We start from the raw sequence: 40687 nt of genomic DNA, 5'->3' as shown, positions 1-40687 counted from the left end.
TTGGCCTGCCAGAGAAGCTGGCGGGATTGCTGATGGGCACCGCCGCCGGGCTGGAAATTCCAATCATGCTATTGGCCGGGCATTACGCGCGTCGCACCGGCAAACGCAAACTGATGCTGCTGGCGCTGGTGGCGGCGATTGTCTTTTATCTCGGATTAGTGATGTTCCAGTCGCGCACTGCATTGATGGTGCTGCAGCTGTTTAACGCTGCCTTTATCGGCATCATCGCCGGAATTGGCATGTTGTGGTTCCAGGATTTAATGCCGGGGCGCGCGGGTGCGGCGACGACGCTGTTCACCACCTCGATTTCCACCGGCATGATTATCGCCGGCATCATTCAGGGCACCATGAGCGAGCGCTTTGGTCATGAGTCGGTTTACTGGCTGGCATTGGGGCTGGCGGTGCTGGCGTTGGGATTGGCGTCGCGCGTGCGGGATGTATAAGGAGAAGGGCGACATCACGTCGCCCTTTGTTGCCTTAGCGTAAGAACGCGGGCTGATTGGTTTCGTAGCTGGAAATTGACGCTTCGTGTTGCAGCGTCAGGCCAATGCTGTCGAGGCCGTTGATCATGCAGTGACGGCGGAAGCTGTCGATTTCAAAGCTATACGTTTTATCGCCTGCAGTGACAGTTTGCGCTTCCAGATCCACGGTGAAGCTAACGCCCGGCTGCGCGGCAACCAGTTTGAACATCTCATCCACTTCTTCATCGCTCAACTTCACTGGCAGCAGCTGGTTGTTGAAGCTGTTGCCATAGAAGATGTCGGCGAAGCTTGGCGCGATCACCACATGGAAACCGAAATCGGTCAGCGCCCACGGCGCGTGCTCACGCGATGAGCCGCAGCCAAAGTTCTCACGCGCCAGCAAAATGCTGGTGCCTTTGAACTCGGGTTTGTTCAGCACAAAGCTGGCAGTTGGCACGGTGCCCGCATCATCTTCAAAACGCCAGTCGTGGAACAGGTGCGCGCCAAAACCGGTGCGCGTCACTTTCTGCAGGAATTGCTTTGGAATGATGGCATCAGTATCGACGTTGGCCGCATCCAATGGCGCCACAATTCCGCTGTGTTGAGTAAATTTGTTCGCCATGGTTTACGCTCCCTGAGTCAATTCACGAATGTCGGCAAAACGACCGGTTACGGCAGCCGCAGCGGCCATCGCCGGGCTCACCAGATGCGTACGTCCACCGCGGCCCTGACGGCCTTCAAAGTTACGGTTGCTGGTTGATGCGCAACGTTCGCCCGGATTGAGGCGGTCATTGTTCATTGCCAGACACATCGAGCAACCCGGTAAGCGCCATTCAAACCCGGCTTCGAGGAAGATTTTGTCCAGACCTTCAGCTTCGGCTTGTGCTTTCACCGGACCGGAACCTGGTACCACCATCGCTACTACGCCCGGCGCTACTTTGCGACCTTTGGCAATTGCGGCAGCGGCACGCAGATCTTCAATACGTGAGTTGGTGCAGGAACCGATAAACACTTTATCGATCGCCACGTCAGTCAGTTTGATGCCTGGCTGCAGATCCATGTACGCCAGCGCTTTCTCTGCAGAAGCGCGCTCAACCGGATCGGCAAAGGATTGTGGATTCGGGATCGCTTGATCTACCGCCATTACCTGGCCTGGATTGGTGCCCCAGGTCACTTGCGGAGCGATATCTTCCGCGTGCAGCGTGACGATGCTGTCGAATTTGGCATCGCTGTCGGACTTCAGCGTGCGCCAGTAAGCGACCGCTTGTTCCCACTGCTCGCCCTTCGGCGCGAACTGCTTGTCTTTGAGGTAAGCGAAAGTGGTGTCATCCGGCGCAACCAACCCCGCTTTAGCACCCATTTCAATCGCCATGTTACACAGCGTCATGCGGCCTTCCATGCTCAGCGCTTCGATCGCTGGGCCACAGAATTCGACAACATGCCCGGTACCGCCAGCGCTGCCGGTTTTACCGATAATGGCCAACACGATGTCTTTGGCAGTGATGCCCGGCGCAGCTTCGCCCAGCACTTCAATCTTCATGGTTTTCGCGCGGCCCTGCTTAAGGGTTTGCGTGGCAAACACATGCTCAACTTCGGAAGTACCGATACCGAATGCCAGTGAACCGAACGCGCCGTGGGTGGCGGTGTGGGAATCGCCGCACACAATCGTCATGCCCGGCAACGTCATGCCTTGCTCTGGCCCAATCACGTGCACGATGCCCTGGAACGGGTGATTCAGGTCATACAGCTGAATGCCGAACTCAGCACAGTTCTTGATCAGCTCTTGCATCTGAATACGCGCCATCTCGCCAGACGCATTGATATCTTTGGTCTGCGTCGAAACGTTGTGATCCATGGTGGCGAAGGTTTTCGACGGCTGGCGCACTTTGCGGCCGTGGGCGCGCAGGCCATCAAAGGCCTGCGGTGACGTCACTTCATGGATCAGATGGCGATCAATATAGAGTAACGGGGTTTCGTTAGGCGTTTCGTGGACGACATGTGCATCAAATAACTTCTGGTATAAGCTTTTCATTTTATTATTTTTCCTCGGCGATGAAACCGGCAATGATGTTGCCCATCTCATCTGTGCTCACGGCCTTGCCGTCACCGGCCAAATCACGGGTACGATAACCCGCTTCCAACGCGCGGCTGACAGCGCGTTCAATGCTTGCGGCTGCTTCATCCGCATTCAGGCTGTAACGCAGCAGCAGTGACAGCGACAGAATCTGCGCAATCGGGTTGGCAATGTTCTGACCGGCGATATCCGGTGCGGAACCGCCCGCTGGCTCAAACAGGCCAAAACCTTCTTCGTTCAGGCTGGCAGATGGCAGCAAGCCCATCGAACCGGTAATCATCGCGCATTCGTCTGACAGGATGTCGCCAAACAGGTTAGAACACAGCAGCACGTCAAACTGTGATGGATCTTTAATCAGCTGCATGGTGGCGTTATCGATGTACATGTGGCTCAACTGCACATCCGGATAATCTTTTGCCACTTCGTTGACAATCTCGCGCCACATCACGGAAGTCTGCAACACGTTGGCTTTATCGATTGAGGTGACGATGTTGCGGCGCTTACGCGCTGATTCAAAGGCGATACGCGCGATGCGCTCGATTTCGAAACGGTGATAAACCTCAGTATCGAACGCGCGCTCATGTGGGCCGCTGCCTTCACGGCCTTTCGGCTGACCGAAGTAGATGCCGCCGGTCAGTTCACGCACGCACAGGATGTCGAAACCGCGCTCAGCGATATCGCTGCGCAGCGGGCAGAACGCTTCCAGACCTTTATACAGCGCAGCAGGGCGCAGATTGCTAAACAGCTTGAAATGCTTACGCAGCGGCAACAGCGCGCCACGTTCAGGTTGCTGCGCAGGCGGCAGATGTTCCCATTTCGGGCCACCTACCGAGCCAAATAGAATCGCATCTGCCTGCTCTGCGCCGGCAACGGTAGCCGGTGGCAGCGGTTCACCATGACGATCGATGGCGATACCGCCAACATCATATTCGCTAGTGGTAATACGCATGTCGAAACGCGTACGAATTGCATCAAGAACCTTCATGGCCTGCGCCATCACTTCCGGACCAATTCCGTCGCCTGGCAATACCGCGATATGAGAAGACTTAGACATAGTTACACCGTTTCCTTCTGATCTTTAAATTTACGCTGCAGTTCTTTTTCCACCTGCTTAGCACGCCAAATATTGTTCAACGCGTTCACCATCGCTTTCGCCGATGATTCGACGATATCGGTCGCCAGGCCAACGCCGTGGAATTTACGACCGTTGTAGTTGACCACGATATCGACCTGACCCAGCGCGTTCTCGCCGTGGCCTTTTGCCGTCAACTTGTAGTTAATCAGTTCGGCTTCAAAGCCGGTGATGCGGTTGATGGCCTGATAAACCGCATCAACCGGACCGTTACCGGTTGCGGCGTCCGCTTTGGTCTCTTCACCGCAGCCCAACTGCACGGAGGCCGTCGCGGTCACGCTGGAACCGGTCTGCACGTTGAATTCGTTCAACTGGAAATATTCTGGCTCTTCGTTCTGCTTATTGATGAAGGCTAATGCTTCCAGGTCGTAATCGAAGACCTGACCTTTCTTGTCGGCCAGCTTCAGGAAGGCGTCGTACAAGGTGTCGAGGTTGTAATCCGACTCTTTGTAGCCCATCTCTTCCATGCGATGTTTCACCGCAGCGCGGCCAGAACGGGAAGTCAGGTTCAGCTGGATTTTGTGCAGGCCGATAGATTCCGGCGTCAGGATTTCGTAGTTTTCGCGGTTCTTCAGCACGCCATCCTGGTGAATACCGGAAGAGTGGGCGAAGGCGTTGGAACCGACCACCGCTTTGTTGGCTGGAATCGGCATGTTGCAGATTTGGCTAACGGTTTGGCTGGTGCGGTAGATTTCCTGATGATTAATGTTGGTGTGGACGTTCATGATCTGCTGGCGGGTTTTGATCGCCATGATCACTTCTTCCAGCGCACAGTTACCGGCGCGCTCGCCTAAACCGTTCAACGTACCTTCAACCTGACGCGCACCGGCCAATACTGCGGCGATGGCGTTGCCGGTCGCCATACCCAAATCGTCATGGGTATGAACAGACAAGATGGCTTTATCGATGTTGGGAACGCGTGCTACCAACTGACCAATGATGTTGGCGTATTCGCCTGGCAAGGTGTAGCCGACGGTGTCCGGGATGTTGATGGTGGTTGCACCGGCATTAATCGCGGCTTCAACCATGCGGCACAAATCGTCGATTGGCGTACGACCGCCATCTTCACAGGAGAACTCAACGTCGTCGGTGTAGTTGCGGGCGCGTTTAATCATGTGCACCGCGCGTTCAATCACTTCCGGCAGCGTGCTGCGCAATTTGGTCGCGATGTGCATCGGCGAGGTAGCGATGAAGGTGTGAATACGGAACGCTTCAGCTACACGCAATGATTCGTATGCGGCGTCAATGTCCTTTTCAACGCAGCGTGCCAGTCCGCAGACGCGGCTGTTTTTAATGGTACGAGCGATGGTTTGTACGGATTCAAAATCGCCTGGAGAGGAAACGGGGAAGCCCACTTCCATCACATCCACGCCCATACGTTCCAACGCCAGAGCGATTTGCAGTTTTTCTTTAACACTCAGGCTAGCCTGTAAAGCCTGTTCGCCATCACGCAGAGTGGTATCGAAAATAATAACTTGCTGGCTCATCGTAATCTTCCTTATGCATTAACGTTGCCGGTGCTACGAGCATAAAAAAACCCGCGCATTGGCGCGGGTTTCTTAAACTTCAGCAGGTTCGAATCAGTTATTGATTCCGCCCACGAGTCTACCGCGCAAACTGGATGCGTTTAGTAGTAGACCGAGTAGGCGGAAAGAATGAAACATGATTCAAACCTCGTAAATTTTTTGTATGCACATATTGGTACTGGAATTGAGGTGTGAAGTCAACCTTAAGTGCAAGGGTATTTCTGTGACGTAAGAAGGGCGATGTGCTGTGATTTTTCAGCTGCGCAGAGCAATGGCATTAATTAGTAACAGGACAAGTGATTCCATCCACTTAAAAAATCGTTTAGAAAATAGAATTTATTTTAAATGATTGATAATTAATGTCTTATGCCAACAACGCGCATTTCTGGTAAAACAAGATTAGGCTTGTTGTTAAGAAGAATATGATGTGATCAGGCCGTTTTATAGATAATCACGCCAGAAAGTAATTATCACAAAAGATTGTGGACTGAGTGGTCAGGCAATATGAAAATCATATTTCTTAGAACACGCTGCAAATAATCTCTAAACCAGCATTTTCCTCTGTGGTTATGACGAAGCATTAGTTTAATCCTCGCAGGCAATAATCACGCTTCAGTGCCTTTATTGCCGGATTGGGCGCGACGTGGCGTCCTGGCGTTTGCAGGCCGGGTTGTCTGCGGTTATGGTAATCGACCTACTCTCAAATAATTAACTCAAGTAGATTCCCTGTACCTGGAAGGCGGAAAGAACGCCGCCTTCTGAGCATAAACATAAGGTTTTGATCTTAATTGGCGATCGGGGGCCGGATATCAGTGGCGTGCGGGAAACGCGAACGTCAGTGGATTCAGTCCCTCAAGCCTGGAGGCAGAAAATGGAGATGTTGTCAGGAGCCGAAATGGTCGTCCGTTCGTTAATCGATCAGGGCGTAAAGCAGGTATTCGGTTATCCGGGCGGAGCGGTGCTCGATATTTACGATGCGCTGCAAACGGTCGGTGGTATTGACCACGTATTGGTCCGTCATGAACAAGGCGCGGTGCATATGGCCGATGGCCTTGCGCGTGCGACCGGTGAAGTGGGCGTGGTGCTGGTGACTTCCGGTCCGGGTGCTACCAACGCGATTACCGGTATTGCAACCGCCTACATGGATTCAATCCCGATGGTGATTCTGTCGGGTCAGGTGCCTTCGTCACTGATTGGTTACGATGCGTTCCAGGAGTGCGACATGGTCGGCATCTCCCGCCCGGTGGTGAAACACAGCTTCCTGGTGAAAAACGCCGAAGAGATTCCTACCGTGCTTAAAAAGGCCTTCTGGCTGGCTGCCAGCGGTCGTCCGGGACCGGTGGTTATCGATCTGCCAAAAGATATCCTGAACCCAGCCAACAAGCTGCCGTACGTCTGGCCGGAAACCGTGAGCATGCGCTCATATAATCCGACCATTCAGGGCCATAAAGGACAGATCAAGCGCGCGCTGCAAACGTTACTGGCAGCACACAAGCCGGTGATTTACGCCGGCGGCGGGGCGATTATGTCGGGCTGCGAAGCCGAACTGCTGCAGCTGGCAGAGCAACTGAATATTCCGGTGACGACGTCGCTGATGGGCTTGGGCGTGTTCCCTGGCACCCATCGTCAGTGCATCGGAATGCTGGGTATGCACGGCACTTACGAAGCCAACATGACCATGCACAATGCCGATCTGATTTTCGGTATTGGCGTGCGCTTCGACGACCGCACCACCAACAATCTGGCGAAGTACTGCCCGAACGCCACCATTATGCATATCGATGTCGATCCGACGTCGATCTCCAAAACCGTCAGCGCGGACATTCCGATTGTTGGCGATGCGAAGCAGACGCTGGCGCAGATGTTAGAGCTGCTGGCGCAAAGCGATGCGAAGCAGGAACTCGATAGCTTGCGCGACTGGTGGCAAACCATTGAAGGCTGGCGTGGCCGTAAGTGTCTGGAATTCGATCGCACCAGCGACAAAATCAAGCCGCAGGCTGTCATCGAAACAATCTGTCGTTTGACCAAAGGCGAAGCTTACGTCACCTCTGACGTCGGTCAGCATCAGATGTTTGCCGCGCTTTACTACCAGTTCGATAAGCCGCGTCGCTGGATCAACTCTGGCGGTTTAGGCACCATGGGCTTCGGCTTGCCTGCGGCGCTGGGCGTGAAGATGGCGCTGCCGGATGAAACGGTTATCTGCGTGACCGGCGATGGCAGCATCCAGATGAACATTCAGGAGCTTTCGACCGCGCTGCAGTACGATTTACCGGTGCTGGTATTGAACCTCAACAACGGCTTCCTCGGCATGGTTAAGCAGTGGCAGGATATGATTTATTCCGGCCGCCACTCGCAGTCTTACATGCAATCGCTGCCTGACTTCGTGCGTCTTGCCGAAGCTTATGGTCATGTGGGTATCTCCATTGCGCATCCAGCAGAGCTGGAAGAGAAGTTGCAGCTGGCACTGGATACGCTGGCGAAAGGCCGTCTGGTGTTTGTGGATGTGAATATTGACGGCAGCGAGCACGTTTACCCGATGCAAATTCGTGGTGGTTCGATGGACGAGATGTGGTTGAGCAAAACGGAGAGGACTTAATTATGCGTCGTATTTTATCGGTTCTGCTGGAAAACGAATCCGGCGCATTGTCCCGCGTAGTGGGACTGTTCTCTCAACGTGGTTACAACATCGAAAGCCTTACTGTCGCGCCAACCGATGATCCGACCTTGTCACGGATGACGATTCAAACGGTCGGCGATGAGAAAGTGCTGGAGCAGATCGAGAAGCAGTTGCACAAGCTGGTGGACGTGTTACGTGTCAGCGAGCTGGGGCAGGGCGCTTACGTTGAGCGTGAGATCATGCTGGTGAAAATCCAGGCCAGCGGTTACGGCCGTGAAGAAGTGAAGCGCAGCGCGGAAATTTTCCGTGGTCAGATTATCGATGTCACGCCAACGCTTTACACGGTTCAGCTGGCAGGTACCAGTGATAAACTCGACGCGTTTCTTAACACCGTGCGTGACGTAGCAGAAATTGTTGAAGTGGCACGTTCAGGAATCGTGGGTGTGTCGCGTGGCGATCGCGTAATGCGTTAATCACCTTAAGTAACGATTTCATCTGATTCTAACCCGGCGAAATGCCGGGTTTTTTTATTTTATGCGCTTATCCAGGATGCGAGAGAAAAGCGGTTGCTCGGCGTAGTGTTCTGCGGTTAGATGTTACAAATGTTTTACCCATAGCTACTCTGCGGATATTTTCGCCAGCGCTGGCTTATCAGAATTAAGGTGTCACCGTGAAACTGGATGAAATTGCGCGCCTGGCAGGCGTGTCGCGCACCACGGCCAGCTATGTAATCAATGGCAAAGCGCGGCAGTATCGTGTCAGCGAAAAAACCGTCGAGAAAGTGATGGTGGTGGTGCGTGAACACAACTATCACCCGAATGCCGTCGCGGCTGGGCTGCGTGCTGGACGCACGCGTTCAATTGGTTTGGTGATTCCTGATTTGGAAAACACCAGTTACACACGCATTGCCAACTATCTGGAACGTCAGGCGCGTCAGCGCGGCTATCAGCTGCTGATTGCCTGCTCGGAAGATCAGCCGGACAACGAAATGCGCTGCATCGAGCATCTGTTACAGCGTCAGGTTGATGCCATCATCGTTTCAACTTCTCTGCCGCCAGAGCATCCGTTCTATCAGCGTTGGATCAACGATCCTTTACCGATTATCGCGCTGGACCGCGCGCTGGATCGTGAACACTTTACCAGCGTGGTGGGTGCCGATCAGGATGATGCGCAGGCGCTGGCGGCTGAATTGCGTCAGCTTCCGGTGAAAAACGTGCTGTTCCTTGGGGCGCTGCCGGAATTGTCGGTGAGTTTCCTGCGTGAACTCGGCTTCCGCGATGCGTGGAAAGACGACGATCGGCCCATTGATTACATCTATTGCAACAGCTTCGATCGTGCCGCCGCTGCCACGCTGTTTGAGAAGTACCTCGAAGATCATCCGATGCCAGAAGCGCTGTTCACCACGTCGTTTGGGCTGCTGCAGGGCGTAATGGACGTTACCTTGAAGCGTGATGGCCGCTTGCCAACCGATCTGGCGATTGCCACCTTTGGCGACCACGAATTGCTGGATTTCCTTGAGTGCCCGGTGCTGGCGGTGGGGCAGCGTCATCGCGACGTGGCTGAGCGCGTGCTGGAACTGGTTTTGGCCTCGCTGGATGAACCGCGTAAACCGAAACCGGGTTTAACCCGCATTCGTCGTAATTTATTCCGCCGCGGACAATTAAGCCGCCGCGCTAAATGAAATGCTGGGCAGTTCGCTGCCCAGCGTTAATTTAACCTGCAGATATTTCTTGCGAACTCTCCGGCGTAAATAAGCGTAAATAATCGCCACTCCAGCTAACAATTTAACCTTGCTGACTTTTCTTAATTGTTTACATCTCCTGCAGCGAGGCGTAGCAGAGCTGGCGCGATGATGCTGGGCTTCCTTTCAGAAATCCCCTAAAATGCCGCCGTCGTCGCAGATTGCAGGGCAAATATAATTCCGTGTAAAAGCGCTTTATTTTTCGCCAGTTTTCAATGTGCGAAAATTTTTATTCAATTATTCATCAGGTTAATATTTTATTTTGCGAATCCATGCCGATTAATTCCCTCTCTGATTAATTTCACCCGATGTAAATAGTGATATTCACTTGCCGTTGCGGCTTGACAAGGATTTCATCGGCTCCGTAAACTCGTTTCGTGGTAAAAAGTGGGATAAAGTGGTGAAAACGGGTGATTGAGGGGTAAGGCTGGCATGTTCCGTGGAGCAACGTTAGTCAATCTCGACAGCAAAGGACGATTAGCAGTACCAACGCGCTATCGTGAATTGCTTGTCGCAGAGTCTCAGGGGCAAATGGTATGCACCATTGACCTCCACCAGCCATGCCTGCTGCTTTATACCCTGCCCGAATGGGAAATCATTGAGAAAAAGCTGTCTCGCTTATCCAGCATGAATCCAGCCGAGCGTCGCGTGCAGCGACTGCTGTTAGGACATGCCAGTGAATGCCAGATGGATAATGCGGGTCGTTTGTTATTGGCGAACACGTTACGCCAACACGCCGGCCTGACCAAAGAAGTGATGCTGGTTGGACAGTTCAACAAGTTTGAGCTGTGGGATGAACAGACCTGGTATCAACAAGTTAAGGATGATATTGACACAGAACAGTCGGCTCAGGAGCCTTTATCTGAGCGGTTGCAGGACTTGTCGCTATAGCTATGCAGGAAAATTTCAAACACACCACAGTGCTGCTGGATGAGGCGGTAAACGGCCTCAATATCAGGGAAGACGGCATTTATATCGATGGCACTTTTGGTCGCGGCGGTCACTCGCGCTTAATTCTTTCTCAGCTTGGCGAGAAAGGGCAACTGATAGCGATTGATCGCGATCCGCAAGCGATAGCCGCAGCCGCTGAGATAAACGATCCGCGTTTTTCGATCGTCCACGGGCCGTTTTCGGCATTAGCGGAATACGTCGAAGAGCGCGGACTGACCGGCAAGATCGATGGCGTTTTGCTCGATCTGGGCGTCTCTTCACCGCAGCTGGATGATGCCGAACGCGGCTTCTCCTTTATGCGTGATGGGCCGCTGGATATGCGTATGGACCCAACGCGCGGGCAATCAGCCGCTGAATGGCTGATGAGCGCGGAAGAGGCAGATATCGCTTTCGTGATCAAAACCTACGGTGAAGAGCGTTTCGGTAAACGTATTGCACGCGCCATCGTTGAGCGCAACCGTGAACAGCCGATGACGCGCACCAAAGAGCTGGCAACGGTGATTGCCGCCGCGATGCCCGTCAAAGACAAATTTAAGCATCCGGCAACGCGTACTTTCCAGGCGATTCGTATCTGGATCAACAGCGAGCTGGAAGAGATTGATACTGCGCTGAAAGGTGCATTGTCGGTTCTCGCACCCGGCGGCAGGTTGTCGATCATCAGCTTCCACTCTCTGGAAGATCGCTTAGTGAAGCGTTTTATGCGCGATCAGAGCCGCGGTCCGCAGGTGCCAGCAGGCATTCCGATGACCGAGTCGCAGCTCAAAGCTTTAGGCGGACGTGAACTGAAAACACTGGGCAAGCTGATTCCTGGTGAAGCTGAAGTGAACGAAAACCCACGTGCGCGCAGTTCGGTGTTGCGTATCGCGGAGCGAACGGCGTCATGATTGGCAACGAGCGCCACAGCTTACCCGGTGTTATTGGTGGGGACTTGCTGCGATTTGGCAAGATCCCGCTGTTGCTGCTCATCGCAGTGCTGGTGTCCTCGGTGATCGTCGTGACCACTACGCACAAGACGCGCCTGTTAACGGCGCAGCGTGAACAGCTGGTGCTGGAGCGTGATGCGCTCGATATCGAATGGCGCAACCTGATTCTTGAAGAGAACGCACTTGGCGATCACAGCCGCGTAGAGCGTATAGCAACCGATAAACTGCAAATGCAGCATGTTGATCCTTCGCAGGAAAATATTGTGGTGCAGAAATAAGGAATCGCAGAACTCAATGAGTGGCGCAGGCAAAACGCTGAAGTTAAAAAAACAAGAAGATAAGGCCAGCTTTGTAAGCTGGCGCTTTGCGTTACTGTGCGGGTGCATTTTACTGGCGCTGGGCGGACTGCTGTCGCGCGTAGCATGGCTGCAGGTGATCAACCCTGACAAGCTGGTGAAAGAGGGCGATTTGCGTTCGCTGCGCGTGCAATCGGTGCCAACCGCGCGCGGCATGATCAGCGATCGTGCCGGTCGTCCATTGGCGGTGAGCGTGCCGGTGAATGCGATTTGGGCGGATCCGAAAGAGCTGACTGAACACGGCGGCGTCTCACTGGATAGCCGCTGGAAAGCGCTATCAGATGCGTTATCGATTCCGCTTGATCAACTCGCTGCACGCATCAACGCCAACCCGAAAGGGCGCTTTGTCTATCTGGCGCGCCAGGTGAATCCGGCGATTGGCGAGTATGTGAAAAAGCTTAAGCTGCCGGGCATCTATCTGCGTGAAGAGTCGCGCCGCTACTATCCGGCGGGCCAGGTTACCGCACACCTGATTGGTTTCACCAACATTGATGGTCAGGGCATCGAAGGCATCGAAAAGAGCTTCGACAAATGGCTGACTGGCGCACCGGGCGAACGTACCGTGCGTAAAGACCGCAACGGCCGCGTCATTGAAGATATCTCCTCGGTAGACAGCCGCGCCGCTCACAATCTCACGCTGAGCATTGATGAACGTCTGCAGGCGCTGGTGTACCGCGAACTGAATAACGCTGTGGCGTTCAACAAAGCCGAATCAGGCACCGCCGTGCTGGTGGATGTGAACACCGGCGAAGTGCTGGCGATGGCGAACAGCCCCGCTTACAACCCGAATAATCTCAGCAACACGCCGAAAGACGTGATGCGTAACCGCGCCATTACCGACATCTTCGAACCAGGTTCCACCGTGAAACCGATGGTGGTGATGACGGCTTTACAGCGCGGTGTGGTGAAAGAGAACAGCGTATTGAATACCGTGCCGTACCGCGTAAATGGTCATGAGATCAAAGACGTGGCGCGCTACAACGAATTGACCCTTACCGGGGTTTTACAGAAGTCGAGTAACGTCGGGGTTTCACGTTTGGCGTTAGCGATGCCCTCCTCAGCACTCGTAGACACTTACGCGCGCTTTGGGCTGGGTAAACCGACCAATTTGGGGCTGGTCGGGGAAAGTAGTGGCTTATACCCTCAAAAACAACGGTGGTCTGACATAGAGAGGGCCACCTTCTCTTTCGGCTACGGGCTAATGGTAACGCCGTTACAGTTAGCGCGAGTCTACGCAACCATTGGCAGCTACGGCATCAATCGCCCGCTGTCGATCACCAAAGTTGACCCGCCGGTAGCGGGTGAACGCGTTTTCCAGGAAGACCTGGTGAAAACGGTGATGCACATGATGGAAAGCGTTGCGTTGCCTGGCGGCGGTGGGGTTAAAGCCGCCATCAAGGGCTATCGCATTGCCATCAAAACCGGTACTGCCAAGAAGGTTGGACCGGATGGACGTTACGTTAACAAATACATTGCTTATACCGCAGGCGTTGCGCCTGCCAGCCGTCCTCGTTTTGCGCTGGTGGTGGTGATCAACGATCCCCAGGCCGGTAAATATTATGGTGGTGCGGTTTCAGCACCGGTGTTTGGCGCCATCATGGGCGGCGTGTTGCGTACCATGAATATCGAACCTGATGCGCTGCCGACAGTTGATAAGAACGAGTTGGTGAAGAATAGAAGTGAGGAATCAAGTGACAGATCGTAACCTGCGCGACTTACTGGCCCCGTGGGTGCCGGGTGCGCCGGCGCGTCCACTCCGTGACATGACACTAGATAGCCGCGCTGCGGCTTCTGGCGATCTGTTTATCGCCGTGGCGGGCCATCATGCTGATGGACGTCGTTTTATTCCGCAGGCTATTGCACAAGGCGTAGCGGCAGTGATTGCCGAAGCTGAAGGCGAAGCCAGCGATGGAGATATCCGCGAGATGCATGGCGTCCCGGTTATCTACCTGGCGCAGTTGCAGCAGCGTCTCTCTGCACTGGCCGGACGCTTTTATCAGCAGCCCGCAAGCAAACTGAAATTGATTGGTGTCACCGGCACCAACGGTAAAACCACCACCACGCAACTGATGGCGCAGTGGGCCAACTTGCTGGGTGAAACCGGCGCCGTGATGGGCACGGTCGGCAATGGCCTTTACGGTCAACTGGTGGCCACCGAAAACACCACCGGATCTGCGGTGGACGTGCAGCATGTGCTGAATGATTTAGTCGGGCAGGGCGCAACCCTGACGGCGATGGAAGTCTCCTCACACGGCTTGGTGCAGCATCGCGTTGCAGCCCTGCCGTTTGCGGCTGCGGTATTTACTAACCTGAGCCGCGATCACCTTGATTATCATGGTGATATGCAGAGCTATGAATCGGCTAAATGGTTACTGTTCTCTGAGCATCAGGTCGCTGAAGCCATCATCAACGCTGATGATGATGTGGGCCGTCGCTGGCTGGCGAAATTGCCAGATGCGGTAGCGGTCACCATGGAAGACAATCTGCAATCGGGCTGTCATGGCCGCTGGCTCAAAGCCACCGCGGTGGATTATCACGATGGCGGTGCGCATATCCAGTTCAGCTCCAGCTGGGGCAACGGCGAGTTTGATAGCCGCCTGATGGGCGCTTTTAACGTGAGCAACTTGTTGCTGGCGTTGGCTACGCTGCTGGCGCTGGAGTATCCGCTTGATGCGCTGGTCGCCACGGCGCCGCAGCTGCAGCCGGTGTGTGGTCGCATGGAAGTGTTTACTGCGCCAGAAAAACCTACTGTGGTTGTCGATTACGCTCACACGCCAGATGCGCTGGAAAAAGCGCTGGAAGCGGCGCGTCTGCACTGTGAAGGCCAGCTGTGGTGCGTGTTTGGCTGCGGTGGCGATCGTGACAAAGGCAAACGTCCGCTGATGGGCGCGATTGCTGAGCAATTCTCCGACATCGTGGTGATCACCGACGATAATCCGCGTAGCGAAGAGCCGATGGCGATTGTGAATGACATTCTCACCGGCTTACTCGATCCGGGCCGTGCGCGCGTGGTTTCCGGTCGTGCGCAGGCGGTCACCAACGCCGTGATGCAAGCCGGCGCCGATGACATCGTATTGGTGGCTGGAAAAGGCCACGAAGATTATCAAATCATTGGCAACCGCCGTCTGGATTACTCCGATCGCGACACCGTCGCCCGTTTGTTGGGGGTGATGGCATGATTCCCGTTTCGCTCAACACACTGGCCGAAATCAGCGGCGGTCAACTGCGCGGCGCGGACTTAACCATTGCCGATGTCACCACCGATACACGTAAAGTCACCGCCGGTAGCCTGTTTGTGGCGCTGGTGGGGGAACGTTTTGATGCGCACGATTTCGCTAACGATGCGATTGCTAACGGCGCGCAGGCGCTGCTGGTAAGTAAGCTGCTGAAGGTTTCTGTACCGCAGGTGGTTGTTGCTGATACGCGGATTGCTTTCGGGCAACTCGCTGCGTGGGTACGCCAACATGCGAAAGCGCGCGTGGTTGCCTTGACCGGTTCATCCGGCAAAACCTCGGTCAAAGAGATGACCGCCGCGATTCTGCGTCAGTGCGGCGAAACGCTTTACACCGCAGGCAACCTGAACAACGACTTCGGCGTGCCGATGACGCTGCTGCGTCTCACCAAAGAACATGCTTACGCAGTGATTGAGTTAGGCGCTAATCATCAAGGCGAAATTGCTTACACCAGCGATCTGGTGCGTCCGGAAACCGCGTTGGTAAATAACCTTGCCGCCGCTCATCTGGAAGGCTTTGGTTCACTGGCCGGTGTGGCGAAAGCTAAAGGCGAAATTTTTGGCGGCTTGCCGGTACACGGCACCGCGATCGTCAACGCTGACAGCAACGATCTGGCCAACTGGCAATCACAGTTTGTGGATAAAACCCTGTGGCGTTTCTCGCCGCAGCCGATGGCGGATGCAGAGTTCCGCGCCAGTGAAATCGTGCTGCGTGCCGATGCCACGCTGTTCACGCTGCATACGCCACGCGGTGATATCGCCGTGGAGTTGCCGCTGCCAGGCCGTCATAACATCGCAAATGCGTTAGCTGCTGCAGCGCTGGCATTGTCAGTAGATGCGCCGCTGACGGCGATTCAGGCTGGCCTTAAAACCTTGCAGCCTGTTCCTGGTCGACTATTTCCCATTCGTCTGGCGGCCAATCAACTGCTGCTGGATGACAGCTACAACGCCAACGTCGGTTCTATGACGGCTGCCGCGCAGGTGCTGGGCGATATGCCGGGTTACCGCGTGATGGTGGTGGGCGATATGGCTGAGCTGGGCGATGAAGCCGAACTGTGTCATCGCCAGGTGGGCGATGCGGCCAAAGCAGCAGGCATTGATTGCGTGCTGAGCACCGGAACTCTGAGCCAGTTGATTGGCGAAAGCAGCGGCAAAGGCGAGCATTTCGCCACTAAAACCGCGCTGACTGAACGTTTACGCACATTGCTGTCCGAACATCAGGACATCACTATTTTGGTTAAAGGTTCACGTAGTGCCGCCATGGAGCAGGTAGTACAGAGCTTACAGGAGAAAGGAACATGCTAGTCTGGCTGGCCGAACATCTGGTCGCATTTTATTCCGGCTTTAACGTCTTCTCGTATCTGACGTTTCGCGCCATTGTCAGCCTGCTGACCGCCTTGTTCATTTCTCTGTGGATGGGCCCGCGCCTGATTGCCTGGCTGCAGAAACTGCAGATCGGCCAGGTGGTGCGTAACGACGGTCCGGAATCACACTTCAGCAAGCGCGGCACGCCAACCATGGGCGGCGTGATGATCCTCACCTCTATCACCATTTCGGTGCTGATGTGGGCTTATCCGTCTAATCCATATGTCTGGTGCGTACTGGTGGTGTTGGTTGGTTTTGGCATCATCGGCTTTGTGGATGACTATCGCAAAGTGGTGCGCAAAGATACCAAAGGCCTGATCGCGCGCTGGAAATACTTCTGGATGTCAGTGATTTCGCTGGCCGTTGCATTCGCACTGTTTATCGCCGGTAAAGATACGCCTGCGACGCAGCTGGTGGTGCCGTTCTTTAAAGACATCATGCCGCAGCTTGGGCTGTTCTACGTGGTGCTGGCCTACTTCGTGATTGTCGGTACCGGCAACGCGGTTAACTTAACGGATGGACTTGATGGCTTAGCCATCATGCCAACGGTGTTCGTGGCAGCAGGCTTTGCGCTGGTGGCGTGGGCGACCGGTAACGTCAAGTTTGCCGAATATCTGCACATTCCTTATTTACGGCACGCGGGTGAATTGGTGATTGTCTGCACCGCGATTGTCGGAGCCGGACTCGGATTTTTGTGGTTCAACACCTATCCAGCGCAAGTGTTCATGGGCGATGTCGGCTCACTGGCGCTGGGTGGCGCGCTCGGCACTATCGCCGTGCTGCTGCGTCAGGAATTCTTGTTGTTAATCATGGGCGGCGTGTTTGTGGTGGAAACGCTGTCGGTGATTCTGCAGGTGGGATCGTTCAAGCTGCGCGGTCAACGCATTTTCCGCATGGCGCCGATTCACCATCACTATGAATTGAAAGGCTGGCCGGAGCCGCGCGTCATCGTGCGCTTCTGGATTATTTCGCTGATGCTGGTGCTGATTGGCCTGGCAACGCTGAAGGTACGTTAATCATGGCTGACTATCGGGGCAGAAAAGTCGTCATCATTGGATTAGGCATTACTGGCCTCTCCTGTGTTGATTTCTTCCTCGCGCAAGGCGTAACGCCACGCGTGATGGATACCCGTGTCTCGCCGCCGGGGCTGGACAAGCTGCCAGCCTCGGTGGAGCGCTATGTTGGCGGTATTAATAGTGATTGGCTGCTGGCGTCCGATCTGATTATCGCTAGCCCAGGCATCGCGCTGGCGCATCCTGCATTGAGCGAAGCCGCTGATGCCGGGATTGAAATCATCGGCGATATCGAGCTGTTCTGCCGTGAAGCGCAGGCACCGATTGTGGCGATTACCGGTTCGAACGGCAAAAGCACCGTGACAACGCTGGTGGGCGAAATGGCGCGTGCCGCTGGTTGGCAGGTGGGCGTGGGCGGTAACATCGGTTTGCCGGCGCTAACGCTGCTGAAATCGCCAGCACAGCTTTATGTACTCGAACTCTCCAGCTTCCAGCTGGAAACCACGCACAGTTTGAAAGCGGCCGCCGCGACGATCCTCAATCTCACCGAGGATCATATGGATCGCTATCCGCTGGGCATGCAGCAATATCGTGCCGCCAAGCTGCGCATTTACGAAAACGCCAGCGTCTGCGTTGTGAATGCTGACGATGGCATGACCATGCCGGTGCGCGGTGTTGATCAGCGCTGCGTGAGCTTCGGCATCAACCTTGGCGATTATCATCTTAATCAGCAGCAGGGCAGCACCTGGCTGCGGGCGAAGGGCGAGAAAGTCCTGAACACTGATGAGATGACGCTGGTGGGTCAACACAATTACACCAACGCGCTGGCAGCGCTGGCATTAGCCGACGCGGTGAACATCCCGCGCGCTTCAAGCCTGAAAGCCTTAACTACCTTTACCGGCCTGGCGCACCGCTTCCAGCTGGTGCATGAAGCCAATGGCGTGCGCTGGATCAACGATTCCAAAGCCACCAACGTTGGCAGCACCGAAGCGGCGCTGAACGGCCTGCAGGTAAAAGGCACGTTGTGGCTGCTGCTGGGCGGCGACGGCAAATCGGCTGACTTCAGCCCTCTGGCGCGCTATCTGCAGGGCGACAACGTGAAGCTGTTCTGTTTTGGTCGCGATGGCGATGCCTTAGCGGCATTGCGTCCGGAGATCGCCACGCGCACTGAAACCATGCAGCAGGCGATGACGCAGATTGCCGCCCAGGTCAAAGCCGGCGATATGGTGCTGTTATCACCGGCCTGCGCCAGCCTTGACCAGTTCCGTAATTTCGAACAGCGCGGCGATCACTTCGCGCAACTGGCGAAGGAGTTGAGCTGATGCGCATTCCTGGAGCCGGTATCGCCAATTATCTGTCAGTGCGCCTGCGCGATTGGGTGATGGGCGCGCGCGACAATGATGATGCGCCGATGGTGCTGTATGACCGCACGCTGCTGTGGCTGACCTTTGGTCTGGCGCTGATCGGTTTTGTGATGGTGACGTCGGCGTCGATGCCGGTGGGTCAACGTCTGAACGAAGATCCGTTCTACTTTGCCAAGCGTGATGCGTTCTACATCGCTTTAGCATTTGGCATGGCGCTGGTGACCTTACGCATCCCGATGGATTTCTGGCAGCGCTACAGCAATGTGATGCTGATGGTTTCAGTGGTGATGCTGCTGATCGTATTGGTGGTTGGTAGCTCGGTAAACGGTGCATCGCGCTGGATTGCCCTTGGCCCGCTGCGTATTCAGCCGGCTGAGCTCTCGAAGTTGACGCTGTTCTGCTATCTCGCCAGTTATCTGGTGCGCAAAGTAGAAGAGGTGCGTAACAACTTCTGGGGCTTCTGTAAGCCGATGGGCGTGATGGTGGTGCTGGCCGTGCTGCTGCTGGCGCAGCCGGACCTCGGTACCGTGGTTGTGCTGTTTGTTACCACGCTGGCGATGCTGTTCCTCGCCGGGGCGAAAATGTGGCAGTTCCTGGCGATCATCGGCTCCGGCATTTTCGCCGTGGTGCTGCTGATCATCGCGGAACCTTACCGTATGCGCCGCGTGACCTCCTTCTGGAACCCGTGGGAAGATCCCTTCGGCAGCGGCTACCAGCTAACGCAATCCTTGATGGCGTTTGGGCGCGGTGAGTTTTGGGGACAGGGCTTAGGCAACTCGGTGCAGAAACTGGAATATCTGCCGGAAGCGCATACCGACTTTATCTTCTCCATCATCGGTGAAGAGTTGGGTTATGTCGGTGTGGTTTTAGCGCTGTTGATGGTATTCTTCGTCGCTTTTCGCGCGATGTCGATTGGTCGCCGTGCTCTGGAGATCGATCAGCGCTTCTCAGGCTTCCTCGCTTGCTCAATTGGCGTGTGGTTTAGCTTCCAGGCGCTGGTTAACGTCGGTGCGGCTGCGGGCATGCTGCCGACCAAAGGTTTGACATTGCCGCTGATCAGTTACGGTGGTTCGAGTCTGATCATCATGTCGACCGCCATCGTGTTTTTATTGCGCATAGATTATGAAACGCGTCTGGCGAAAGCGCAGGCGTTTACCCGAGGTGCTCGATGAGTGGCAAACGGCTGATGGTCATGGCAGGCGGTACTGGCGGACACGTGTTCCCCGGTCTGGCCGTTGCCCATCACCTGATGGAACAAGGCTGGCAGGTGCGCTGGCTGGGAACCGCTGACCGAATGGAAGCGGATTTGGTGCCGAAACACGGCATTGAAATTGATTTTATCCGCATCAGCGGTTTACGCGGTAAAGGCGTGAAAGCGCAGTTGCTGGCGCCGGTGCGCATCTTCAATGCCTGGCGCCAGGCGCGTCGCATCATGAAGAGCTGGCAGCCGGATGTGGTGCTGGGCATGGGCGGCTATGTTTCAGGTCCCGGTGGTTTAGCCGCGTGGAGCTGCGGTATCCCGGTTGTGCTGCATGAGCAGAACGGCATTGCCGGACTGACCAACAAGTGGCTGGCGAAGATCGCCACCAAAGTGATGCAGGCGTTTCCCGGTGCGTTTCCAAATGCTGAAGTGGTTGGCAATCCGGTGCGTACCGATGTGTTAGCGCTGCCGTTACCGGCAGAGCGACTGAGCGCACGTTCCGGCCCGATTCGCGTGCTGGTGGTTGGCGGTAGCCAGGGCGCGCGCATCCTCAACCAGACCGTGCCACAAGTGGCCGCAGAGTTGGGTGAAGCGATTACGGTTTGGCATCAAACCGGCAAAGGTGGACTGGAAACCGTGCAGCAGGCCTACCGCGCAGCGGGTCAGCCGCAGCACAAAGTCACCGAGTTTATCGATGACATGGCCGAAGCTTACGCCTGGGCCGATGTCGTGGTGTGCCGTTCGGGCGCATTGACGGTGAGCGAAGTGGCCGCCGCAGGTTTACCGGCGATTTTCGTGCCGTTTCAGCATAAAGATCGTCAGCAGTACTGGAATGCGTTGCCGCTGGAAAAAGCGGGCGCAGCCAAAATTTTCGAGCAGCCGCAATTTACCGCAGCTGTGGTAGCGAACACGCTGCGTCACTGGGATCGCACCACATTGTTGGCGATGGCAGAAAAAGCCCGTCAGGTCGCGATTCCCGATGCAACCGAGCGGGTTGCAAATGAAGTGGCGCGCGTCGCGAAGTAATTAATCGGCCAGTTGATTTGGCCCGTACCTTTAGCAGGTACAAACGGGAAAAACAGGTAATTGAAACAGATGAATACACAACAATTGGCAAAACTGCGTTCTATTGTGCCCGAGATGCGTCGCGTCCGGCACATTCACTTTGTCGGCATCGGTGGTGCTGGCATGGGCGGTATTGCCGAGGTGTTGGCGAACGAAGGCTATCACATTAGCGGTTCTGATCTGGCACCGAACGCGGTGACACAGCATCTGGCTGCGCTGGGCGCGACGATTTATTTCAACCATCGTCCGGAAAACGTCACCGATGCCAGCGTTGTCGTGGTTTCAACAGCCGTGGCGCAGGATAACCCTGAACTGGTTGCCGCTCGTGAGCAGCGTATTCCCGTGATTCGTCGCGCTGAGATGTTGGCAGAACTGATGCGTTTCCGTCACGGCATTGCCGTTGCCGGTACGCACGGTAAAACCACCACCACTGCGATGGTGACCAGCATTTACGCGGAAGGCGGACTGGATCCGACCTTCGTTAACGGTGGTTTGGTTAAAGCCGCAGGTACGCATGCGCGCCTGGGCAGCAGCCGTTACCTGATTGCAGAAGCAGATGAAAGTGATGCGTCCTTCCTGCATCTGCAACCGATGGTGGCGATTGTCACCAACATCGAAGCGGATCACATGGACACCTATCAGGGCGATTTTGAGAACCTGAAACAGACGTTCATTAATTTCCTGCACAACCTGCCGTTCTACGGACGCGCGGTAATGTGCGTGGATGATGCAGTGATTCGTGACCTGATCCCGCGCGTAGGCCGCCAGGTAACCACCTACGGCTTTAGCGATGACGCGGATGTGCGTATTGAGAATTACGAGCAGCGTGGCGCGCAAGGGCATTTCACCATTATTCGTCAGGATAAGCCGGTGCTGAAAGTGACGCTGAACGCGCCGGGCCGTCATAACGCCCTGAACGCAGCGGCTGCGGTAGCTGTAGCCAGCGAAGAAGGTATTGAAGATAACGCGATTCTGGCCGCGCTGGAGAGCTTCCAGGGCACCGGACGCCGCTTTGACGTGCTGGGCGAGTTCGATACCGCCGCCGTTAACGGTAATCCAGGTAGCGCGATGCTGGTGGACGATTACGGTCATCATCCCACCGAAGTGGATGTCACCATCAAAGCTGCTCGTGCAGGCTGGCCAGACAAGAAGCTGGTGATGGTGTTCCAGCCGCATCGTTATACCCGTACCCGTGACCTGTTTGATGATTTCGCGAATGTGCTGTCTCAGGTGGATGTGTTGCTGATGCTGGATGTCTATCCGGCGGGTGAAGCCGCGATTCCGGGCGCAGACAGCCGTTCGCTGTGCCGCGCGATTCGTAACCGTGGCAAGGTTGATCCGATTCTGGTCTCTGAGCATGACGCGCTGCCAGACGCGCTGGCACCGTTGCTGTCGGGCGACGATCTGGTGATCGTGCAGGGCGCAGGCAACATAGGCAAGATTGCTCGCAAGCTGGCCGAAAACGCATTGCAGCCAGCCGTTAAGACGGAGGCGCGCCATGACTGAGAAAGTTGCAGTATTGATGGGCGGCACTTCGGCAGAGCGTGACGTGTCGCTGATGTCCGGTGCGGCGGTGCTAGCCGGACTGCGTGAAATGGGCATTGATGCGCATGCAGTCGATACGCGTGACGTGTCGGTGCTGGATCTGAAACAGCAGGGCTTCGCTAAAGCGTTTATTGCTTTACACGGTCGTGGTGGTGAAGACGGCACGCTGCAAGCGGTGCTGGAGTTCCTGCAGCTGCCCTACACCGGCAGCGGCGTGATGGCTTCCGCCATCACCATGGACAAACTGCGCAGCAAATTGTTGTGGCAGGGCAGGGGATTACCTTCAGGCAAATTTGTCTGGTTGACGCGTCAGCAGCATGAGCAAGGTTTAGACGCGGATATCACCGCCGCTATTGAGGCGCTAGGCTTACCGCTGTTTGTGAAGCCAAGCTGCGAAGGTTCTAGCGTGGGTATCAGCCGCGTGAACCATGCGGATGCTTTACCCGCAGCGCTTGAAGAAGCTTTTCGTCATGATGATGACGTACTGATCGAAGCTTTTCTGAGCGGCGCGGAGTACACCGTGGGCATCGTGGGTGAGCAAATTCTGCCTTCTATCAGAATTAAAACCGCCAGCGAGTTCTATGACTATGAAGCTAAATACATTTCTGACGATACTGAATACTACTGCCCGAGCGGATTAAGCGCCGAGCAGGAAGCAGAATTGCAGACGTTGGTGTGGTCAGCCTGGCGCGCATTGGGTTGCAGCGGCTGGGGCCGCGTCGACGTGATGGCTGACGGTGAAGGCAACTTCCAACTGTTGGAAGTGAATACTTCGCCTGGCATGACCAGCCACAGCTTAGTGCCGATGGCCGCGAAGCAAGCGGGATACAGCTTCCCGCAGCTGGTGGCGCGTATTCTGGAGCTGGCTGACTGATATGTCTCAGGCAGCGATACGAGTACGCAATCGCGAACCTCAGGAGCGGACACGTTCCGGGCGTAGCAACGGTGCACGACTGTTTGGCATGGTGTTCCTGCTGATTGTGCTGGGCATTATGGTGGCGGGCGGCCTCGTGGTGCTGAAGTGGATGAATGACGCGTCACGCTTGCCGTTATCGAAGCTGGTAGTGACCGGGCAAACCCACTACACCACGCATGACGATATTCGCCAGGCCATATTATCGCTTGGCGCGCCGGGAACTTTCATGTCGCAGAACGTGGATATCATCCAGCAGCAGATTGAGCGTTTACCCTGGATTAAGCAGGTCAGTGTGCGCAAGCAGTGGCCTGATGAGCTGAAGATAAATCTGGTGGAGTATGTTCCGGTGGCACGCTGGAACGACTCACACATGGTGGACGCCGATGGCGTCTCCTTCAGCGTCCCGGCCAGTCACGTTGGTAAAGAAACGTTGCCAATGTTGTACGGCCCGGAAGGCAGTGAAAATGAGGTGTTAGCTGGCTATCACACCATGAGTGATGTGTTAAAGGCTAACAAGTTTACCCTGAAGGTCGCGTCGATGACGGCGCGGCGCTCGTGGCAATTAGTGACCAGTGACGATGTGCGCATCGAATTAGGTCGAAGCGATACCATGAAGCGTCTGAACCGTTTTATTGAGCTTTATCCGGATTTGCAGCAGCAGGGCCAGAGTCAGAACCAGCGCATCACGTATGTTGATTTGCGCTACGATTCCGGCGCCGCAGTCGGTTGGGCCGCTGCACCGATAGAGCCACAGGACAGTAATCAGCAACAGAACCAGGCACAGGCTAAACCACAATGATCAAGGCAACGGACAGAAAACTGGTAGTAGGACTCGAAATTGGCACCGCGAAGGTGTCCGCCCTGGTTGGGGAAATTCTGCCCGATGGTATGGTCAATATTATTGGGGTGGGCAGTTGCCCGTCTCGCGGCATGGATAAAGGCGGCGTAAACGATCTGGAGTCGGTGGTGAAATGCGTACAGCGCGCCATCGATCAGGCTGAATTGATGGCGGATTGCCAGATTTCATCGGTCTACCTTGCTTTATCGGGCAAACATATCAGTTGCCAGAACGAAATCGGGATGGTTCCGATTTCGGAAGAGGAAGTGACTCAGGATGATGTAGAGAACGTGGTGCATACGGCGAAATCCGTTCGCGTACGTGACGAGCATCGTATCCTGCATGTCATTCCGCAGGAATATGCCATCGATTATCAGGAAGGCATTAAGAATCCAGTGGGACTTTCCGGCGTGCGTATGCAGGCGAAAGTACATTTGATCACCTGCCACAACGATATGGCAAAAAATATTGTCAAAGCCGTTGAACGTTGTGGCCTGAAAGTTGACCAACTGATTTTTGCTGGCCTGGCATCCAGTTTCTCAGTGCTGACAGAAGATGAACGTGAGCTGGGCGTCTGTGTTGTTGATATCGGTGGCGGTACAATGGATATCGCTGTCTATACTGGCGGTGCACTGCGTCATACCAAAGTGATCCCGTATGCCGGGAACGTGGTAACCAGCGATATCGCCTACGCTTTTGGTACGCCGCCGACCGACGCAGAAGCGATTAAAGTGCGTCATGGTTGCGCATTGGGCTCGATTGTCGGCAAAGACGAAAATGTCGAAGTGCCGAGCGTAGGTGGACGTCCACCGCGTAGCCTGCAGCGTCAAACGCTGGCTGAAGTGATTGAGCCGCGTTACACCGAACTGTTGAATCTGGTCAACGACGAGATTCTGCAATTACAGGAGCAGCTGCGCCAGCAAGGCGTGAAACACCATCTGGCGGCCGGTATCGTGCTGACCGGTGGTGCGGCGCAGATTGAAGGTTTGGCAGCCTGCGCACAGCGCGTATTCCATACGCAAGTGCGCATCGGACAGCCGCTTAACATCACCGGCCTGACAGATTATGCGCAGGAGCCGTATTACTCTACGGCAGTTGGCCTGCTGCATTACGGCAAAGAGTCACACATGAACGGTGATGCAGAAACGGAAAAACGTGCTTCAGTGGGCAACTGGTTTAAACGAATCAACAGCTGGCTGAAGAAAGAATTTTAATTTTTGAAAAAGGAGATCATGCTGGCAATGTTTATGATCTCCAGGCGACAGGCACATAACGGAGAGAAATCATGTTTGAACCTATGGAATTAACCAATGACGCGGTGATTAAAGTCATCGGCGTCGGCGGTGGCGGTGGCAACGCCGTAGAGCACATGGTACGCGAGCGTATCGAAGGTGTGGAATTCTTCGCTGTAAACACCGACGCGCAAGCGTTGCGTAAGACAGCGGTCGGCCAGACGATCCAGATCGGGACCAATATCACTAAAGGTCTTGGTGCAGGTGCGAACCCAGAAGTGGGTCGTAACTCTGCAGAAGAGGATCGCGAAGCACTGCGTGCTGCGCTGGATGGTGCAGACATGGTGTTCATCGCAGCTGGCATGGGCGGCGGTACCGGTACCGGTGCAGCGCCAGTTGTGGCTGAAGTGGCAAAAGATTTGGGTATCCTGACCGTTGCGGTGGTGACTAAGCCATTCAACTTTGAAGGCAAAAAGCGTATGGCTTTTGCTGAGCAGGGTATCGCAGAACTGTCTAAGCATGTCGATTCACTGATCACTATTCCAAACGACAAGCTGCTGAAAGTTCTGGGTCGCGGTATTTCTCTGTTGGATGCGTTCGGCGCAGCTAACGACGTATTGAAAGGCGCAGTGCAGGGTATCGCTGAACTGATTACGCGTCCTGGCTTGATGAACGTCGACTTCGCGGACGTGCGTACCGTGATGTCAGAGATGGGTTACGCCATGATGGGTTCAGGCGTGGCATGTGGTGAAGATCGTGCGGAAGAAGCGGCAGAAATGGCGATCTCTTCTCCACTGTTGGAAGACATCGACCTGTCTGGCGCGCGCGGCGTGCTGGTCAACATCACTGCGGGCTTCGACCTGCGTCTTGATGAGTTCGAAACCGTGGGTAACACCATCCGCGCCTTCGCTTCTGACAACGCAACCGTGGTTATCGGTACTTCTCTGGATCCAGAGATGAACGATGAACTGCGTGTGACTGTAGTTGCAACCGGCATCGGCATGGATAAACGCCCGGAAATCACTCTGGTGACCAACAAACCGGCCACTCAGCCAGTGATGGATCATCGCTACCAGCAGCACGGCATGGCGCCGCTGCCGCAGGAGCAGAAACCGGCTGCGAAAGTGGTGAATGACCAACCGGCGGCATCCAGCAAAGAACCCGATTACCTTGATATTCCAGCCTTCTTGCGTAAGCAGGCAGACTAAGAATATCCCGAGAATTGGGATTCTCCGCTCTTTGTGCTAAAGTATTCGCCCGCTGGTAATTTATACTGGCGGTCGGACAGGTAATATTGCGAGATAAAGCGATGATCAAACAAAGGACATTAAAACGTATTGTTCAGGCGACTGGTGTCGGTTTACATACCGGCAAGAAAGTCACACTGACGTTACGCCCTGCGTCGGCTAACACCGGGGTCATCTATCGTCGCACTGACTTGAATCCACCGGTAGATTTCCCGGCTGATGCAAAATATGTGCGCGACACCATGCTGAGTACTTGCCTGGTGAATGATGAAGGCGTGCGTATTTCAACAGTTGAACATCTGAACGCCGCATTGGCGGGCTTGGGCATCGACAACATTATTGTTGAAGTTGATGCACCGGAAATCCCGATTATGGATGGCAGTGCCGCGCCTTTTGTCTATCTGCTGATGGACGCAGGCATCGAAGAGCTGAACAGCGCGAAGAAATTCGTACGCGTTAAGCAAGCGGTGCGTGTGGAAGATGGCGATAAGTGGGCTGAGATCAAACCGTACAACGGTTTTTCACTCGACTTCACCATCGACTTTAAACATCCAGCGATCGACTCAAGCTCGCAGCGTTACCAGCTCAACTTCTCGGCTGAGAACTTTGTTCGCCAAATCAGTCGTGCGCGCACTTTTGGCTTTATGCGTGAAATCGAATATCTGCAGTCTAAAGGCCTGTGCCTGGGCGGTAGTTTAGATTGTGCGATTGGCCTCGATGATTTCCGCGTATTAAACGAAGACGGTCTGCGCTTTGAAGACGAATTTGTACGTCATAAAATGCTCGATGCGATCGGCGACCTGTTCATGTGCGGCCACAATGTTATTGGCGCGTTTACCGCCTTTAAATCTGGCCATGCGTTGAATAACAAGTTGCTGCAAGCAGTTCTGGCTAAGCAGGAAGCCTGGGAATGGGCGACCTTCGAAGATGAAGCTGAACTGCCGCTGGCATTCAAAGCACCAAATTTAGTTCTGGCGTAAGTCAGACATAAAACGGCAGGTTTCGCTGACACCCTCTCCGGTCAGTTGAACCTGCCGTTTTTTATTGCCTCGCTTTTAATCCTGCCAAACCGATCTCAATTCGCTGTAGTGACTGGCGAAACCCTGTACAAAAAAACGTGAATTCCGCCGAAGCCCCTTTAATCACTGGTGTCGAAGCCCCATATAAGTGCTATCATCTGGCGCTCACATAAGCTGGGTAACGCAGATTTTGGCGACCGCTTTATCACTTTATTCAATACATTGTGGACGGATTGTGATCGGGATTTTCTCACGCTGGCGACAATTAGGCAGACGCTATTTCTGGCCACATCTCCTGTTGGGGATGGTGGCGGCCAGTTTAGGTTTGCCTGCCTGCGCGCAAAGTTCTGAGCCCAAGGCAAATGATTCGCCGATCAGCAGCTTGTTTGTCGGCAATGTTGTCCACTTTGATCATCTTATTCGTCTGCAGGAAAGCGCGCGTCGACCGAACTTCAACGTCGATTACTGGCACCAGCATGCGATTCGCACGGTTATTCGCCACCTTTCGTTTAGCATGACGCCGCCCGCTCAGGCGGAGGCAAATCAAGCTGTGCCGCTGGCGGCACAAAAGCTGGCGTTGATTGGTTCGCTTCAGGCGCTGCTGACTTCTCCCGCGCAAGCGCTGACTGTTCTTGAGCCGCAACAAAACCTGCGTCACAACGAACCACAAATTCATTCTTCCGCTGATTGGCAGGCTGCTATTCATGGCATCCGCGCCGGGCCTTTCATTGCTTAACTGCTAACGTTTTTTCCACATCCTGTAACAGATTTTGCAGTCCGTGAGAACACGGCTGAATTGAGAAAAATTTATCATGTTAATCAAATTGTTAACTAAAGTGTTCGGCAGCAGCAATGATCGTACTCTGCGCCGTATGCGTAAAATCGTAGACGTCATCAATAAGATGGAGCCGGATTTCGTTAAGCTCTCTGACGATGAATTGAAAGCGAAAACTGACCTGTTCCGTGAGCGTCTGAAAAAAGGCGAGAGCCTTGAGAGCCTGATTCCTGAAGCCTTTGCCACCGTACGTGAAGCAAGTAAACGCGTATTCGGTATGCGTCACTTTGATGTGCAGTTGATTGGCGGCATGGTGCTCAACGAGCGCTGCATCGCAGAGATGCGTACCGGTGAAGGTAAAACCCTGACCGCGACCTTACCCGCTTATCTGAACGCGCTGAGTGGCAAAGGTGTGCACGTTGTTACCGTCAATGACTATCTGGCGCAGCGTGACGCCGAAAATAACCGTGCACTGTTTGAATTCCTTGGCCTGACCATCGGCATTAACCTGCCAAACATGCCGGCCGTGGCGAAGCGTGCAGCTTATGCCGCTGATATTACCTACGGCACCAATAACGAATACGGCTTTGACTACCTGCGCGACAACATGGCGTTCAGCCCGGAAGAGCGCGTGCAGCGTAAGTTGCATTACGCATTGGTGGATGAAGTCGACTCAATCCTGATCGATGAAGCGCGTACGCCACTGATCATCTCTGGTCCAGCGGAAGACAGTTCTGAGCTGTATACCAAAGTTAATAAGATCATCCCGCATCTGGTGCGTCAGGAAAAAGAAGACTCTGAAACCTTCCAGGGTGAAGGCGATTTCTGGGTCGATGAAAAAGCGCGTCAGGCGCACATGAGTGAGCGCGGTCTGGTAAAAGTCGAAGAGCTGCTGGTAAGCCAAAACATCATGGTAGAAGGCGAGTCACTCTACTCACCGACCAATATCATGTTGATGCACCACGTTACTGCGGCGCTGCGTGCTCATGCACTCTTCACTCGCGATGTTGATTACATCGTTAAAGATGGCGAAGTGGTCATCGTTGATGAGCACACCGGTCGTACCATGCAAGGTCGCCGCTGGTCAGATGGTCTGCATCAGGCGGTTGAAGCGAAAGAAGGCGTGGAAATCCAGAACGAAAACCAGACGCTGGCTTCCATCACCTTCCAGAACTACTTCCGTATCTACGAGAAACTGGCCGGTATGACCGGTACCGCGGATACTGAGGCATTCGAATTCAGCTCCATCTACAAGCTCGACACTATCGTGGTGCCAACCAACCGTCCGATGGTGCGTAAAGATATGGCCGATCTGGTCTACATGACCGAGAAAGAGAAGATCGACGCCATCATTGAAGACATCCGTGCCTGTACCGCCAAAGGGCAGCCGGTATTGGTAGGTACCATTTCGATTGAAAAATCGGAAGTCGTGTCCAACGAACTGACACGCGCTGGCATCAAACACAGCGTACTGAACGCCAAATTCCACGCCAGCGAAGCGGATATCGTTGCTCAGGCGGGTCAACCTGCGGCGGTCACCATCGCAACCAACATGGCCGGTCGTGGTACCGATATCGTGCTGGGCGGTAGCTGGCAGGCTGAGCTTGCCGCAATGGACGAGCCAAGCGAAGAGCAGATTCAGGCGATGAAAGAGGCATGGAAGCTGCGTCACGATGCGGTACTGGCTGCGGGCGGTCTGCATATCATTGGTACTGAGCGTCACGAATCTCGCCGTATCGATAACCAGTTGCGCGGTCGTGCGGGTCGTCAGGGTGATGCCGGTTCTTCACGCTTCTACCTGTCGATGGAAGATGCATTGATGCGTATCTTTGCTTCAGATCGCGTATCTAACATGATGCGTAAACTGGGCATGAAGCCAGGCGAAGCAATTGAACATCCATGGGTGACCAAAGCGATTGCCAACGCTCAGCGTAAAGTGGAAAGCCGCAATTTCGATATTCGTAAACAGCTGCTGGAATACGATGACGTTGCCAACGATCAGCGTCGCGCCATCTACAGCCAGCGTAACGAACTGCTGGATGTGTCTGATGTGTCTGAAACCATCAACAGCATTCGTGAAGACGTCTACAAAACCACCATTGATACCTACATTCCGCCGCAGTCACTGGAAGAGATGTGGGATGTTGCCGGTCTGGAAGAGCGTCTGCGTAACGACTTTGATCTCAATCTGCCTATTGCTGAGTGGTTGGATAAAGAGCCTGATCTTCATGAAGAGACGCTGCGCGAACGCATCATGACTCACGCTGCGGAAAACTATGCTGCCAAAGAAGAAGTGGTCGGCGAAGAGATGATGCGCAACTTCGAGAAAGGCGTGATGCTGCAAACGCTGGATTCGTTGTGGAAAGAGCATCTTGCGGCGATGGATTATCTGCGTCAGGGTATTCATCTGCGTGGTTATGCGCAGAAAGATCCGAAGCAGGAATACAAGCGTGAATCCTTCTCTATGTTTGCGGCGATGCTGGAATCACTGAAATACGAAGTAATCAGCACCCTGAGCAAAGTTCAGGTGCGTATGCCAGAAGAAGTGGAAGCGATGGAGCAGCAGCGCCGTGAAGAAGCAGAGCGTTTAGCGCAGCAGCAACAGCTGAGCCACGTTGATGATGCCACCGCCGCAGCCGAAGCGTTAGCAGCACAGGGCGGAGAACGTAAAGTTGGGCGTAACGATCTTTGCCCATGTGGTTCCGGCAAAAAATACAAACAGTGCCACGGTCGTCTGGCCTGATAAAAAAGGAGCCTTCGGGCTCCTTTTTTTCGCTTACGATTTAGCGTGTTATCGCCATTAGTTTCTCTTCGTTTAGGCGCACGCCATGATACGGCAGCGTCACCAGCAGACCATCCGGCAAGCCAGCTCGCTTCAACAGCGCCCGACTTTGGAACAGTAGCTGATGGTAATTGTTGTCGCTAATGCTCGGATAGCTCTCATTCCATACCGTGGCAATAATCTGACGCTTGGAGGTAATCCGCAGCAGCAGGCAGGAGAAAAATCGTTTTTGCGCTTCATTCAAGGAAATAACTTTGTGTTCAGGCCACCATGTTAAGGTGTTCTTAGCACTGTCTAACGTCAGGATGTCATGAAATACCAGATGGCGTAGGGCATGTAATTGTTCCGGCGTATTTTGCGCCAGAAACGTTGTTTCTTTGAATTCCATAGGTAATCGGGTTTGGCAGAAGAAAGTGGCTGCGAGTATTCCCAACATTCCCGGTTGCGATCATTACGACATGTCTTAATCACTGGCTTTTGTGCGGCGCGGGACGTCACTTTCCTCTCAACGGTTAACATCACTCCATGTCTGATTTACACTCAGCGCTCATTTATTAAAAGCGGAATCCAGCTTATGAAACACCTGCAGGTTGCGGTGGGCATCATTCGCAATACAGAACGTCAAATCTTCCTTGCCCAGCGTGCGGCAAGCTCCTATATGGCGAATAAATGGGAGTTTCCTGGCGGAAAAATTGAACAAGATGAATCTGCCGAGCAGGCGCTCAAGCGTGAGTTGATGGAAGAAACCGGTATTGAAGTTACATCGGCAAGCGCGATTGGTCAGGCCGATCACAGTTATGAAGATCTGCGCGTTACGCTGCATTTCTTTCTGGTTGAAGGCTGGAACGGCGAACCTTATGGCCGCGAAGGTCAGCCACAGCGTTGGGTCGAACAGCAGGATTTGGTCGCGGATGAATTTCCGCCTGCGAACCATGAACTGATTAGCCGATTAGTGGCTGGCAAGATTTAAGTGAAGGGGCGGAAAGCCCCTTACTTTTTACTGCTGTTCTTCGCTCCAGTCATCGCTGTCCATCTGGTCACCGCTGCTGGGGATGCGTTTCTCTTCTGCTGCCCATTCACCTAAATCAATCAGTTGGCAACGTTTACTGCAGAATGGCCGCCACGGGCTCAACTCATCCCAAATCACATCGCGACGACAGTTGGGGCAAGGTACGGTAATCATCTCTTCCGGCATAACGTCCTCTAACAACAAGCTAATTCAAAATTCAGTCGCGCGGGTACTTCTCCGCGTTCGCTGTCTAACGGCAGGAAACGAATCGCATAACGGCTTTTGTGGCCCGAAACTTGCGGATACAGCGCGTCTTCCAGCGTCAATTGCAGGCGCAGCAAATCAGATCCTTCGGCGTTGTCCTGATAAAAGCCGTTGAGGCTGGTTTGATGACGAAAGACGCCAGACTGACGCACTAAATCGAGGATCATGGTCAAACTATTGCGCAGCGGATTCAGTGATTCCAGCCAACCATTGACCTGAACATCACGCACCGCTTGCTCCTGATGCAGCCAGATATGCAGGCTTGGTAGATCGAAACTGCAGCAGCCGCCGGGAATGCTCAGTCGCTGACGCACCAGAGCAACCAGGCGATCTTCTCGTAACTGTTGGCCCATGCGCGGTGCCGCCATCAGCTCGCTTGAGTATTGCTTCAACTGCTGACGCAAATTATTCACGCGCAGTTCGTCAATGCCCGGCACATCCAGCCATGCGCGTAATTTTTGCTGTTGGCGCTCCAGTTCTTTTAGCAATTCAGTGCGCATATCGCCGCGCTCAAAAATATCCAGCAAATCACTGAGGATGCGGAACACGCCAAGCGCTGATACCGAACCGCTAACCGGCACCGTTTCATGCAGCTGATCAATCAGATATTCGACGCGCAGCCAGGTACGCATCTTCTCATTCAAAGGGTGTTCAAACAGAACCACTGTGCTCATGATGTTAATCCTTTCCGGTTGCTGCCAGGCGCAGATAGCGCTGGTGAAGCTCAGCAACGCGCCGTAGCACCTGCTCAGGTGTACCGCTGTTATCAATGATGTCATCCGCATAGGCTATGCGCTGTTCGCGACTGGCCTGTGCGGCAAGAATATTTTTCGCCTGACTCAGCGAAATGCCATCCCGCTGTTGTGTGCGTTGCAACTGCGTGGCGGTATCCACATCCACAACCAATACGCGATCGGCCTGATGCTGTAAGCCGTTTTCGACCAACAGCGGCACCACCCAAAGCACATAAGGTGAAGTAGCCAGTAACTTTAATTGTTGCGTGCGGGCATTAATGAGTGGATGAAGCAATTGATTGAGCCAGTTTTTCTCTTGCGGCTGCTGGAAAATAATTTCACGAAGCCGTGCACGATAGAGCGTGCCTTCTGCCGTCAGAATGGTGTCTCCATGACGCTGAGCAATCGCCTTTAAGGCCGGCGTTCCAGGCTCAACAACTTCTCTGGCAATGACGTCAGCGTCAATAATATCAACGCCTAGCGCTGCGAAAGCATTGGCAATAGTGGTTTTACCACTGCCAATGCCGCCGGTGAGCGCAACGGTATAAGGCATAGCGTTCTCGCAAAATTTATATCGTGAGCGGCGATCAACCACAGCAAGATGAGAGCATGATCACAATCAATTTTCTCAGCTAAATTTAAGGGATTGTAGCCTAAATAAAGTGAAATTCGCAGTCTTGTCGCGGAACGAATGGCGCGTATGATAACGACACTGGAGCCGTGAGCGCTACCCGAACTGCGGTTCGTCGTCACTAACCAGGATAATCAGCTATGCGCATTGAAGAAGATCTAAAATTGGGCTTTAAAGATGTTTTGATCCGCCCAAAACGTTCCACGTTGAAAAGCCGTTCCGAAGTTGAACTGGAACGCACCTTCACCTTTAAACACTCAGGCTTGAATTGGAGTGGTATACCGATTATTGCCGCCAACATGGATACCGTCGGCACTTTCACGATGGCTGAAGCCCTGGCGAGTTTTAACGTATTGACCGCAGTGCATAAACACTACAGCGTGCAAGAGTGGCAGGCATTTGTGCAGCGCGTGCCAGCGGCGGTGCTGAGTCATGTGATGGTCTCATCCGGTACCTCAGAATCAGATTTCACCAAATTATCCGCCATTTTGGCGCTATCACCACAGCTTAACTTTATCTGCATCGACGTTGCTAACGGCTACTCTGAGCACTTTGTTCAGTTCCTGCTGCGCGTGCGTGAAAGCTTCCCAGATAAAACCATCTGCGCAGGCAACGTGGTCACCGGTGAAATGGTGGAAGAGCTGATTTTGTCTGGCGCAGACATTGTCAAAGTGGGCATTGGCCCCGGCTCGGTTTGCACCACTCGCGTGAAGACCGGCGTTGGCTATCCTCAGCTTTCGGCCGTTATCGAGTGCGCGGATGCGGCACACGGCTTAGGCGGACAGATCGTCAGCGACGGCGGCTGCTCGGTTCCGGGTGACATTGCCAAAGCTTTTGGTGGTGGCGCAGACTTCACCATGCTCGGCGGCATGCTTGCGGCCCATGATGAGTGCGAAGGAACCGTCGTTGAAGATCAGGGCGAGAAATTTATGCTGTTCTACGGCATGAGCTCCGAATCGGCAATGAAACGCCACGTTGGCGGTGTTGCGCAATACCGTGCGGCGGAAGGAAAAACCGTGCGCCTACCGGTGCGCGGCCCGGTTGAGGAGACGGTTAAAGATATTCTCGGTGGCTTGCGCTCAGCCTGTACCTACGTCGGTGCCGAACGATTGAAAGAGCTGACGAAACGCACCACCTTTATCCGCGTCGCTGAACAAGAGAACCGCGTGTTCACCCGCTGATCTCAGACAACGGGCGCGCACCGTGCGTGCCCGTTAGCGAATTGCATCGCCAAGACCAAATACCGGCAGATACATCGCAATCACTAACGTGCCAACAATTCCGCCAATTACCACCATCATCATTGGCTCAAGCGATGCCGCCAGAGCATCAGCGCGCGCTAACGTTTGTGCTTCATGCCATTCCGCCAGACGCGCCAGCATCACATCCAGCGCACCCGCTTCTTCGCCTACTCGGATTAGCTGGGCACAAAGGGGAGTGAACAGCAGATGTTGCTGCAGCGCCTGATGCAGCGGCGCACCCGCAGCAATGTGTTGCTGCAACTGAATGATGGCATCGCGCCACAACCGGGAAACCAGCGTCACCTCAACTGCCTGCAGACTTTGCAGCAAGGTTAAACCGGATTGCTGCGTAAGTTGCAGGATGGCGTATATCTGGCTGAGCTGCCCGCCGCGCCACAGCGGTGATAACAGTGGCATGCGCAGCAGCCATTGATGGACGCGCTTCTGCCACGCTACTGAACGACGATAAATTTGCTGCACAATCCCGATAAATACGGCGCATATCAGCGACAGCGGCAGTGCAGCTTTTTGCAGCAGTTCTGAGAGCGACATCACTGCGGCAGTAAAAGCGGGCAGCGGCGCATCAAAGCTGGCATAGACGGAGACAAACTCCGGCAAAACAAACAGCAGCATGCCAGCACTGACCGCCAGCGCTACCAGCAATATAAACAGCGGATAACGCAGCGCCTTGACCACTTTCTGCCGTAAGTATTGCTGTTTACTTTGCTGCTGCGCTAACTGGCGACAGCACTCATCGAGCTGGCCGGTTAACTCACCCACTTGCATCAAAGCTGGAAACAATGGTGGAAAGATCTGCGGCCATTCCTGCAAGGCTTGCGAGAAGGGCTCACCGGCGATAACGCGGCGCTGCAATCCCTTAAGTAATACCCGCCAACCGGCATGGGGATGGCCTTCTGCCAACAGAATCAAACTTTCCGCCAGCGGCAAACCGGCCTTCAGCAGCGTCGCCAGTTGCCGCACCAGGTCGATTTTCTGCTGCCACATCCAGTCGCGCGAACGCCAGCATTTTCCACGCTGCCAGCTCACCGGCAGCATGCCGCGATCGGAGAGTTGATTGAGCAACGCATCCTGGCTGGCATTGAGGGATTCGCCTTCCTGCAGCACGCCCATGGTATCGAGCGCCTGCCAGCGGAAATGATAGAGATTAGCCATCGCCCAATCCCACCACGCGCTGCATCTCTTCAAAAGACGTATCGCCGCGACTAACCGCTTCCAGCCCCGCAGCCAGCAAGGTTTTCATTCCCTGTTCATTTGCCAGCGTGAGCAGATGTTCCAGCGGCATATCTGCCGAGATAGCATTTTGCAATTTGCTGGTTACCGGCAAGACTTCAAACAGCGCCAGCCGCCCGTAATAGCCGGAGAAGCAGTGATCGCAGCCGGGCGCTCGCCAGGTTTGCAGCGTACCCGGCCAGAGTTCGGCCGGCAGATGGGCGATAGCTTGTCCTGGCTGGCGACAATGCACGCACAGGCGCCTGACCAGACGCTGCGCCACCACCAACTGCAGAGCGGGACCCAGCAGATAACCGGGAATATCCATCTGGCGCAGGCGTGTCAACGTTTCAGCGGTTGAGTTGGTATGCAATGTGGAAAGTACCAGATGGCCTGTCTGCGCTGCTTTGACGGCGATGCTTGCCGTTTCGGCATCACGGATTTCCCCGACCATAATCACATCGGGATCCTGACGCAGCAGGGCGCGCAGTACACGGTTGAAATCGAGTCCGCTGCGCGGCTGGATCTGCGTTTGATTAATGCCATCCAGCGGGATCTCAACCGGATCTTCCACGCTGCATACATTCTTCTCCGGCACATTAAGCGCACTTAACCCGCTATAAAGCGTGAAGGTTTTGCCGCTGCCGGTCGGGCCGGTGACCAGAATCAAACCCTGCGGTTTCGCCAGCGCACTTTTCAGCAAACGCAGCTGGGCGGCGGGCATGCCGAGTTTATCGAGCGTGATGGCGCTATTTTCACTTTGCAGCAGTCGCACCACGGCTTTTTCACCCTGGCTTACCGGTAGCGTTGAAAGACGAAACGCCGCCAGTTTGTCCTCTATTTCTAGCGTAAATTGCCCATCCTGCGGCAGACGCCGTTCGGCGATGTCCAATCCACCGAGGATTTTCAGGCGCGCCAGGATTGCAGCGGGTTGTGCTTCAGAGGGCTGAGGCAGTTTGTGCAACACGCCATCAATGCGCAGACGCACCCGCAATCCATGGCGCTGTGGTTCGAAATGCACATCTGAGGCGCGGCGCTGAATGGCCTGACGCAAAATCTGATCGACCGCGTTAATCGCTGACTCCGCGCTGGCATGTTCTCGCGGTGCTGCGGCGGCATCCGGTTCGTGCAGTAACTGCTCAAGGCGTGCTGCAGGCCAGCACTCGATATCTACCTTGCACTGGCTGGCGAACTGTAACGCCTCCAGCAGCAGTGGATCGGGCGTGTCGGCTACCGCAACGCGCAGCAGCGTGGCGTCGTGGTGCAGAATCACCGCCTGATAACGTGTGCACAACGTATGCAATGCACTATTAGGATTGTCCATCAGTTGGCATCCTTGTCGGCAAAGCGGAACTGCTCGAGGCAGCTATCGCGCAGGCTGCTGTTATCGCTGGTGCAACTGCGTTGCCAGCTCAACGTGCCATCGGTTGCGCTCCAAATCGGCAGCATTTCAACCGTCAATCCGCTAAGACTTTCCTGGCCAGTCAGGTTGATGGTTCCGTTAACCACGCTGAGCGTTGCCACATAGCGTGAACCTTTGGCCACCGGAATACCGCGTTGTCCTGCCTGACACTGCGCCGGTCCACCACGTTCAATGGCGCAGAGTTCTACGGCTGTTTTGTACGAAACCATGGTTTGCAGCATGTCGGTGAGTGCTGCGCGTTGCAGGTAGTTTTGGTAGGCCGGTAAACCGATGGCGCTGAGAATGGCGACGATGCCAATCACAATCATCAATTCGATAAGAGTAAAACCGCGTTGTCTGTCCATAGTGAAGCTCCTTGTTGTGGAGCCGCTACGGTAGAAAAGGGCGAGGGAAAGCGGAAGTCAGACCTGCGCGAGGCTGGAAAGCATCACGCAGAAAATCGTCAAAATTACAGCGGAGAGAACAGCGTTTTGGAAGCCATCTCGCATATCTGCCGCGCTAACCGGCGGCAAACGCAGAGCATCAAAGTTCGCGAAAACGCATCGACAGATCCAGCGCACGCACATGTTTGGTCAGCGCGCCGACAGAGACATAATCAACGCCGGTTTGGGCAATTTGCGGCAGCGTGGTTTCGGTTACGTTGCCAGAAACTTCCAGCAAAGCTCGCTTGTTGGTTAGCGCAACCGCTGCATGCATCATCTCAAGGCTGAAGTTGTCGAGCATGATGATGTCCGCTCCGGCATCGATGGCATCCTGCAGTTCCGTCAGCGATTCGACTTCAACTTCTACCGGCACATCGGGCGACAGCCACAGCGCTTTTCCGACGGCGTTACGCACCGAGCCGCTGGCGATGATATGGTTCTCTTTAATCAGGAAAGCATCCGACAGGCCTAAACGGTGGTTGTTACCGCCACCGCACAGCACTGCATATTTCAGCGCGGTACGCAGGCCAGGTAAGGTTTTACGCGTATCCAGCAGCTGGGTTTCGCTGCCCGCCAGCAGGGCGACATAACGGCTGACCTCGGTGGCCACGCCGGACAGTGTTTGCACGAAATTGAGCGCGGTGCGCTCTGCGGTTAACAGCAGGCGCGCCGGACCGGTAAGCTCGAACAGCAGCTGATCGGCAACCAGTGTTTGTCCATCTTCAATATGCCAGGTAAGAGTGACTTTATTGCCGAGCTGGATAAAGACTTCTTCCACCCAGCGTTTACCACAAAAAACACCGGCTTCACGGGTGATGACTTTTGCCACCGCCTGTTTTTCTGCCGGCAGCAGCAACGCGGTGATATCGCGATCCGCATCCACTTCGCCGCCTAAATCCTCCTGAAGCGCCCGGGCAACGGCTTCCGGGATATCCTGCTCTATACGTTTAATCAGTTCCTGACGGCGATGATCGGGATCGTAACGACGCGTTGCCATGGTTTTGCCACTCCACAAGACGAGATTTTGTGCGCTCACCTTAGCCTGATTTATCGGTCATTGCCAGTTGCTCGCGGTGAAATGTTTAGTATCCTGAACTCACCTGCAGCGGCGCATTAAGTCGCAAGTCTGCTGGGTGAAACATGTTATTCTCAGCCTGATTTTGCTTAGGATTTAACAGCATGAAACTGGAAGAGGGCTGGATTACCAGCGCGCGTAAAGTACCTTCACCACACTTCAATCAGCGTCCAAATGATGAAGTGCCCTCGCTGTTGGTGATTCATAACATCAGCTTACCGCCCGGTGAGTTTGGCGGGCCGTGGATCGATCGCTTGTTTACCGGCACGTTGCCTGCCGATGCGCATCCCTATTTTGCTGATATCGCCCATTTACGCGTGGCGGCGCACTGTTTAATCCGCCGCGACGGCGAGCTGGTGCAATACGTCTCTTTCGATCAGCGCGCCTGGCACGCCGGCGTGTCGCAGTTTGAAGGGCGCGAAAGCTGTAACGATTTTTCCATGGGCATTGAACTGGAAGGCACCGACACACTGCCCTATACCGATGCGCAGTACGCGACTTTGCAACAGGTGACTCACCTGCTGTTGCAGCACTATCCGTTGACGCCTGCGCGCATCACCGGCCATAGCGATATCGCACCAGAGCGGAAAACCGATCCCGGTTCCTCTTTTGACTGGTTGCGCTATAAAGAATCCATCAGGCAGGAGAATCCCTGAGACAGCAGGAGCGGGTATGACGTTGTTTAGCTTGTTATTAGTTTTAGGTTGGGAACGCCTTTTTAAATTGGGTGAACATTGGCAACTGGACCATCGGCTTGAGCCGCTGTTTCGTGGCCGCCAGCGTTTTTCCCTGCTGCGTACGCTGATGATGACAGTGATAGCGATGCTGATAGTCTGGCTGGTGGTGTGGAGCCTGAAAGGCATTCTGTTTGGCGTGGCGCAACTGTTGTTCTGGATTGTGGTGGGATTGCTGTGTATCGGCGCGGGTTCGGTACGACTGCACTATCACAGCTATCTCAAAGCGGCGAGTCATGACGATGAAGCGGCGCATCAGGCGATGGCGGCCGAACTGACGCTGATTCACGGTGTGCCGGTCGAGTGCAGCGAGCGCGAGTTCCTGCGTGAACTGCAAAACGCGCTGATTTGGATTAACTTCCGCTTCTATCTTGCGCCGCTGTTCTGGTTTGTGGTCGGCGGACCTTACGGCCCGGTGCTGCTGGTGGGTTATGCGTTTCTGCGCGCCTGGCAGAGCTGGCTGGCGAAACATCATTCGCCGCTGGAGCGCTCGCAGTCAGGCGTTGATCGTCTGCTGCATGTGCTGGACTGGATCCCGGTGCGTTTGGC

Annotated in this window: 39 protein-coding genes; 26 read left to right on the top strand and 13 right to left on the bottom strand. The window is 54.6% G+C overall.

The window, feature by feature from the left end:
* Nucleotides 1–443 (top strand): MFS transporter (locus tag RTY00_RS00190; protein ID WP_312663049.1); only part of this gene is annotated, 443 nt, incomplete at its 5' end.
* A 34-nt stretch (nt 444–477) separates the two neighbouring features.
* Here the strand turns inward: RTY00_RS00190 and leuD are convergent.
* The 5 genes from leuD to leuL form a co-directional block, all read right to left on the bottom strand.
* Nucleotides 478–1083, bottom strand: coding sequence for a 3-isopropylmalate dehydratase small subunit (gene leuD / locus RTY00_RS00185; RefSeq protein ID WP_008108627.1), 606 nt, complete (start codon nt 1081–1083; stop codon nt 478–480).
* 3 nt (nt 1084–1086) lie between these two features.
* Nucleotides 1087–2493, bottom strand: coding sequence for a 3-isopropylmalate dehydratase large subunit (leuC, locus tag RTY00_RS00180; protein ID WP_008108626.1), 1407 nt, complete (start codon nt 2491–2493; stop codon nt 1087–1089).
* Between the two features lie 4 nt (nt 2494–2497).
* On the bottom strand, nt 2498–3589 hold the full coding sequence (gene leuB / locus RTY00_RS00175) for a 3-isopropylmalate dehydrogenase (protein ID WP_312663048.1): 1092 nt from the start codon (nt 3587–3589) through the stop codon (nt 2498–2500).
* Nucleotides 3590–3591: 2 nt separating this feature from the next.
* On the bottom strand, nt 3592–5154 hold the full coding sequence (leuA, locus tag RTY00_RS00170; protein WP_008108623.1) for a 2-isopropylmalate synthase: 1563 nt from the start codon (nt 5152–5154) through the stop codon (nt 3592–3594).
* A 93-nt stretch (nt 5155–5247) separates the two neighbouring features.
* On the bottom strand, nt 5248–5331 hold the full coding sequence (gene leuL, locus RTY00_RS24675; protein ID WP_099686952.1) for a leu operon leader peptide: 84 nt from the start codon (nt 5329–5331) through the stop codon (nt 5248–5250).
* A 733-nt stretch (nt 5332–6064) separates the two neighbouring features.
* On the opposite strand from leuL, the gene ilvI reads away from it, so the two are divergent.
* From ilvI to secA, 21 genes are all read left to right on the top strand, one after another.
* A complete protein-coding gene (gene ilvI, locus RTY00_RS00165; protein ID WP_008108621.1) occupies nt 6065–7789 on the top strand; it encodes an acetolactate synthase 3 large subunit in 1725 nt (574 codons plus the stop codon).
* A 2-nt stretch (nt 7790–7791) separates the two neighbouring features.
* On the top strand, nt 7792–8283 hold the full coding sequence (gene ilvN, locus RTY00_RS00160; protein ID WP_008108620.1) for an acetolactate synthase small subunit: 492 nt from the start codon (nt 7792–7794) through the stop codon (nt 8281–8283).
* Between the two features lie 197 nt (nt 8284–8480).
* The gene (gene cra / locus RTY00_RS00155; protein ID WP_312663047.1) at nt 8481–9491 is read left to right on the top strand and encodes a catabolite repressor/activator; all 1011 of its coding nucleotides are present in this window, start codon (nt 8481–8483) and stop codon (nt 9489–9491) included.
* Nucleotides 9492–9983: 492 nt separating this feature from the next.
* Nucleotides 9984–10442, top strand: a complete 459-nt coding sequence (mraZ, locus tag RTY00_RS00150) for a division/cell wall cluster transcriptional repressor MraZ (RefSeq protein WP_007885013.1) — start codon at nt 9984–9986, stop codon at nt 10440–10442.
* Nucleotides 10443–10444: 2 nt separating this feature from the next.
* Nucleotides 10445–11386, top strand: coding sequence for a 16S rRNA (cytosine(1402)-N(4))-methyltransferase RsmH (rsmH, locus tag RTY00_RS00145; protein WP_008108618.1), 942 nt, complete (start codon nt 10445–10447; stop codon nt 11384–11386).
* Nucleotides 11383–11703, top strand: coding sequence for a cell division protein FtsL (gene ftsL / locus RTY00_RS00140; protein WP_008108617.1), 321 nt, complete (start codon nt 11383–11385; stop codon nt 11701–11703). Before rsmH ends, ftsL begins: the two co-directional genes overlap by 4 nt.
* 16 nt (nt 11704–11719) lie before the next feature.
* The gene (locus tag RTY00_RS00135) at nt 11720–13486 is read left to right on the top strand and encodes a peptidoglycan glycosyltransferase FtsI (RefSeq protein ID WP_008108616.1); all 1767 of its coding nucleotides are present in this window, start codon (nt 11720–11722) and stop codon (nt 13484–13486) included.
* Nucleotides 13473–14960 (top strand): UDP-N-acetylmuramoyl-L-alanyl-D-glutamate--2,6-diaminopimelate ligase, encoded by a 1488-nt coding sequence (gene murE, locus RTY00_RS00130; RefSeq protein ID WP_312663045.1) that lies wholly within the window; start codon nt 13473–13475, stop codon nt 14958–14960. The genes RTY00_RS00135 and murE overlap by 14 nt, the downstream gene beginning before the upstream one ends.
* Nucleotides 14957–16318, top strand: a complete 1362-nt coding sequence (gene murF, locus RTY00_RS00125; protein ID WP_312663044.1) for a UDP-N-acetylmuramoyl-tripeptide--D-alanyl-D-alanine ligase — start codon at nt 14957–14959, stop codon at nt 16316–16318. Before murE ends, murF begins: the two co-directional genes overlap by 4 nt.
* Nucleotides 16312–17394, top strand: a complete 1083-nt coding sequence (gene mraY / locus RTY00_RS00120; RefSeq protein ID WP_008108613.1) for a phospho-N-acetylmuramoyl-pentapeptide-transferase — start codon at nt 16312–16314, stop codon at nt 17392–17394. The genes murF and mraY overlap by 7 nt, the downstream gene beginning before the upstream one ends.
* A 2-nt stretch (nt 17395–17396) precedes the next feature.
* Complete coding sequence (gene murD, locus RTY00_RS00115) at nt 17397–18713, top strand: UDP-N-acetylmuramoyl-L-alanine--D-glutamate ligase (protein WP_312663043.1); 1317 nt, start codon at nt 17397–17399, stop codon at nt 18711–18713.
* On the top strand, nt 18713–19927 hold the full coding sequence (gene ftsW / locus RTY00_RS00110; protein ID WP_312663042.1) for a cell division protein FtsW: 1215 nt from the start codon (nt 18713–18715) through the stop codon (nt 19925–19927). Before murD ends, ftsW begins: the two co-directional genes overlap by 1 nt.
* A complete protein-coding gene (gene murG / locus RTY00_RS00105) occupies nt 19924–20982 on the top strand; it encodes an undecaprenyldiphospho-muramoylpentapeptide beta-N-acetylglucosaminyltransferase (RefSeq protein WP_312663041.1) in 1059 nt (352 codons plus the stop codon). Before ftsW ends, murG begins: the two co-directional genes overlap by 4 nt.
* Before the next feature lie 69 nt (nt 20983–21051).
* Complete coding sequence (gene murC, locus RTY00_RS00100; protein WP_312663040.1) at nt 21052–22527, top strand: UDP-N-acetylmuramate--L-alanine ligase; 1476 nt, start codon at nt 21052–21054, stop codon at nt 22525–22527.
* Nucleotides 22520–23440 carry a D-alanine--D-alanine ligase gene (locus RTY00_RS00095; protein WP_312663039.1) on the top strand — a complete coding sequence of 307 codons (921 nt, stop codon included), beginning with the start codon at nt 22520–22522 and terminating at the stop codon, nt 23438–23440. Before murC ends, RTY00_RS00095 begins: the two co-directional genes overlap by 8 nt.
* Nucleotide 23441: 1 nt before the next feature.
* Nucleotides 23442–24281: a cell division protein FtsQ gene (gene ftsQ, locus RTY00_RS00090; RefSeq protein WP_008108605.1), complete on the top strand. Its 840-nt coding sequence runs from the start codon at nt 23442–23444 to the stop codon at nt 24279–24281.
* Nucleotides 24278–25534 (top strand): cell division protein FtsA, encoded by a 1257-nt coding sequence (ftsA, locus tag RTY00_RS00085; protein WP_007888634.1) that lies wholly within the window; start codon nt 24278–24280, stop codon nt 25532–25534. The genes ftsQ and ftsA overlap by 4 nt, the downstream gene beginning before the upstream one ends.
* A gap of 71 nt (nt 25535–25605) precedes the next feature.
* On the top strand, nt 25606–26760 hold the full coding sequence (ftsZ, locus tag RTY00_RS00080) for a cell division protein FtsZ (RefSeq protein ID WP_008108602.1): 1155 nt from the start codon (nt 25606–25608) through the stop codon (nt 26758–26760).
* A gap of 101 nt (nt 26761–26861) precedes the next feature.
* Complete coding sequence (lpxC, locus tag RTY00_RS00075; protein ID WP_256695610.1) at nt 26862–27779, top strand: UDP-3-O-acyl-N-acetylglucosamine deacetylase; 918 nt, start codon at nt 26862–26864, stop codon at nt 27777–27779.
* A 274-nt stretch (nt 27780–28053) separates the two neighbouring features.
* Nucleotides 28054–28554 (top strand): secA translation cis-regulator SecM, encoded by a 501-nt coding sequence (gene secM, locus RTY00_RS00070; protein ID WP_312663038.1) that lies wholly within the window; start codon nt 28054–28056, stop codon nt 28552–28554.
* A gap of 76 nt (nt 28555–28630) precedes the next feature.
* Nucleotides 28631–31336 carry a preprotein translocase subunit SecA gene (secA, locus tag RTY00_RS00065; RefSeq protein ID WP_312663037.1) on the top strand — a complete coding sequence of 902 codons (2706 nt, stop codon included), beginning with the start codon at nt 28631–28633 and terminating at the stop codon, nt 31334–31336.
* A 40-nt stretch (nt 31337–31376) separates the two neighbouring features.
* Here secA and RTY00_RS00060 read toward each other — a convergent pair whose 3' ends face one another.
* The gene (locus tag RTY00_RS00060) at nt 31377–31763 is read right to left on the bottom strand and encodes a transcriptional regulator (protein ID WP_110867527.1); all 387 of its coding nucleotides are present in this window, start codon (nt 31761–31763) and stop codon (nt 31377–31379) included.
* A 186-nt stretch (nt 31764–31949) separates the two neighbouring features.
* Here RTY00_RS00060 and mutT point away from each other — a divergent pair, with 186 nt between their 5' ends.
* Nucleotides 31950–32345, top strand: coding sequence for an 8-oxo-dGTP diphosphatase MutT (mutT, locus tag RTY00_RS00055; protein WP_312663036.1), 396 nt, complete (start codon nt 31950–31952; stop codon nt 32343–32345).
* A 27-nt stretch (nt 32346–32372) separates the two neighbouring features.
* Here mutT and yacG read toward each other — a convergent pair whose 3' ends face one another.
* The 3 genes from yacG to coaE are packed head-to-tail and all read right to left on the bottom strand — an operon-like array spanning nt 32373 to nt 33935.
* The gene (gene yacG, locus RTY00_RS00050) at nt 32373–32570 is read right to left on the bottom strand and encodes a DNA gyrase inhibitor YacG (protein ID WP_064737573.1); all 198 of its coding nucleotides are present in this window, start codon (nt 32568–32570) and stop codon (nt 32373–32375) included.
* A gap of 8 nt (nt 32571–32578) precedes the next feature.
* A complete protein-coding gene (zapD, locus tag RTY00_RS00045; RefSeq protein ID WP_008108589.1) occupies nt 32579–33322 on the bottom strand; it encodes a cell division protein ZapD in 744 nt (247 codons plus the stop codon).
* A 4-nt stretch (nt 33323–33326) separates the two neighbouring features.
* On the bottom strand, nt 33327–33935 hold the full coding sequence (coaE, locus tag RTY00_RS00040; protein WP_312663035.1) for a dephospho-CoA kinase: 609 nt from the start codon (nt 33933–33935) through the stop codon (nt 33327–33329).
* A gap of 218 nt (nt 33936–34153) precedes the next feature.
* Here coaE and RTY00_RS00035 point away from each other — a divergent pair, with 218 nt between their 5' ends.
* Entirely contained in the window at nt 34154–35194 is a 1041-nt protein-coding gene (locus tag RTY00_RS00035) for a GMP reductase (protein ID WP_312663034.1), read from the top strand.
* A gap of 33 nt (nt 35195–35227) precedes the next feature.
* Here RTY00_RS00035 and hofC read toward each other — a convergent pair whose 3' ends face one another.
* The 4 genes from hofC to nadC form a co-directional block, all read right to left on the bottom strand.
* Nucleotides 35228–36427: a protein transport protein HofC gene (gene hofC, locus RTY00_RS00030; RefSeq protein ID WP_312663033.1), complete on the bottom strand. Its 1200-nt coding sequence runs from the start codon at nt 36425–36427 to the stop codon at nt 35228–35230.
* Nucleotides 36420–37808 carry a type II secretion system protein GspE gene (gene gspE, locus RTY00_RS00025; RefSeq protein WP_312663032.1) on the bottom strand — a complete coding sequence of 463 codons (1389 nt, stop codon included), beginning with the start codon at nt 37806–37808 and terminating at the stop codon, nt 36420–36422. Before gspE ends, hofC begins: the two co-directional genes overlap by 8 nt.
* Nucleotides 37808–38251, bottom strand: coding sequence for a prepilin peptidase-dependent pilin (ppdD, locus tag RTY00_RS00020; RefSeq protein WP_154154180.1), 444 nt, complete (start codon nt 38249–38251; stop codon nt 37808–37810). The genes gspE and ppdD overlap by 1 nt, the downstream gene beginning before the upstream one ends.
* Nucleotides 38252–38429: 178 nt before the next feature.
* Nucleotides 38430–39326 carry a carboxylating nicotinate-nucleotide diphosphorylase gene (nadC, locus tag RTY00_RS00015; protein ID WP_312663031.1) on the bottom strand — a complete coding sequence of 299 codons (897 nt, stop codon included), beginning with the start codon at nt 39324–39326 and terminating at the stop codon, nt 38430–38432.
* 182 nt (nt 39327–39508) lie between these two features.
* Between nadC and ampD the strand changes: the two genes are divergently transcribed.
* Both ampD and ampE read left to right on the top strand, forming a co-directional pair.
* A complete protein-coding gene (gene ampD, locus RTY00_RS00010) occupies nt 39509–40060 on the top strand; it encodes a 1,6-anhydro-N-acetylmuramyl-L-alanine amidase AmpD (protein WP_008108575.1) in 552 nt (183 codons plus the stop codon).
* A gap of 16 nt (nt 40061–40076) precedes the next feature.
* A partial coding sequence (ampE, locus tag RTY00_RS00005; protein ID WP_312663030.1) for a beta-lactamase regulator AmpE occupies nt 40077–40687 on the top strand: 611 nt, incomplete at its 3' end.

This window comes from Pantoea sp. CTOTU49201 (assembly GCF_032054795.1).
Lineage (GTDB): Bacteria > Pseudomonadota > Gammaproteobacteria > Enterobacterales > Enterobacteriaceae > Pantoea > Pantoea symbiotica.
The sequence above is the reverse complement of the archived record's forward strand: the minus strand, read 5'-3'. Positions and strand labels throughout refer to the sequence as shown.

Coding starts and splice junctions, on each gene's coding strand:
- leuD (WP_008108627.1), bottom strand. CDS start 1,083: ATGGCGAACAAATTTACTCAACACAGCGGAATTGTGGCGCCATTGGAT.
- leuC (WP_008108626.1), bottom strand. CDS start 2,493: ATGAAAAGCTTATACCAGAAGTTATTTGATGCACATGTCGTCCACGAA.
- leuB (WP_312663048.1), bottom strand. CDS start 3,589: ATGTCTAAGTCTTCTCATATCGCGGTATTGCCAGGCGACGGAATTGGT.
- leuA (WP_008108623.1), bottom strand. CDS start 5,154: ATGAGCCAGCAAGTTATTATTTTCGATACCACTCTGCGTGATGGCGAA.
- leuL (WP_099686952.1), bottom strand. CDS start 5,331: ATGTTTCATTCTTTCCGCCTACTCGGTCTACTACTAAACGCATCCAGT.
- ilvI (WP_008108621.1), top strand. CDS start 6,065: ATGGAGATGTTGTCAGGAGCCGAAATGGTCGTCCGTTCGTTAATCGAT.
- ilvN (WP_008108620.1), top strand. CDS start 7,792: ATGCGTCGTATTTTATCGGTTCTGCTGGAAAACGAATCCGGCGCATTG.
- mraZ (WP_007885013.1), top strand. CDS start 9,984: ATGTTCCGTGGAGCAACGTTAGTCAATCTCGACAGCAAAGGACGATTA.
- rsmH (WP_008108618.1), top strand. CDS start 10,445: ATGCAGGAAAATTTCAAACACACCACAGTGCTGCTGGATGAGGCGGTA.
- ftsL (WP_008108617.1), top strand. CDS start 11,383: ATGATTGGCAACGAGCGCCACAGCTTACCCGGTGTTATTGGTGGGGAC.
- RTY00_RS00135 (WP_008108616.1), top strand. CDS start 11,720: ATGAGTGGCGCAGGCAAAACGCTGAAGTTAAAAAAACAAGAAGATAAG.
- murF (WP_312663044.1), top strand. CDS start 14,957: ATGATTCCCGTTTCGCTCAACACACTGGCCGAAATCAGCGGCGGTCAA.
- mraY (WP_008108613.1), top strand. CDS start 16,312: ATGCTAGTCTGGCTGGCCGAACATCTGGTCGCATTTTATTCCGGCTTT.
- murD (WP_312663043.1), top strand. CDS start 17,397: ATGGCTGACTATCGGGGCAGAAAAGTCGTCATCATTGGATTAGGCATT.
- ftsW (WP_312663042.1), top strand. CDS start 18,713: ATGCGCATTCCTGGAGCCGGTATCGCCAATTATCTGTCAGTGCGCCTG.
- murG (WP_312663041.1), top strand. CDS start 19,924: ATGAGTGGCAAACGGCTGATGGTCATGGCAGGCGGTACTGGCGGACAC.
- murC (WP_312663040.1), top strand. CDS start 21,052: ATGAATACACAACAATTGGCAAAACTGCGTTCTATTGTGCCCGAGATG.
- RTY00_RS00095 (WP_312663039.1), top strand. CDS start 22,520: ATGACTGAGAAAGTTGCAGTATTGATGGGCGGCACTTCGGCAGAGCGT.
- ftsQ (WP_008108605.1), top strand. CDS start 23,442: ATGTCTCAGGCAGCGATACGAGTACGCAATCGCGAACCTCAGGAGCGG.
- ftsA (WP_007888634.1), top strand. CDS start 24,278: ATGATCAAGGCAACGGACAGAAAACTGGTAGTAGGACTCGAAATTGGC.
- ftsZ (WP_008108602.1), top strand. CDS start 25,606: ATGTTTGAACCTATGGAATTAACCAATGACGCGGTGATTAAAGTCATC.
- lpxC (WP_256695610.1), top strand. CDS start 26,862: ATGATCAAACAAAGGACATTAAAACGTATTGTTCAGGCGACTGGTGTC.
- secA (WP_312663037.1), top strand. CDS start 28,631: ATGTTAATCAAATTGTTAACTAAAGTGTTCGGCAGCAGCAATGATCGT.
- RTY00_RS00060 (WP_110867527.1), bottom strand. CDS start 31,763: ATGGAATTCAAAGAAACAACGTTTCTGGCGCAAAATACGCCGGAACAA.
- mutT (WP_312663036.1), top strand. CDS start 31,950: ATGAAACACCTGCAGGTTGCGGTGGGCATCATTCGCAATACAGAACGT.
- yacG (WP_064737573.1), bottom strand. CDS start 32,570: ATGCCGGAAGAGATGATTACCGTACCTTGCCCCAACTGTCGTCGCGAT.
- zapD (WP_008108589.1), bottom strand. CDS start 33,322: ATGAGCACAGTGGTTCTGTTTGAACACCCTTTGAATGAGAAGATGCGT.
- coaE (WP_312663035.1), bottom strand. CDS start 33,935: ATGCCTTATACCGTTGCGCTCACCGGCGGCATTGGCAGTGGTAAAACC.
- RTY00_RS00035 (WP_312663034.1), top strand. CDS start 34,154: ATGCGCATTGAAGAAGATCTAAAATTGGGCTTTAAAGATGTTTTGATC.
- hofC (WP_312663033.1), bottom strand. CDS start 36,427: ATGGCTAATCTCTATCATTTCCGCTGGCAGGCGCTCGATACCATGGGC.
- gspE (WP_312663032.1), bottom strand. CDS start 37,808: ATGGACAATCCTAATAGTGCATTGCATACGTTGTGCACACGTTATCAG.
- ppdD (WP_154154180.1), bottom strand. CDS start 38,251: ATGGACAGACAACGCGGTTTTACTCTTATCGAATTGATGATTGTGATT.
- nadC (WP_312663031.1), bottom strand. CDS start 39,326: ATGGCAACGCGTCGTTACGATCCCGATCATCGCCGTCAGGAACTGATT.
- ampD (WP_008108575.1), top strand. CDS start 39,509: ATGAAACTGGAAGAGGGCTGGATTACCAGCGCGCGTAAAGTACCTTCA.